The organism is Phaeobacter inhibens DSM 16374, from assembly GCF_000473105.1.
Lineage (GTDB): Bacteria > Pseudomonadota > Alphaproteobacteria > Rhodobacterales > Rhodobacteraceae > Phaeobacter > Phaeobacter inhibens.
Genome location: NZ_KI421498.1, coordinates 2,957,009 through 3,013,255 on the forward strand (window position 1 = coordinate 2,957,009; position 56,247 = coordinate 3,013,255).

Sequence of the window (56,247 nt, forward strand, 5' to 3'; positions counted from 1 at the left end):
CGCCTGCCCGGTGCCTGAAGGTTAAAAGGAGGGGTGAGAGCTCCGAATTGAAGCCCAGGTAAACGGCGGCCGTAACTATAACGGTCCTAAGGTAGCGAAATTCCTTGTCGGGTAAGTTCCGACCTGCACGAATGGCGTAACGACTTCCCCGCTGTCTCCAACATCGACTCAGCGAAATTGAATTGCCTGTCAAGATGCAGGCTTCCCGCGGTTAGACGGAAAGACCCCGTGCACCTTTACTACAGCTTCGCACTGGTATCAGGATTGTGACGTGCAGGATAGGTGGTAGGCATCGAAGCGTGAACGCTAGTTCACGTGGAGCCTCCCTTGAGATACCACCCTTCGCACTCTTGATATCTAACCGCGGTCCGTTATCCGGATCCGGGACCCTGCGTGGCGGGTAGTTTGACTGGGGCGGTCGCCTCCTAAAGCGTAACGGAGGCGCGCGAAGGTTGGCTCAGAGCGGTCGGAAATCGCTCGTTGAGTGCAATGGCAGAAGCCAGCCTGACTGCGAGACTGACAAGTCGAGCAGAGACGAAAGTCGGCCATAGTGATCCGGTGGTCCCAAGTGGGAGGGCCATCGCTCAACGGATAAAAGGTACGCCGGGGATAACAGGCTGATACTGCCCAAGAGTCCATATCGACGGCAGTGTTTGGCACCTCGATGTCGGCTCATCTCATCCTGGGGCTGGAGCAGGTCCCAAGGGTACGGCTGTTCGCCGTTTAAAGAGGTACGTGAGCTGGGTTTAGAACGTCGTGAGACAGTTCGGTCCCTATCTGCCGTGGGTGTAGGATACTTGAGAGGAGTTGCCCCTAGTACGAGAGGACCGGGGTGAACGATCCACTGGTGGACCAGTTGTTATGCCAATAGCAGTGCTGGGTAGCTATGATCGGACAGGATAACCGCTGAAGGCATCTAAGCGGGAAGCCCCCCTCAAAACAAGGTATCCCTGAGGGCCGAGGTAGACCACCTCGTCAATAGGCCGGAGATGTAAGTGCAGCAATGCATTCAGTTGACCGGTACTAATCGCCCGATAGGCTTGATCTGTTCCAGTAACAGTCAGTGACACAATGAACCAAAAGCAAAACAAACTTGGACTTCATCGCGATTGTATCTCTGCGATCTCTCATAAAGATCGTGAATATGGATTTTCCTCGGTTTGGTGGTCATAGCGCAAGTGAAACACCCGGTCCCATCCCGAACCCGGAAGTTAAGCACTGTTGCGCCGATGGTACTGCGTCTTAAGGCGTGGGAGAGTAGGTCACCGCCAAACCTAGTAAAATCCATAAAACTAAACGATAACAACAAAAAATACCTTCAGATATACCCCTCTGAAGGGACAAATGCTCAATCACAACATCAGTGATAAAGCACATAAAGGCTCAAATAGCGAAACGCGCCAGAGCCTAAATAAAAATGTCGCGGGATGGAGCAGCCCGGTAGCTCGTCAGGCTCATAACCTGAAGGTCGTAGGTTCAAATCCTACTCCCGCAACCAAATATATACCAAGCAATAACGCAACAGCGCCCCAAGGGGCGCTTCTCGCGTTTGTAGCCAGAGATGCCCCGAAACACTATGGTCTTGTCACGCTTTCGTGCCGCTCCAAGTGCTCGTTTAAGCCACCTTCCGTTCGAAAGCGACCGGGCTTATCCAGCCCAGTGCTGAGTGACGGCGTCGTGGATTGTAGAACCCGTTGATGTATTCGAAGATTGCCATCTCAGCCTTCCGCCGTGTCTCCCAAGGATGCCGCCAGATCAGCTCCGCCTTGATCGTCTTAAAGAAGGTTTCGACGGCAGCATTGTCGTAACAATTACCCTTGCCGCTCATGGACACCTTAAAGCCGTGCTGGCGCAGGATCTTCTGATAATCATGAGAACAATATTGCGATCCGCGATCGGTGTGGTGGATGCAGTCCTTGGGCGGTTGCCGGAACGCGATGGCCATGTTCAACGCTCGGATTGCCAAGTCGCGTTTCATGCGGTTGCTAACGGCCCAACCGATTACCCGCCTGGAATGTAGGTCCAGGATAACAGCCAAATACAACCAGCCTTCGCGCGTCCAGACATAGCTGATGTCACCCGCCCATTTCTGGTTTTGTTTATCAGCGTTGAAGTCACGATCCAGCAGGTTGGGTGCTATATTGAGCTTATGATCGCTGTCAGTGGTCACCTTGTGTTTGCGGGTCCGAACAACAGATATGCCGTTCTGACGCATCAATCTGCCCACACGGCGATGGCCAACATCCAAGCCGATCTCCTTCAGCTCTTCGGTCATACGCGGCCTGCCATAACTGCCTAAACTGAGACGCGACTGTTCTTTGATATGCGCCAGCGTGACCAGGTCAGATCGCTGTCTGCGGCTGGCTGGCCGACTGCGGAACGCACGCAAACCGCGCAGGCTGACATCCATAACCTGACACAGGCGCGCTGCCGGAAACGCATCCCGGTGTTCTTCGATGAACCTAAACCTCATGGCTTTTGGCTCGCGAAGAACTGCGTTGCTTTTTTTAGGATGTCCCGCTCCTCCTTGAGAATGCGGTTCTCACGCCTAAGCCGGTCATTCTCTTGAGCAAGGCTCAAATCTTCTTTCGACACCACGTCTGTATCTCTGTGCGCGGTGATCCATTTGTTCAGCGTCGACATACCGACGCCAAGATCATCCGCCACCTGCTTACGCGTTAGCCCGCTGGTTAACGCAATCCGCACCGCATCTTGGCGAAATTCGTCCGTCCGTTTTAGTCCCATAGTTCATCTCCTTTGGTGCAGTAAATGCTATCAAAGGAGCGGCATCAAACCGCGACAGGTCCAGGTTGACCTGCAAGGATATGAAGATCGCTTTCCGCGAGAGTTGTCAGGCGGCATGCAGCAAAGGGTGGGCCTGGCCCGTGCTCTGGCTTCTGACCCTGATGTTCTGCTGATGGATGAGCCGTTTTCGGCCTTGGACCCACTCATTCGTAGACAGTTGCAGGATCAGTTCATGGCGCTATCGGCTGAGTTGGGAAAAACCACAGTGTTTATTACCCATGATCTGGATGAAGCGATCCGTATCGGCACACGGATCGCCATTATGAAAGACGGGCGTATCGTACAGATCGGCACACCGGAAGAAATCGTAACTGAGCCTGCTGACGACTACGTTAGAGACTTTGTTGAAGGGATTTCAAAGCTCAAGTTGGTTTTTGCCCATTCAATCATGGTGCCGCTGGCAGAGTATCAAGCAAAAGACTGGGAAGATCTGGCAGTCAGCCGGCGTGCTGCACACTCGACGGATTTGGACACATTGATTGATATCTCGACCGCCACCGAGCAGCCAATTGTCATCACATCCGATGATGGAATGGATGTTGGCGTCATTGACAAGCCAACTCTTCTCAAAGGTATCCAAGGGGGCAAGGCATGACCGATACAGGATTGGAAAGTGGTCCCAATGCCAACAGCACAACGGTCGCCGATTTTGTCGAGCGGAACACCGATTACTACAGTGCGGCCTTTAAAAAAATTCAAGATACGACTGGCTTTGCATGGTCATGGAATACAATGGCGTCGGTGTTCGGGCCGCTTTGGGGGGCAGCGCGCGGGGTTTGGGGATTTTTCTGGATCTTTCTTGTCTTGGAGCTGTTTGCGCTGGTTCAGATAGGGCGCGGGCTCTGGGGGGAACTTGGTGCCGACCAACTCGCCAAACTGGAGCGTGCTTTAGGGAATATCGCAAAACGTGAGGCCCAGGCCGCTGAGTTGCTTGCTGCTGGAGATGCCGCGGGGGCTGATGCGAAACTGAAGATCGCAGAAAACCTGAAGAAAGTTGCCGCCCGGGCGCAGGAACAGGCTGATTTGGCCGCAGCGGAGGCAACCACTATTCTATTGATTGGCTTGGCGATCCTGGCCTTGGTGAAGCTGCTCGAAGGGCTTTACGCCAATGTCGCTTATGAGGCGCATTACCTGAAGTGGCGGGCGGATCAGGATAGTCAACAGGTTGGTATCAGAACGTCCAGTACGGTCTTCGGTGCGATAATGATGCTGGCAATCATGCCACTTACTCTATTGCGGTTCACGGTACGGGCACCGGATGAGATCTTGGCCAACCTCACCGGTGGACTTATCGGTGAGACTATTCCGGTAACTGAATTCCCCATCCAGCGCGAGTATTTCTCAGCATTATCTCGGAGAGGTGATGCTGCATTCGATTGGGCTGCGGCGAATTTTTCGAATACGTTTGATGGTATTACAGCGGCCATCCGTTGGTGTCTGGATGGGTTGGAAATCCTGCTGTTACAGACACCATGGCCCGTCGTTATGTTGGTGATTGTTGTCATGGCCTACCGTCTGGCAGGTCCACGTATCGCGATCTTTACAGCAGCGTCATTGGCCTATCTTGCGTTTATGGGCCTGTGGGAATTGTCGATGATCACGGTTGCGCTGATTGGAGCTGGGGCGATGTTGTGCATCCTCATAGGGGTGCCATTTGGTATTTGGTTCGGCAAATCAAAGCGCGCTTACGCCGTTGCCGAGCCGGTTTTAGATTTTATGCAGACAATGCCGGCATTCGTTTATCTGATCCCGATCATTGCGTTTTTTGGCACTGGCAAGCCGCCAGGTGTAATGGCTACGCTGATCTTCGCTATGCCTCCGGTGATCCGGTTGACGGCACTAGGCATGCGCGGCGTACCCGACGCGACGAAGGAAGCCGCAATCGCTTTCGGATGTTCCCGTCGTCAGTTGCTGTTCAACGTTGAGTTGCCGCTTGCACTTCCGTCCATCATGACCGGGATTAATCAGACCATTTTGATGTCTCTGTCGATGGTGGTGATCGCGTCGCTTATCGGTGCTGATGGTTTGGGGGCACTTATCCTTGAGTCGCTGCAGTACGCGGCGAAGGGACAGGGCCTTCTGGGCGGGTTAGCGATCTTGCTCTGTGCGATGGTGATCGATCGGATTGCGCAGGGCAGTTACCGTAGAAAAATCGGTAAAAGCTGACACCGGAACCATTTTTGAAATTGCATGACAGTCGTTGCGAAAGGAGACCTGATGTCGGATCCGCATCTGAATGCGATGATGGAAAACCTCTATTGGTGGGGTATTCCGACCTTATTCCGTTGCCCAAACCTGCCAGTGGATGGTCAGGATATTGCGCTGGTTGGCGTCCCTCACTCGGCAGGCAACGGAACTACGGAGCGTGATCAGCATCTCGGCCCGCGTGCCCTTCGCAACGTGTCATCGGTGCAGCGGCGCATGCACAGTGGCTTTCAGCTGGATCCCTGGAATGCTGCCAAGATTGTTGACTTGGGCGATGTACCATTTCCGAAGGCCAACGATAACGAAGACTGTATTGAGCAGATCACCAATTTCTATCAGCAGATCGACAAGGCAGGTGCGCGGCCTGTCTCTGTTGGCGGGGATCATTCGATCACCGGAGGGATCGTTCAGGCGCTTGGGTGCGGGTCGATCACAAAAGGTGAGCCGATTTGCTTTCTGCATCTTGATGCCCATACCGATGTCTTCACCAAAGTGGACCACTTTCTGGGAGCGAAGAAGTCTGCAGCGCATTGGGGTGCTTATCTGGCGGATCAGGGCAAGGTTGATCCAGCCCATTCCATGCAGATCGGTATAAGAGGCCACGCCCGGACGCTCGACTGGCTGCAGCCATCCTACGAATACGGCTACAATGTTGTGACGATGAAAGATTACAGAAGGCGAGGTCTGGCTGACGTCGTGGCGCAGGTTACCGAGGTACTGGCTGGTCGTCCCGTTTATATCACATTCGATTTGGACTGTCTGGATCCGACGATTGCACCGGGGGTATCCAATATCGAGGCTGGTGAAAAGGGTTTCGACATTGATGACGCCGTGGGTTTGCTGCATGCGGTGCGCGGCATGAATATTGTCGGCGGGGATGTCGTCTGCATGATGCCAACCAAAGATAGTCCCAATCAGATAACAGCGCTGACTGCGGGCGCCATCATGTTCGAAATCATCTCGATGATAGCTGAAAATCATTTATCCCAAAGAGAGGCTTAGATTTCATGGCGTCCTTGCCTACAGACTTCTTTCATCCAGTATCCGGGATGGAAATGCCCCGGTTTGCCGGTTTGCCAACCTTTATGCGGCTACCACATGTAACAGTGTCTGATCCGATCATTGATCAGGTGCAGCTGGGCTTGGTTGGCGTGCCTTGGGATGCCGGAACAACCAATCGTCCGGGTCCGCGCCATGGTCCGCGACAGCTGCGCGACCTTTCGACCATGATCCGGGCCGGGAACCCGGTGACAGGCATCAATCCTTTTTCGATGATCAATTGCGCAGACCTTGGCGATGTCGCGCCCAACCCGGTTGATCTCATCGACTGTATGGAGCGGATCAGCGCTTTCTATGCGGATCTGAAATCTCGCGACATCTTTGCGTTGACTGTCGGCGGGGATCACCTCGTTTCATTACCTGTCTTACGAGGACTGGCCAGCGGCGCGCCAGTGGGGCTCATTCAGTTTGATAGTCATACTGATCTCTTTGACAGCTATTTTGGTGGAAACAAATATACTCACGGCACTCCTTTTCGTCGTGCAATCGAAGAAGGATTGGTCGATCCGAAGCGGATGGTGCAGATCGGCATTCGGGGCACCGCTTACAACACCGAAGATGTCGAATGGGGGCAGGCACAGGGCGTGAGAATTATTCGAATTGAGGAGTTTTTTGATCGCGGTGTCTCGGACGTCATGCGTGAAGTACGAGAGATTGTCGGTGATCAGCCAACCTACTGTACATACGATATCGATTTTGTTGATCCGGCTTTCGCGCCTGGCACGGGAACACCTGAGGTTGGGGGGCCGAACAGTTTTCAGGCCCTGCAGGTGGTACGTGAACTTGCAGGCGTCCAGCTTGTGGGAGCCGATCTGGTTGAGGTGTCCCCTCCGTTTGACACAAACGGAAACACCGCGTGGCTTGGGGCGTCGATCCTATTCGAGATGCTCTGTGTCAGTGCCGGTGCGATTTCGCGACGATGAGCTGCTACGATAGAGTTGTTTCTAATGAAAATCCCGACTGGGGAAGAGCCGCTTGGCCTGATCTCTCGGATGCATCGCACGGGCAGGATATCTGGTCCGTTTAGGCGTGTCGTCGGCGCGGGGACCCTCGGATTGGATCGCACCGTCCAGCGGGTGGCCTAGCTCCGATAATCTGGCAGATTCATCCTCGATATGTTGAGCGATAACATGGACGATGGTGCCCTCTCGCTGAAGGTAACCCGTCACGCATAACAGGCGTCCACCCATGACAATGCGTCGAAAACGCTCGTAAATTTTTTTCCAGACCACGACATTGCAAACGCCTGTTTCGTCTTCAAGGGTCAGAAATATCACGCCAGAAGCAGTTCCGGGTCGTTGCCTGGTAATGACAAGACCGCCTACCGAGACACGTTGCAGGGGAGCCTTTATCAGTTGGTCGTTGCAGGTCAGACCTGGAAGGGTTGGGCGTAGCAGCTCCATCGGATGTGCCCGTAAACTCAGGCGCATGGACACATAATCTTCGACGACTTCTTCCCCTAGGTGCATTCTTGGTAGCATGACATTCGGTTCGTTAATGGCCTCGCCGTCCAACTGATCGTTGAACAGGGGTAACGGCGCTGGTGTCGTGATGGACTTCACTTGCCAAAGTGCGTCCCGCCGCGAGATGCCCATCGACGAAAAGGCGTCGGCTTCTGCCAAACGTTCCAGTGCTGCAGGTGCCAGGCCTGCACGTAGCCAGAGATGTTCGGGGTCGATATAGCCATTCCCGCGCGCTGCAATGATCCAGCCTGCGTCATCTTCCTTGAAACCTTTGATCTGGCGAAATCCGAGACGTAGAGCCAAGGTACCATCCGGGCGGCGCTCGAGTGAGTTGTCCCATTGGGACTGGTTTACACAGATTGGGCGCACCTCGATGCCATGATCGCGCACATCACGGACAATCTGTGCCGGTGCATAGAATCCCATGGGCTGAGAGTTGAGCAGAGCACAGGCAAAAATGGCCGGATGATGACATTTCAACCAAGCTGAGACATAGGCCAGCATGGCGAAGGCTGCCGCATGGCTTTCCGGAAAACCGTAATCGGCAAACCCCTCGATTTGACCAAAACATCGTTCTGCGATTTCTCTGCTGTATTTGTTTTTGAGCATGCCTGCGATGAATTTGTCGCGATATTTGCTGATCGTTCCCATACGTCGAAACGAGGCGAGAGATCTGCGCAGGTGGTCGGCCTCTTCCGCGGAAAACCCCGCGCCAACAACCGCAATTTGCAAGGCTTGCTCTTGAAACAGGGGCACCCCCTTGGTGCGTCTGGTAACCTGTTCCAGTTGAGGCCCGAAGGGATCTGGTTTTTCCAAACCGTTCCGCCTTCGGATATAGGGCCTGACCATATCACCCTGAATGGGGCCGGGGCGGACGATGGCGACCTCAATAACCAGATCGTAGAATTCGCGCGGACGCATCCGGGGCAAAAAGTTCATCTGTGCCCGGCTTTCAACCTGAAATACCCCCACCGCATCCGCCGCACAGAGCATGTCATATGTTGCTTCATCTTTCTGTGGGATGGTCGCGATGCTGTGAGTGATGTTCTCATGCTGCTGCATCAAGGCAAATGCCTTGCGAATACAGGTGAGCATGCCCAATGCGAGGATATCCACCTTGAGAATGCGCAGGGCATCAATATCGTCTTTGTCCCAACAGATGACGGTGCGATTTTCCATTGCGGCATTCTCAATCGGGGCCAGTTCATCCAGTCGTCCGCTGGTTATGACAAAACCACCCACGTGCTGGGAAAGATGGCGCGGGAAGCCGATGATTTCGCCGATCAGGCGAATTGTCTGCATCAGGCGGCGGTCTTCAAGATTGAGCCCCAATTCTCGGATACGCTCCAGATCGACACTGCCATTGCTCATGCCCCAAATCTGTCCCGACAGACCTGCCGTTACATCTTGGCTAAGCCCCATAACCTTCCCCACTTCGCGAATAGCAGCTCGCGTGCGAAAGTGAATAACTGTCGCGCAGAGGCCCGCACGATGGCGGCCATATTTCTGATAAATCCACTGGATGACCTCTTCGCGCCGCTCATGCTCAAAATCCACATCAATGTCTGGTGGTTCTCCCCGGTGTTTTGAGACAAAGCGCTCAAAAACCATGGCAATCATATCGGGGCTGACGTCTGTAATACCTAAGAGATAGCAAAGAATGGAATTGGCCGCAGATCCGCGCCCTTGACAAAGTATGCCTTTGGATCTTGCGAATTGTACGATGTCATGAACGGTCAAAAAATAGGCCGGAAATTCAAGATCTTTGACTGCTGACAGTTCCTTTTCCATCAGCTTTATTGCTCGATCCGGTGGGCCATCCGGGTAGCGCCTTTTTAATCCTTCTCGTGCGAGGCGCTCCAAACGGTCCTGTGGTGTTTCCCCTTCGGTTTCCTCATGAGGGTATTCATAGGACAGCTCGCTCAGATCAAAATTACATCTATTGGCAATCTCCGCAGTGCGGCGTAGCGCTCCAGGATGATCGCGAAAAATACGCAGCATATCTGCACCGCTTTTCAGGCGACGCTCCGCATTGGGCAAAGCCCGAGTCCCGATATCGTCAATGTTGATATTTTCACGCATGCAGGTCAGCACATCTGCGAGCTGCCTGCGGTTGGCCCGGTGCATCAAGACATCGCCGACTGCAACCATTGGAGCACATGTTGTCTGTGCCAATTTTGCACAAGCCACCAGATAAGCCTGATCGCTGCCGTCATAGCGAGGAGCCGCACCTAGGAATACATGGTTCGGAAATTGTCTTCCTATCTTCTGAATATCCGAAACAACGTTGCTCAACGTCTCTTTGGGTAAGGCAATCAAAATCATACCTTTGCAGGCGCCAATCATGTCCTCAGCATAAAGAACACATTGACCTTTTTCGGCGCGCCGTTTTCCTAAGGTCAGCAGACGTGCCAGTCTTTTGTAGGCGGAACGATCACAGGGTAGGGCGATCCAATCCACAGCACAGTTCTGTAATATCAGCCGGCACCCAACGATGAGCTTTGGGAAGACGGGTGTCGTGGGTTTGGGAAGAGCGGATGTATGCCCGATCTCTTGCCGGGACGACGAGTCGACTTGGTGCTGTGATCGGATCTTCAGTGCATCCTGAGGATCGCGCTTCAGTTCTTTTAACGCACTCCAGGCACGAACAACCCCCGCAAGTGAGTTGTGGTCTGTGATCGCAAGTGCCGAGAGGCCCAACTCTGCCGCCCGTACAATAAGTTCTTCGGGGTGAGAGGCTCCGGTTAAAAAGGTAAAATTCGTGGTGACACAAAGCTCCGCATAATCCGGCGCATTAATGCGTTGGGCCAGCATATCGCGCTGGAATGCTTCGACAGGACGGTGAATTCTATTCACTTCAATCATGCGAATTCTCCCTGAACGAACCAGCCAGGGTTCTGAGGTGTATAAAATAGCCAGAGACGTCTCCCCTGCGTCGTCTCCACTCGCCAATAATCGCGCATGCCGGATCGCCAGTTGTCGTCTTCCAGCCACCATTCCGGAGTGATGCGTTCAGGGCCGATCGTGTGGCCTGTGGTCAATGAAACCCGGCGCCAACGGAAATGGTTTGGGGGGTAGGGGCCACTGCCCGGAATCGGTTCAGGTGGAAACAGGCAGAGCGGGCGTGGGGTCTTACAAGTCCAACCACTGGCTGTCGCTGAATAGGCCGCAGGTGCAACGATGAAGCTACGCTCCGGAATATGGCTGTCAGCGGGTAGAAAGCGCTGAATGTTTTCAAGTCCGATCCGTGTTCCGATCCGCGTGATCAGATCCTCTAACCGGTCGTCGCCGTCAGTTGCGACATGAGACATTTGTTGTGTCGGCAACGCTTCCGTCTGGGTTGCTTCGAGGCGGAGTTGCTCAATGCCAAAGCCCGCATCAATTTCAGCTAACTCCTTTTCGAACAGGGGGAGAATCCTCTGGGGATCACGCAAGGCGCGGGCCAGACGTAATTCCACCTCTTGCTGATCCAGATCTACGCGCCGCAGTGTAATGACAAAGACGCGCGCACCCATTTCATGGGTTTTCAATTTGGCACAGAGCTGTGTCAGCAACCTTTCCGTACCAGCCATGACATCACTGATCAGGCCGATTGGCTCTGGTAATGTCATACGGACCCCGTAGTGAGGCGGAGCTGTCAATGGAGTGATTTCTTCAGCTTGGTGACCCAAAGCCTGATCAAGCCTCATCAACACATTGGCTCCAAAACGGCGGGCTAGTGGGGCACGAGGCGTTGTCGCGAGATCTCCAATCTTACGCAGGCCCAATCTGATGAGTGCGGTCGTTGTTTTTTCATCAAGACGAAGGGCTGCAACAGGCAGGTGCTGAAGAGCGGGTAACATGTCTCCGGTCGCAGCCTGTCCCTCGCCGTAATGCGCCAGGGCCCAAGCCGCCCCGCGCGTATCAGCCAGGCCAATTTGCGCCGATAGGCCGACCCGCATCAAACCGTTGCGTATAGCATTCAACATACCGGTCTCCCCTCCGAAAAGGTGGGAAGAACCACTGATATCAAGCACCAAACCATCCCGACCCTCTAGGCCCACCCACGGGCAATAGCGGGTGGCCCAGCGGCGCAGGATCAGCAAAAACTGTTGGTCCCGGTAAATGTCCGCTGCCGCTGTTTGAAGGTCCGGACAAAAGGCACGTGCGTCTGAGTGTGCCATGCCCTGATGCAAACCTTGTCGCGTGGCTTCTGCATTGAGGCAATAGAGGCGATTTGTATTGCTGTGTTTGATCGTAAGCGCAAAAGGACCGGACAGTGGGTACTGCCGAAGAAACCGGTCACTCGCGAACCGGTGAAACCATATCGATACGACGCGACGCGCGATTCCATCGAACATGCCAAGATCCATTTGTTCCTGATTTGTTCTTAATAAGTCTCCAGTGAAAATGAGTCGAGTCTTGTGCCTGAAATATCGGATCGCAGCGCCAGCGTGTTTCGGCAGCATTGCTTCCCATGCCTTCGGGAATAAGGCAAAGCCCAGTGGTGTTTCCGGCCTTCGCCGCAAGCTGGAGCCGCCGCCCGGCCGTCAGGCTGAGTGGTTTGCTGATGTCGATCACGACCAGAGCGACAGCACGTTCCTGCAGTGCGTCTTCTGCGCTGGCGAGTCCGTCGGTCTGATGCTTTACGTTTACGACCAACAGCTGAGAGGGGTCCGTAAACTCCCCCAAACCCAGCGGATTAATATGTTCCAGGCGATGGCGCTCACGTATCCACAATGACGGACCGTGAACCTGTGTCATCAAAACAGCAAGAAATCCAAAGCTGCCCGGACCGCACACCTCATGAACGCGACCGCGCTTAAGAGGGAAATAGGGGAGATCCAAAGAGGTCATAATCTATGTATATCGCGTTACGTGGCCATGCAAAAGTCAGGGCCCCCATAGGAGCTCACGCCCGAACCAATATGCAGGACAAAGACCAAAACCGTTTTACGGAGTCTCGGTCATTCAAGGAGGAATAGCTTTTTCTTCCAGAATGGGGTCAAACCCCTAATTAGAGACTGTCCAGCACCTTCTCCGCGCTTATGAGATACTCCTGTTGTTTGTCCGCGGACATTCGGTCCCAGGTTCGATAGGGTTGCATCAGGCGCGGATTCTTTGACAGCTTCTCACGGTTGCGGATCAGGAAATCCCAGTAAAGGGGGTTGAATGGGCAGGCCTTTGGGCCGGTTTTCTGTTTCACATCGTAGGCACAATTCCTGCAGTAGTTCGACATCTTGTTTATGTAGTTGCCACTGGCGGCATAGGGTTTGGAGCCTAGAAGGCCACCATCGGCAAATTGGCTCATACCGATGACATTTGGGGCTTCGACCCATTCATAGGCATCGGCATAGACGGCCAGATACCATTCATGAACTTGATGCGGGTTGATCCCTGCCAACATTGCGAAATTTCCGGTGACCATTAGACGCTGAATATGATGGGCATAGGCTTCGTCCCGGGTCTGAGTGATGGCGGCGGCCATGCAGGCCATGCCGGTCTCTCCGCTCCAATAAAAGTCCGGCAGATCCCGCCTTGCGCCGAGGGCATTTTCGCGGGTGTATCCAGGCATCTTTAGCCAGTAGATTCCGCGCATGTACTCGCGCCAGCCGATAATCTGTCGAATGAAGCCTTCAACCGCGTTGAGTGGTGCATGGCCCTCATAATAGGCGCGTTCGGCGCTGCGGCAGACCTCAAGCGGATTGAGCAGGCCGATATTGATGTATTGAGATAATAGGGAGTGATAGAGAAACGGCTCTCCGTCCAGCATCGCATCCTGATAATCACCAAACAGCGGTAGCGCCACGTCGATAAAATGATCAAGTGCCTTGAGAGCTGCTGCCCGGGTGACCGCGAACCAAAACGGAGTCAGTCGCCCGAAATTTCTGGGAAACCTCTGCTCCACCAATTCCAATACGTCTTGCGTGATACGATCCGGATCGCAGCGCATTGGCTTGGGCATGAACATGTCGTTCTGCGCCGGTTTGCGGTTCTCTGTGTCATAGTTCCACTTACCGCCCTCAGGGGAATCACCTTGCATCAACAGGCCGGTTTTGCGCCGCATGTCGCGATAGAAATATTCCATGCGCAGCTGCTTGCGCCCCTCCGCCCAACTGCGAAACATGTCGTGGCTGGCCAGAAATCGGCTATCATCCAACATGGTCAGCCTGGCCGGTCCAGACCATCTGTTCAGTGCCTCTTTGAGGCGATATTCTCCGGGTTCGGTCACAAGCACTTCGGTCACGGTGAACTGCTCCAAAGCCCGGTCCAATTCTCCTGTAAGGCTGCCGGAATTGTCTGGATCATCCAGATGGACGTACTTCAGATCCCAGCCCGCAGCGGTAAGCTCATCCGCAAAGTGCCGCATGGCAGACAAAACAAAAGCGAGCTTTTTCTTGTGATGAGGGACATAGCTTGCCTCCTCTGCGACCTCGGCCATCAACAGACGGTCTTTTTGAGGATCACCGACCTGGAGTGAAGGGAGATCATGTGACAGCTGATCACCCAAGATCAGAATGATCCGGCCTGGTTCACGGCTGTCTTGAGGTGTCGTTTGGTTGCTCATGTCCGGTACTCCGCTGATCTGCCAGCAGATAGCGTAGCCGGAGGTGCTGACAACGCCTGAGGGGCTGAGACACGGTGATGTAAGGCTCATACCCTGTGTTAGAGTCTAATATTCTGAAACTGCGAAACCTCGCGGTATTCCTCCGCCTCAAGAGGCTTGGCTATAGCGCACGCCCTCCGGTTTGTGAGCGTCAAACGCACTTGCAATAATCCGGGTCAGGGCGCGGCCTTCGGCTTCGATGACTAGGGCCTCATCCGTCAACGTGACCAGATCGCCATAGGTCGTCATAACAGCCTTCAGATCTGCGGTCAGCTGTTGGGTCTGTGACCCGAACCGGTGCTGCAGTTCTGTACGGTCCAGACGGAAATCGCACATCAGCATCTCAATGGCACGGGCGCGCATCTTGTCGATCAGAGTGAGCTGATGACCGCGTGTCCCGGCCAGATCACCCGCTTCGATTCTTTGAATGTATGCGGCCGTAGCCGCTGCGTTTTGCACATAGCCCCCGTCGAAGCGCGAGATTGAGGAGGCACCAACACCGATCAGCGTCGGGCAGTGGTCATCTGTGTAACCTTGAAAGTTTCGCCGCAGATGCCCGCTATTGCGGGCCAAGTTCAATCCATCCTGCGGGCGCGCAAAATGGTCGATGCCGATATTCGCAAATCCGGCAGATTGGAATTTTTGGGCGGCCAGCTCTGCCAGATAATACCGGGTCTCGTCACCAGGCAGGGTGGTATCATCAATCAGCTTCTGCCGTTTGGCCACCCACGGGACATGGGCGTATCCAAAAAGAGCGACCCGATCCGGCGCCAATGTCAGCACCTTGTCCACAGTCTCGGCAATACGCGCGGCATCCTGATGCGGCAGGCCGTAGACAAGATCGGTATTCAGTGAGTGAATGCCTGCCGCACGCAGATCTGCAACGCAGGCAGCAGTCACGTCAAAAGGTTGGATCCGGCCGATGGCGGTCTGCACCTCCGGATCAAAATCCTGAATGCCGATGCTTGCCCGGTTCATACCTTCTTTTGCAAGGGCGGCGATCTTTTCACGATCCACCATTGTGGGATCAATCTCGACCGAGAATTCCCAATCGGTAGTCGGGGGGACCGCAGATTTTATCGATTGGGCCAGCCGGTGGATGAGGGCCGGGGGCAGGATTGTTGGTGTGCCACCCCCCCAGTGCAGACGGCCCATTCGCAGCCCTTCGGGAAGAATTTCTGCGAGCAGGGAGAGCTCTTTTTCAACAGTGCCAATATAGCTTTCGACGGGGCTAAGGGTTTGTGTGCCTTGGGTTCGGCAGGCACAAAACCAGCACAACCGCTCACAAAATGGGATGTGGATATAGACCGAGACAGGCGCTGCAGGGTCCAGTGTCGTCAATTGGGCCTTTTGAAAGGCAGCACCCACCGCCGTGCTAAACACTGGTGCGGTGGGATAAGACGTGTAGCGGGGCACGCGGCTGTCAAAAAGTCCCAGCGCGCGAAGGCGGTCAATCTGTTTCATATCGCCAGATATGACCGATTCCGGGCAGTGTGACTTTGCGCGAAATCAAATGTCAGAAGGGTAAGGGCGAGACGCCGATCACCTGCTCATGCAGGTGTAGCGCGCCGATCCAGAGCAACAGACCTATTGCAGTGCGCAGACAGAGCCCGCGCAGATGTTGTCGCCGCCAGTTCGGATCACCTATTGGCCCGAGGGAAAACAGGGCGGTATGGGCAAAATACGCTGCCGCCCCCGGACCTAGGGCAGTTGTTGCTTTAGCATCGAAGAGTAGGACCGCAGCGCTTGCAAGAAACAACGACCCGCCAAAAACAATGGCATGAGCCAGATCGCCATTGGCCAAAAGATGTGACAGCGACCAAAGCAGCAGAGCCAACAGGAGCGGGTGGCGGCTAAGCGCGGCTCGGCCAAGGTCACCCTGTATCGGATCGGCGGTACGCTTTCCTCCCAGTGTGTAGGGGGTATCCACCCCCATGCCCCAGACTGCCAGTACAAAGGCCACGGGCATTGCCAGCATAGGCGCCCAGCGGGCCCAATCGAGAGGTGGCCAAAGTTCAACATAGGGCGCCTGCGCCGCCGCGACGATCACCCAGCCAAACAATACCAACGACAATAGCCCGTAGGCCGAGAAATAAATCTTGCGCCCGAGGGATGCGATCATCCGCCCGCGCAGATCGGCGAGCCGCGGCAAAAAGTGACTGACGGTGAAAACCGTCATAGCGAGGGCGAAGCCCGTCCAACCGGTTGCCATCTATGATCTCCTCGCCCGGCGAAAACGGTGTGACTGCGCGCGGATCATTCTGTCTGCTTCTGTGGCGGATCCAAAGTGTGAACTGCGTCAGGATGCGCCATCGCGAAGGCCGGGTTCCCAGCGCAGGTAGTCTCTATCGTCACGAGACGTGGGAGATCATCGAAATTCACCCCCCACCGGCGTGCGTTGTAGAGCTGCGGTATAAGGCAAAGATCTGCAAGCCCCGGATGATCGCCAGTGCAATAGGGCGCAACGGGATGTTCCTCCAGCAGTGTGTTAAAGGCAACAAGCCCCGGACGAATGAAATGTCGCATCCAGTCGGCGGGCATATCGACAGGTTGCGCGGCTGGGGAGGCAGCAGATCCCGTGCAAAGATCACTGGCATGGCGGGCAACTTTCAGATTGCAGACCGGATGCAGGTCGACGGCGATGGCGTGAGCCAAGGCTTGAGCCGTGGCGCGCTCTGCCGGGATGCGAGGCAGTAAATCCAGATGCCGGGTCTGGTCCAGATAGTCTAGAATAGCCAGTGACTGCGTCAGCCGTAGTCCGTCGATCTCCAGCACGGGCACCAGGCCTTGGGGGTTGCGGGCCAGATGATCGGGGCTGATCTGCTCTCCCTTCACCAAATCGACCGTTACGGCCCGATAGGAGATACCCGCCAGGTTCAGCGCAATGCGGACCCGGTAGCTGGCCGATGATCGCCAATAGTCGTATAATATGACGTCAGACATTCCGGTTCCCCTACATCGCGATAGTCATAGACAACAGTACAGCCCGTAGGCCTAAACGTTGTTCAGCTCCTTGGCATGGAGCCAGTCGGCGTGTTTTGGGGCCTTCTTGGTCTTTGACCAGTCCTCCAGCATATCCCATTTTACGGCGTTCAGGCGCTGAAGAAGAGCCTCCTCTTCGGGGTCCGGGCAGGCCAGTTCAACCCGGTGACCGTTCGGATCGAAGAAATAGATTGAGTGAAAGATGGAGTGGTCGGTCACACCCAGAACCTCAACCCCGTTGGCTTCCAGATGCTCTTTGAACTCAATCAGTGTGTTGCGGTCTTTCACCTTGAAGGCGATGTGCTGCACCCAGATGGGGGTGTTGCGGTCGCGATCCATTTCCGGTTTGGTCGGCAGCTCAAAGAAGGCCAGCACGTTGCCGTTACCCGCATCCATAAAAATATGCATGTAGGGGTCCGGCTCATGGGTAGAGGGGACATGGTCCTCGGCAATCGCCAGGACGAAATCCATGTTCAGCATCTTATTGTACCATTCAACCGTCTGCTTGGCGTCCTTGCAGCGATAGGCGACATGGTGGATTTGCTCGATTTTCATGTGTCAGTCTCCCCTTGCGGTAGCGCAGCAGCTGCCAGCGCTTGTGTCAGGATTGCGCGCGTTCCAATATGGTTCGCCAGCACCAGTACCAGACGCGCGTTCAACGCATCGCTTTGGCTCTTGGTCAGCCCCTCATGGGCCGCGAGCAGATCCGCATAGAAGTCATCGGCCCTTTCGATGTTGGGGGCCAAAATCAGATGTTCAGGATCGGTGCTAAGAGCGTTCATGCCGAGGTCTCCTTGCCAATCGCGCGGCGCAGGGCTGCACGAAATTGGTTTTCGTCAAATGCCGGGCGCCGCGCCGCTACGTGCTGATCGGGACGGATCAGATAGACGGCACTAGTTTCATCGCCGAGGTAACGCTCGCGCAGGGTTCTGGTCTTGTCATCTTTGGTCGACAAGTTGAGCCGCGTCACCGTGATGCCTGCCTCTTCAAAGCTATCGGGGGCCTCTGCGTCGATGGTCAGCAGGGTAAACCGGTCTGCCAGTTGGGGCAGCAGATATCCGTCCGGGGTAGGCGCATCGGGGCAGGGGCTACCCGGCCTGGTCCGCTGCGGCCCACGCAAGGCATCCGCCGAATTCAGCGCCGACCCCTCATAGGTGCAGGGGAGGGATAGGCGCCCAGAATTCACCAGCGGGCGGGCAAAGGCGTGATGTTCGGACAGATCCAGAACCGCGTCCCGCAGAACCCGGCTCATTTCCGACTTAGGTGTGATGAAATCGGTGGAACGGGATGAGTTCAGGATGTTTTCATCTGCGCCATGGACGCGTTCGCGGTCATAACTGTCCAGCAGGCTCTCCGGCGCCTTTCCCTCTAGCGCCAGTTTCAGTTTCCAGCACAGGTTATCTGTGTCCTGCAAACCGGAGTTGGCCCCCCGGGCGCCGAATGGTGACACCTGATGTGCGGCATCGCCTGCAAAGAGCACGCGACCGTGGCGGAATTTTTCCATCCGGCGGCACTGGAAGGTGTAGATTGAGACCCACTCCAGCTCGAATTTCACATCCTCGCCCAGCATTTCCTTCAGCCTTGGGATCACGTTCTCCGGGCGCTTCTCTCGTTCCTTGTCGATGTCCCAGCCAAGCTGCAGGTCGATCCGCCAGACACCGTCAGGCTGTTTGTGCAGGAGTGCCGATTGCCCCTTGTTGAAAGGCGGGTCAAACCAGAACCAACGCTCGGTCGGGAAGTCTGCGTCCATGATCACATCCGCGATCAGGAAGTTGTCCTCAAACACCCGACCCACGAAATCGAGCCCCAGCATCTGCCGGGTTGGGGAGCCCGCGCCATCGCAGGCAATCAGCCAATCAGCCTCAAGATTGTAAGACCCTTCTGGTGTGTCGATCTCCAGCGTGACGTGATCCTCATGGGTGCCGATTGCAGAGACCTTGTTACGCCCACGAATCTCAATTGGGGCCCCTGCTGCCTGAAGTGCGTTAGCCCGCTGAACCAGATATTCCTCAAAGTAATATTGCTGCAGGTTGATAAAGGCGGGCTGCGCATGGCCGCTCTCCGGCAGCAGGTTGAATTCATAGACCTTGCGGTCATCAAAAAACACTTTGCCCAGGTTCCACTGCACGCCTTTGTCCACGAGCGGGTCGCAGAAGCCGAGGCGGTCAGCGATTTCAAGACTGCGTTTGGAAAAACAGATGGCCCGGCTGCCGAAGCTGACCTTGTCATTCTCGTCAAGCACCACGACCCCAATCCCCTGTTGGGCGAGATCAATTGCAGCGGCCAGCCCCACAGGTCCGGCACCGATCACGATGACAGGGTGGCGTACCGGGGCGCCTGTGTCCTGATCTTCGCTGCGCTGATAGGGGTACATGGGAACTTCAAAGATCTTGTTCATCTGGTTTCCTCCCGAAAATACATGCCGTAGGGCAAAGCTCTCCCATGTACCGGCAGGGGCTGCCGGTATCGGATAAGAGCCTGTCATAAATTGCCCCGGCACGACACGATCTGGATCAAATCACCCCAGATGGGTCTCTGCCGGGTCTTGGATCTTAGCCCTGCAGTGCGTCCCACATTTCCAGATCGCGTTGGGCGGTCCAGATGCGTGGGGTATCGACGCCGCGGGCCTCATCATAGGCGCGCGCCACGTTGAAGGGCAGACAATGCTCATAGATCGCGTAGTCCGCAAACTTCGGATCACATTCGGCGCGCACCGCGTCCCAGGCCTCTTTCAGGGTTCCGTTGCGGGCCGCAACCTTGGCGGCAGGGCGGTAAGTGCTTTCGACGAAATCGCGGGTGTTCTCAATGGCAGCATTGACCATCTCTTTGCCCACCAGCGCATCGCCGCGACCTGGCGCGATGGCGTCGACGTCATAGGCCTTGATATTATCCAGCGTCCGGCCCCAGTCGCCGAAATGCCCGTCGCCGCAATAGCAGGCGGAGTGGTATTCAACGATGTCGCCGGTGAACATCACGTTCTGATCTGGCACATGGATCACCGCGTCACCTGCGGTATGGGCGCGGCCCAGATGTTTGATATCAACGCGGCGGTTGCCGAGGTAGACAGTCATGGAATCGCTGAAGGTTGTGGTCGGCCAGGTCAGACCGGGGATGCTCTCATGGCCTTCGAAGAGGCGTGGGAAGCGCTGGAACTCGCTGTCCCAGTCTTCCCGCCCACGTTCGACGACCATCGACCGCGCCTTATCCGACATGATGATGTTCTGCGCGCCAAAGGCAGATGCGCCCAGCACGCGGACAGCATGATAATGCGTCAGCACCACATGGGTGATCGGCTTGTCGGTCACGGACCGGACGCATTCGATCACCTTATTCGCCAGCCGCGGGGTGGCCTGGGCCTCAACGATCATCACAGAGTCATCGCCGATGATGACGCCGGAGTTCGGGTCGCCCTCGGCGGTGAAGGCATACAGGCCCTCGCCGATCTCATCAAAGGTGATCTTCTTTTCGGTCATGTCCCCTTGGGACGCAAAAGCTTTTGCCATGGTGGTCTTCCTTATCTTGCGTAGGGGTCTTCAAGGGCGGCCAGAACAGTGCCGGTGCAATCGCCAAAGCCGATGGTATAGCCATCGCCCTTTGCCGCGCCTTTCAGGGTCAGCGTATCGCCATCAGCGATGAAAGAACGCTCCTCGCCGGTGTCCAGCGTCAGCGGCTCCTTGCCGCCCCAGCTGAGTTCCAGAAGTGAGCCACGACTGTCCTTGGTTGACCCGGAAATGGTGCCCGAACCCAAAAGGTCGCCTGCGTTCATCGGGCAGCCGGAGGTGGCGTGATGTGCCAGCTGCTGCGCTGCGGAGTAGTACATTTCCTTGTAGTTGGTTCGCACAATCGTTGTGGCGTTCTTGCCTTCCGGAGCCATAGTGACTTCCAGGTCAATGTCATAGAGCATCGGGCCGCAGTCCTTCAGGTGGTCCAGCAGTTCCACCTCGCGCTCGGGCGTGTCGCAGCGGAACGGCTCTAGCGCCGCTTTGGTCACAATCCAGGGGCTGATCGTGTTGGCCGTCGCCTTGGCCTGGAACGGCCCTAGCGGTTGATATTCCCAGGCTTGAATATCGCGTGCAGACCAGTCGTTCAGCAGCACGTAACCAAAGATATGATCGTCTGCTTCCTGAACGGTGATCGGCCCCTCGGAAGGGGTGCCGACGATGGCGCCCATTTCCAGCTCGATATCGAAGCGCGCGCAGGGCGCCCACCGTGGCTTGTCGTCATTCGGGCCTTTCAGCTGGCCCCAGGGGCGGCGTACATCGGTGCCGGACACCACCACAGAGGAGGCGCGACCATTGTAGCCGATCGGGATATGGAGCCAGTTCGGAGGCAGGGCATTTTCCGGGCCGCGGAACATGGTGCCAACATTGAAGGCGTGGTTCTTGCCGGCGTAGAAGTCGGTGTATTCGCTCACCGCAAACGGCATGTGCAGTTCGGCAGCGGAGGCGGCAACCAGCAGCGGTTCCACTTTCTCCTGTTCGGCGGCTCCTTCGGACAGCAATGCGGTCAGACGGTCGCGCAGTGCAGCCCAGACGGCGGGGCCTTCCTCCATCAGGTCGTTCCAATAGGGCACGTCGAACAGCGGCACATCGCCCAGCTGGATCAGCCCGGTCTCCTCGGCGGCCTGCATGTCCAGGATCATGTCGCCGATCGCAACACCACAGCGCGGATCATCACTGTCGACAGAGAACACACCATACGGCAGGTTGTTCAGGGGGAAGGGGTGGGCCGTACTATTGGCAGAAGAGACCCAGGATTTCATCAAAGGCATGCGTGATCCTTTTGTTTGAGAGCCGCTGCTCTCGTCATTTTTCCCGAAATACTCCGGGGGTGAATGCGGCCTTTGGGCCGCAGAGGGGGCAGCGCCCCCCCTATTTATTTTTTGCCCGGGGTGCCGTCGAATTTCTTTTCGATGTCGGCCCAGCAATCGATGTAGTCATCCTGCAGCGGTGCCTCATTGGCGGCAAATGGGGTCAGATGCTGCGGGAAACGGGTCTCGAACATAAAGGACATTGTGTTGTCCAACTTCTCCGGACCCAAATCTGCGTTGGATGCGCCCTCAAAGGCGTTTCTATCCGGGCCGTGCGGCAGCATCATATTGTGCAGGCTGACGCCGCCGGGAACAAAGCCCTGAGGCTTGGCGTCATACTGGCCATAGATATTGCCCATCAGTTCCGACATGATGTTCTTGTGATACCACGGTGGGCGGAAGGTATCTTCCGCCACCATCCAACGTTCCCGGAACAGAACAAAATCGATATTTGCGGTGCCGGGCTGGCCAGACGGCGCCGTCAGCACGGTAAAGATTGACGGATCCGGATGGTCAAACAGGATGGCTCCAACCGGGCAATAGGTCCGCAGGTCATATTTCACCGGCGTGTAGTTGCCGTGCCAGGCCACGACATCCAGCGGTGAGTGACCGATTTTGGTCTCGTGAAACTGGCCACACCACTTGATTGTGACGGTAGAAGGCGTCTCACGATCCTCAAATGCCGCCACCGGGGCCTTGAAATCCCGGGGATTTGCCATGCAGTTGGCCCCGATCGGACCACGGCCGGGCAATTCAAACTTCTGCCCGTAATTTTCGCAGACAAAGCCACGACAGGGGCCGTCCAGTACTTCGACCCGGTAGACCAGCCCGCGTGGGATGATGGCAATTTCCTGAGGTTCAATATCGATGATGCCCAGCTCGGTTGCAAACCGCAGGCGCCCTTCCTGTGGGACCACCAGCAATTCGGAATCAGCGGAATAAAAGTAGCTGTCCACCATGGAGTCGGTAACCAGATAGATATGGCTCGCCATGCCGACCTGGGTGTTGACGTCTCCTGCCGTGGTCATGGTGCGCATACCCGTGAGCCAGGTCAGTCCCTCTGTGCCGTGCGGCACGGGATCCCAGCGGTACTGACCGAGGCTGATCACATCCGGGTCCACGTTCGGGGCGGACTTCCAATAGGGCAGATCAATCTTAGTGTAGCGGTGCGAGTGTTTCACCGACGGGCGAATGCGATAGCACCAGGTGCGTTCGTTCTGATGGCTTGGAGCGGTAAAGGCCGTACCACTCAGCTGTTCGCCATAAAGGCCGTAGTTGCATTTCTGGGGGCTGTTCATGCCCTGCGGTAGGGCACCGGGCAACGCTTCTGTTTCAAAGTCATTGCCAAATCCGGGCATATAACCCGTGTGAGGCCCTGCAGGAGATGGGGCCTGGATCATTTCATGGGCATCGACTTCGTGATTCATGATGCGCTCCTTTTTGGTGTGCTCTGTTTCGGTAATAGTTGATTTTGTAACTAACAAGGGATAGCTCTACCCCATGGATGAAAAAGATGACTTCGCGCTGCAGGATTTCTTGCCGTATCTGCTCAACCGGGCTGCGGAGGAATCCTCGCTTGAGTTTCAAAAGCACTACAAGAACCGCTATGGAATGCTGCGCAATGAATGGCGGGTGCTGTTTCATTTGGGCAATTACGGTCGCATGACAGCAACTGAGATCGGCCAGCGTGCCAAGATACATAAGACGAAGATCAGCCGGGCGGTTGCGAAACTTGCAGAACGTCGCTTTGTTCTGCGTCATCGCGATGAGAAAGATCGTCGTGCCGAGCACCTGGAGCTTACGTCGCAAGGTGAGGCCGCGTATCGTGACCTGAGCACGCAGGCTGCGATCTATGACCGTCAACTCGCGGGGCGGCTCAGCGACGGGGAAAGTGCGGCGCTGCGCCACATGTTGCGCAAACTTGCAGGAATTGAGCCATAGACATCGCCGGGCCGAGGCCTCAGATTGGACCGGCAACACAATATGAGGCCGTGCATAATGACGGATGCTGCTTCGCGCGCCACGCCGATAATCGACTGGCTCACTGCTGAAGGGCTACGAGGGGCCAGCCGTCAGGAGATGTTGCAGGGGTTCTGCCAGAGGCTCGCCGATATCGGGGTGCCTCTGCTGCGCTTCCATCTGGCACAGCGCGCCTATCATCCGAAATATGGTGGTATCGGGTTTAGCTGGACGCGGTCCGACGGGCTGTCGCATGAGTTCTATGAACACAGCGATACCCCGCGGGATGAATGGCTTTACAGCACCTTCTACTACATGTTGGAACGCGACGTTCCGGAGTTCCGAAGTAAGCTGACGGGCCATGTTCTGGAGAGATTTCCGGCGTTGGCACAGTTCAAGCAGCGCGGGGCGACGGATTATTTTGCATTGGCAAAGCGGTTCGGCGATTTTGCTGACGCGCCCTTTGACCCTCGGCGCCCGGGCGAGGGTATATTGTCCTCGTGGTCGACCGATCACCCGGAGGGGTTTACAAATGCAGATCTGGCCCTGATCCGCCAGATTTATTCGCATCTGGCATTGGCGTTGCGCGCGGCGTCCGCACAGCAGATGGCCAAAGATCTGTTGCAGGTCTATCTGGGGCGCGATGCCGGGCAGCGGGTTTTGTCGGGAGAAATTCAACGCGGATCCTCCCGCCAGATTGATGCGGTGATCTGTTACTTCGATCTGAAAGGGTTCACCCAGCTGGCAGAACAAATTCCGGGTGCCGAACTGATTGATATGCTCAACGATTACTTCGGTCTGGCTGTTGAGACGATCCAGTCTCATGGTGGGAATATTCTGAAATTCATGGGTGATGGTATATTGTCCATGTTCGATCTTGGCAGCATTGGCGAGGATGCGACTGCTGCCCTGGCAGCCGCCAGCGCGCTACAGGGGAAAATTCGCAATCGAAATACGCAGCGCTCTGCGCAAGGCGTGCCAACTGCGGATTTCACTCTTGCACTGCACGCCGGCGAAATCCTCTACGGAAATATTGGGTCTGAGAACCGGCTGGATTTCACAGTTATAGGGCCAACCGTCAATCTGACGGCCCGAATCTCAGGTATGCACACTTCCGTCGGGCGCAGCATCATCGTGTCTGAACAGGTGCAGAAAGCAGCTCAGCCGACCAGCCACGATCTGGTCTCGTTGGGGCGCTATATGCTGCGCGGTGTCGCGGAGCCGGTGGAGTTGTTCACGATCTACGAGGGTTAATTTCCGTGGCCTGCTGGGGTAGGAATTCTGTGAAAGGTAAAATTTGCCATAATTTTCGCATTTTTCTCCCTTAGTGCTGAGAGCAAGGAAAGGGTGTGGCCAGTGGGATTCGTCAAAAAATCGCAACGCGTCACCCCGGACAGCGACAGAGCAGCAAGGATAAGACGCAATGAAACTGACACTGCGCATGACCCATCTGATAGCCACAGCGGCTGTGTGGCTCGCAACCGGTCCGAGAGCCTTTGCGGCGGGTGAGTGGCCGGATGCTGGTGGCCCCGGGAACGGCAATGGCAATGGGTGGGGCAATGGCTGGGGCAACGGTTGGGGCAACGGCGGAGGTAACGGAAATGGCAATGGCAACGGTGGTGGCCAGACGGTTCCGGAGATCGATGTCAGTGCAGGTCTGCTCGCCGTCGCTGCGGTTGCGGCAGCGCTGTTGTTGACCTGGGAACTGCGCCGTCGCCGATCCGCACAGAACTGACGCTGTCACAGCGTATCACGTCAGGGAAAACCGGGCCTAGATCAGGGCCCAGTTTTCGGTGGCAAAGGCGACATAAGCGATCAGCGCATTCGCCACCATATGGGCCAGTATCGCTGCAGCGAGACCACCTCCGCGCAGATACAGCGCACCAAATATGGCGCCTGCCGCCATTCCCAAGGCAAAGCGATCATGCATCAGACCAAAGAGCGCACTCGTAACGAGGAGTGCGATGACGGCCCGCAGAATCTGACCTTGCCCCGCCATGCGTCGTAGCAGATATCCGCGAAAAAACAGTTCTTCGACAATCGGGACTAGAACCATGGTCCCGAGAAGACGTGTGCCAACCCAGAGCATATCACGCTCATCGGTGCCGCCCCGGCTGATATCCGGCGTAGACGTCACAATCCAGACGGCGGCGATTGCGGCGCCAGATGCGATATCAATCGGCCTTGGTCGATATGCCAACTGGCGCAGGGCTGGCCAGAATACAAGCAAAGCGGCGGCCATCATCGCCGCGCGTAGCGGGTAGCCTTGCGCAGGATCGGCCCAAATCGCGGACACCAGCACACCGCTTAACATCATCACGATAAATGGAATGATGGAGGCGAGTAGCATATCAGCGCGCATCGGCGGCAGCTCAGCCGCAGCTGCGGCCAGCGCCTCCGGATTGCTCTGCAACCAGCGAGAGCGATGCGCAATGGCCAGAACCAGCAGCGCCAACAGCGTGAACATCAGCCAGCCGGCATAACTATGGAAGCCGTTAACTGCGTGCTCAGGTGCAATCCATGCGCCGATCAGGATCAGGATGGCGATACGTGCGACGTTGAATGCCCAGCTGAGCAGAAGCGCAGCTGGGAACAATACCAGCCAGTACCGTGTCTGACGGATATCCCGTCCCATCAGCAGCGCATATAGCCCCATGAATGTGGTCACGAGCGCAAAGCCCTCTACGCCGGAGCATGGCTCACCGATCTCCACCAAAAACCCGTCAACACGGATTAGGTGCAGCGCCGCATCAGACCACACTGTTGCGCCGGAGACTTCCAGTACCCACGTCACCAGGATGAATGTCACCGAGGTCAGCGCCTCGATATTCCAAATCGGCTCCATCATGCGGGTTATATCAGGCATGACCAGCGCGACCATCAGCGCCAAGGTCAAAGAGAACCCACAGCCGCGCAACCAGACCAGCCATGCTCGCAGTGGCATAAGTGACAGCACCCCGCCCAGCCCGGCTATGGCGCCACCCAGGCAGATCAGAATCAGGGTTGGTGATATCCATGCGTTGATCCCAGCGGGACCAAAGAGCGCCAGCGGGACAAGTGCGATTATAAGCCCCGCAAAGTTGAGGGCCAGCGCCGAGGGGCGTCTTGGGGCCTGTCCTATGGCTGCGGTCAACGCGTGATATGCGTTGCGCATCAGGATCAGATACAGCCCAAGCACAGTTAGAAGGGCCAGCAAGCGCCCAGCGATAGAGCGTACAGTTGTGCAGGCAAGATCTGCGCCAGTGAACTTGCAATGCACGTTCGCCAGCAGCTGATAGGCCACCATGATAATAAACAGTTCAACAACTGCCAGCCCAAGAATCAGGACCAGCCGCCGCCCGCCGCGCTGCGCGACCCGCCCGGTCTCGCCGGCGGTGAGGGCTTGGTCAGATATCGACATCCACGCCTGGCAGGTTCAGCGATTTCATCATGTCGCGCAGTTCCTGACGTGCGGCGATATTTGAGATATTCAGCTGCTTGACGCCAATGTCCTTCAGGTCGAGCAACGTCAGTCCACGCGGGAACAGCTCCCGAAAGACCACCCGCTCAGAAAAGCCGGGTGCGACGCGAAACCCGATCCGTTTGGACAGCATGGAAATGGCGCGTTCCATCTTCTCCTTGTTGACCATGCGCTGGGTGCCGACACGATTGCGTATCACGATCCAGTCAATCGGCTTCAACCCGGCCTGGGCTCGCAGTTGCCGCGCATTCCAGACCATTTCGGAATAGACGGAAGGGCCAGTGATTTTCTCACCCTTTTGGTCGGTATGAGCCAGGAGGTCAAAATCGACAAAACTGTCGTTCAGCGGCGTGATCAGCGTGTCTGCCAGAGAATGGGCGACTTGGCTCAGACGGGTATGCGATCCCGGGCAGTCAATCAGGATGAAATCATTGCTGGGTTCCAGTTCGGAAACCGCCGCAGACAGCCGGTGGTCATAGACATTTTCGCCCGGCTGTAGGCTATCAGCGTCGATTTCAGGCAGTTCGTGCAGCGCTACCAATGGCAGCTCCAACGCAGCTTTCTCCATGAACGCCTTGCGGTTCTCCAGATAGCGCCCCAGTGACCGTTGCCGCAGGTCAAGGTCCAAGGCGGCAATTTTGTACCCAAGCCGGGCCAGCGTGGTTGCCACATGCATGGAGACGGTGGACTTGCCCGCACCACCTTTTTCGTTGCCGACGACAATAATATGCGCCACGTTCACTTCCCCCAATCACTGCGCGAAATACTGCGCATCTTGGGCTGACTATACTGCCCGCACGAATCGATGGGAAGCGCGATATCCGCAGGTTAGGGCCTGATTTAGGCTCTGTAGTTTCTGCCGGGCGAACCTGGGCAATGAACTTGTTCGTTGGGGCTGCAACAAAAAACGCCGCCCGAAGGAGCGGCGTTTTCCGAAAAATAAGACCAGATCGGCTTAGAAGCCCAGACCTTCGTATTTCTTTTTGAACTTGGAGACACGGCCACCGGCGTCCATCAGACGGGTGGAGCCACCGGTCCATGCGGGATGCACGGTGGGGTCGATGTCCAGAGCCAGGGTGTCACCCTCTTTGCCCCAGGTGGAGCGCATCTTGAGGATGGTGCCATCGGTCATTTTGACGTCGATGAAGTGGTATTCGGGATGGGTGTCGGCTTTCATGATACCACTCCTTACGCTTTGGCTTTGTAGTTTGTATCTTCTGCAATCCGTGCGGATTTACCGCGACGGGCGCGCAGATAGTACAGTTTCGCGCGACGCACACGGCCGCGGCGAACGACAGTGATGCTGTCGATGTTGGTCGAATGCAGCGGGAACACACGCTCCACACCTTCGCCAAACGAAATTTTGCGAACGGTGAACGAACCGGCGATGCCGGAGCCGTTTTTACGGCTGATGCAGACGCCTTCGTAGTTCTGCACGCGCGAACGGCTGCCTTCGGTCACTTTGTAGCCGACGCGGATGGTGTCACCGGCTTTGAAATCGGGGATCTCTTTCCCCAGGGCGGCAACTTGTTCCGCCTCCAACTGTGCGATCAGGTCCATCGCAGATCTCCTATAATTGCTCGTGGTTTTGTCCACGAAGTTTTGCGCGGTTGCGAGAGCTCTTGGTCTTCATCGGGTCCCGCAGATAGCAGCCCGCCAGAGATCACTCCGTTCTTTCCTAAGCGTGTATCGTGCATCCCCCCAGATTGCCGAAGAAGGCGGGTCAGGGATTTCATGATGCAACAGAACAGCGGTCCATAGACGCAAAAGCGAATCCAGACAGACGCCTTCTATGCTTGTTTGATCGGTGGATCAAGGGGACAGTCTGTGTTTGAGAACCGCAGATGCTGCCTTCGGATCGTTCAATCTTTTTTCTTACGGTCCTGGTGGGCCTGCCAGAGATCAGGGCGGCGCGCTTGCGTGATGTCTTCACTCATTTTCTGGCGCCATTCAGCAATTTTACCGTGATGGCCGGACATCAGCACATCAGGAATGGTTTGCCCTTTCCATTCCGCCGGGCGGGTATATTGCGGATGTTCAAGCAGGCCGGAGGAAAAACTCTCCTCTTCGGTAGAGGCCTGATTGCCAAGGACACCAGGGATCAGGCGCACGGTGGCGTCGATCATCGCCTGCGCTGCAATCTCGCCACCGGTCATGACAAAATCCCCCAAGGAGACTTCCTGAATTCCATAGTGCTGCAACACGCGCTCATCGACGCCTTCAAATCGCCCGCAGAGCAGTGTGACACCATCGCAGCGTGACAGATCCTGCATCAGAGCCTGATCCATCCGGCGACCGCGCGGTGACAGGTAGATCAACGGCCAATTGCCGACAGTGCCCGCCATCGTATGCTCAATCGCATCTCCCAGCACATCCGCCCGCAGCACCATGCCAGCGCCTCCACCTGCTGGGGTGTCATCGACGTTGCGGTGTTTTCCAATGCCAAACTGGCGTAGATCAACCGTCTCCAGCTGCCACAACCCCTCTTGCAGGGCCTTGCCGGTCAAGCTTTCACCCAAAATGCCGGGGAAGGCATTCGGGAACAGGGTCATGATTTTCGCCTTCCAAACGCCGACCAGATCCGGCGTCGGCGTCATCAGCTCGCGTGGCTTGAAAGAGGGGCGAATGGCCTTGCGGCCGTGAGATTTGTTTTGTGCACTCATATGGTGCTGTTTAATCCAGTTAGAACGACACGCAATAAAAAGCTTTGGTGTTTGAATGAATTCGGAAATGCCCCCAATTGTAACTGCCCGTGAGTATCAGGCCGCAATTGATGCGGTGCAGGCGCGCGCCAGAGCGTTCTGGCCGCGCATTGCATCGGACCTTGGTCTGGCTGCTGAAGGTACCCGGTTTCGTCAGCTTCTGGTGAACAGCCGGTATCAGCATGTTCGCAGCGTTCAGGAGGTGAAAACGGCAACCGGGCAACGCTATGTTTTGAGAGCTGCGTTTGATGAAACCAACGCTGCGGGGCAATTCAAGTCTCTAGACAGGCATCAACAAGCGTCGGCAAGGCTGAGCGCAGTCCCAGGTGTGTCATCACCTTCGATATTGTGGCGTGATCGGGACAGCGTTGTTGTGTTGATGGAGTTTGCCGAGGGTGACACAGCGTACCGCGCACTATCGCTGAGTGAGTACGGGTTTGGTGACCGGGCAGAGGTGCTTCGGCGGATAGGGCATGCTGTTGCTGCGCTTCACCGTGTATCGGACGTTGGAGAACAAAGGTTTTGGCCCAAATCATTCCTGAAACAGGTTTCAACTCGGGCAGAAGCTGTTCGGGCGGGGCAATTTCACGTCCTGAAACCCAAAAGATTCCTAGGGCTGTGTGCGTTGCTGCATCGCGCTGGACGTTCTGCCCGCGGGCAGGCTTTTCGCGGCGCGGTAGAACACGGCGATTTGCATCTGCGTAATGTTATGATGTCCGACACCGATGTGTCCTTCATCGACTATTCAAACCACAAGGGGATTTTTCCCCACCGGGACATTGCAAATATTTGGCTATCCAACTGCCCGGATCACCTGGCACCTAACGGACGTCAGCCCGGTTTCGGCGGTGTTGCCAGTGCGGATTGGGTGGCATTCGAAGACGGATACGGTATGCGGCTGACAGCTGATCCGCTTTTCCGGTTTTTCTTCATCTGGCGTCTGTTCAAACTGTGGTCCGCTCTGGCGGCGAGGCCATCGGATCAACACCGGCGCACTACCGACGTCGTGGCCGGTGCTCAAAATGTTTTGGACGCTTTATTGGAAGCTGACGCGTGAATGCTGAAGCCCTCAGAACAACCCTTCCGGCGGATCTGCGATGATGCGGCCCGCTGCAAGATCTACAGTTGGCACTGCGGCTAGCGTAAAGGGCAGCAATACTGTCTTACTGTCTGCGGGGATGGTGATTTCCAGAAGATCACTGGCGCCGTGGTTCTGTACTGATTTTACGGTGCCCAGCAGTGTTCCGCCGGTGTCGTAAACCTCCAGCCCCATCAGATCGGTGTGATAGTATTCATCATCCGGCAGGCTCGGCAGACGGTCGCGCGGCGCGAACAGCCGGATCCCCTTCAGAGCATCAGCCTGTTCCTTGGTCTCGATCCCGCCGATACGGGCGGTAAACCCGTTCTTGATGGCGCGGACCAAGGTGATCGTATAGGTCTGGCTGCCGTCTTCTGTGCTGAGTGGGGAATAGTCTTCAATATCCTCGGGCATCGCACAAAAACTCTTCAGCCGCACCTCGCCCCGCACCCCGTACGAGCCGGAAATGGCGCCAACGCAAATCTGCTCAGTCATTCAATCCATCCTTTGCAGAACCGCTCAGCAGTCCAGGTGCCGCCTGCGAGTCCACAGCGTTCTGTTTGGTAGTTGCGTTCATAGAGAACACCCGCGGTAAAGGCGATCAGAACAAAAACCGCAAGCCGGATCAATCGCCACATCAGTGGATTACCGGGTTTCGATCGGCAATGCGTTGCGTCGGGTTTCCCAGCCCAGCTGCTCCAGTTCCGGCGTTTTGGACATCCGCTCGGGGTGGCCAACGCAGAAATATCCAATCAACTGCCAGTCGGCTGGGACATCCAAATCCCGGTTCAGCTGTTGCGGATCAAGGATCGACACCCAGCCCAGCCCCAGACCTTCGGCACGCAGGGCGAGCCAGAACAGGGTCACAGCGGTAACGACGGAGTAGCGGCGCATCTCCGGCATGGTGCCAGCACCGAGCTTGTGACCTTTTGTTGTGGAATCGTCGCAGTAGATCGCCAGCTGAACAGGTGCTTCGCGCATGCCTGACAATTTCAGCTTGGCATAGCGTTCGGCCTTGGCTTCTGAAAAGCCGGCCAGCGCCGTGGCATTTGCGGTCTCGAAATTCTCAAGTGCTGCAGCACGGGCTGAGTCACTTTCTACGCGGATCACCCGCCAAGGTTCGCTGAGCCCGACCGAGGGCGCCAGCTGAATGGTGTCGAGACAGCGCGTAAGCACTGCCTCGTCCACCGGATCGGAGCGAAACCGGCGCACATCGCGCCGGACCCGCATCAACAGATCAAGTTGCATGCGGAAGTCTTCAGAAAACGAATTGTCCCGCATGTTCATCAACTTACTCCGCGTCTGCAGTCGCTTCAGCAGCTTTGGCTGCTTTTTCTTCGGCGCGCTCCTGAGCTTTCTTGCCAGGGGTGCCTTTCTTGGGGTTGTTCCGCTCCACCTTAGCGCGAACGCCAGCAGCTTCCAACATCCGAGCAATACGATCTGTAGGCTGAGCGCCCTGATCCAGCCAGTGCTGCACGCGTTCCATGTCCATTTTTACGCGCTCTTCACTGTCTTTCGGCAGCAGCGGGTTGTAGGTGCCCAGCTTTTCGATGAAGCGACCATCGCGCGGCATACGGCTGTCGGCAGCCACAATGCGATAGAAGGGACGCTTTTTCGAGCCGCCGCGGGCCAGACGAATTTTCATTGCCATGGGTTCAGTCTCCTTTAATGGCGTTTACAGGGATATCCCTGTTATTCCTGGTGTTTCTTATGGTGTCGGATGACTTCCTGAATGATGAAATTCAGAAAAGCCTTGGCGAAATCGGGGTCCAGGTCGGCCTGTTCCGCCAGGTCTTCGAGCCGTGCGATCTGCGCGGTTTCACGCGTTGGATCGGACGGGGGAAGGTCGTGTTCAGCCTTGAGCCGGCCCACCGCCTGGGTGTGCTTGAAACGCTCGCCCAAAGTATAAACGAGAATAGCATCAAGGCGATCAATGCTCTCGCGGTGGCCTTTCAGCAGCGCCGCTGCACGGGCGACGGGATCTTGGGTCTCTGTCGTCATTTCTGACTCCGCAAGGAGATGAATGAAAAGCGCATCGCGCGGCTTTGGGTGATGGGATCAGTCAAGCGCCCAGCCCTCCGGTTTAAACAGGGGATCTGCGTAATGGCTGATTTCCATCTCGATCCCATGGATCAGCTGGCTGTCCTTCAGCGCATTCGGGGCCGGGTGGCGATAGACAGCGTCGCTGCCGTCAATAGTGTCGGCATCGTGATCCTTCTGTGCGCCCAGCCGCTCTGCCAAACGGATCGAATCCAGATTCTTCGGATCAATATAGCTGACCGCGCCATCCCAGCCGAGGGTATTGTAATAGTAGTTGCGGGCCGCGTGAGTGGCTTCCAGCGCATAGCCCTTACCAGCGGCATCAGGCCAGATGATCCAGGCGATTTCGCGTTCCGGCCAGCCTGCAGGCATCCAGCCCCCGGCCATCCCATATGTTTCCTCGGTGATCTTGTCGTGGATCATCCACATGCCAAACCCGCGCACCTGCCAATGGCCAATTTCAGCGGCGTAGAGCATCCAGGCTTCGTATGGATTCAGCGGGCCGCCCATGAAGCGCGCACGGTAAGAGCTGAACGTCGCTTTGAAGTCGGGGTAATCCACGGCTTCGGGGCCCCGCAGGACCAAGCGCTTGGTTTCGATCACAGGGATGGACGAGGGCATCAGGCACACCCTACGCTGCTGAGATAACGACAAGAGGTCATTGGAGACGCCCCGTTATCACTGGCTCGCCCAAGAGGCGCTGGCGAGGCTGATGCCGCCAGGTTCGCATGTTGTTGGCCGGGGCCAGACGGAAAGATACCAATTGCTCCGGGCGGGCGCCAATGCGCTGCGCCAGAGCTATGGATGCGGTGTTATCCTCCGGAATGAAGGAGGCGATATTGCTCCAGTTCTTTTCTCGGAAGAGCCAGTCAAGAACGGCCTCTGCGGCCTCGCTTGCGTAGCCTTTGCCACGGGCATCCTCTGTCAGGTGCCAGGAGAGCTCCGGTTCTGGCCAGCCTTTCGGGAACCATGGGCCGATCATGCCGACTGGGCGCCCGGTGCTGCGCTCGACCAGGGCGAACAGCCCATAGCCGCGCAGGTGCCAATGACCGATTATGGTGGCAATCGACCACCAGAGCGCATCTGGATCGTCCGCTGCATCAATAAAGCGCGGCGCGCCAATGCGCAAAAAGGCATCATGCGCGTCGAAACCGGCCTCCGCAGGGGACACCAGTGTAAGCCTCTGCGTCATGAGGCTAGGGAAACGATAACCCGTGTCTGACATTACCACATCCGTATCAACCCCTGCCGCACAGGCCGCAGCGATCTGTTTATGCATCAAAGACAGCCCGACCATGCCAGATGCCGGAAAATAATGGGTTAAAGCACCGTCCAAGCGTGGCATAGTCGCCACAGCGGCACCGGTACGGCGGCCTGGGTGACAGACAAGGGAGAGATCCATCATGCGTAGGCCTCCATCCCGCCGTCCGCATCAGGTGCGTTATGGCGGTAGACGAGCGTATCTGCAGACGTTTCGCCTTCGGGCAAAGGTGCCTCAGGATCCAGGGTGGCCCCTAGCCGCTCAGCCACTGAGACCGATTTATCGTTTCCGGGCGTGATGTAGCTGACAAGGGTGGTCGCGCCCATTTGGGACCACGCCCATTCCAACGCTGCAGATGCTGCTTCGGTGACGTAACCGTTGCCCTCGAAGCCGTTGCAAAGTGTCCAGCCGATCTCCGCTTCGGGGAAATGGGCTGGTTTGATGATGCCGACTTGGCCAACAAATGCGCCATCCTCGCTGCGTTCGATTGCCCAGCTACCGAAACCCAGAAGGGACCAGCTGCCCACTTCAGCGGCAATTGTTTGCCAGCTGTCCTTGAGCGAAAACGGCCCGCCCATATAGCGTGCGCGTTCACTGCCCAGCACATCGTGAAGCGGCGCGAAGTCCGACATCACGTGGCGGCGCAGCGTGAGACGCGCAGTGGATATGGTGGGCGCAATAGTCACCTTACTTCTTCTTTCCAAAGCCGCTCAGGCCACCGGGGAGGCCGCCCATGCCGCCCAGACCCGGCAGGCCACCGGCTAGGCCCTTGCCGCCGCCCATGGCTTTGGCCGCTGCTTCCAGTGCCTTTGGATCCATCTGGCTCGGATCCATTCCAGCCATATCGGGCATGCTGCCGCCCTTGCCGAACATGCCAGACATGGCCTGTTTCAACATCTTGCCTTTGCCCATCTTGCCCATCTTTTTCATGACGTCGGCCATTTGACGGTGCATTTTCATCAGCTTGTTGAGGTCGGAGACCTGCATGCCGGAACCTGCTGCGATCCGTTTCTTGCGAGACGCCTGGAGCAGGGCAGGATTGGCGCGTTCTTTCTTGGTCATGGATTGGATCATGGCGATCTGCTGGCGCAGCACCTTGTCATCAAACCCGGATTCTTCGACTTGTTTTGCCATTTTGGCCATGCCGGGCATCATCTGCATCATGCCTTGCATGCCGCCCATCTGGATCATCTGCTCAAGCTGCATCTTCAGGTCATTCATATTGAAATGACCCTTCATCATGCGCTTCATCATGCGTTCGGCCTGTTCGGCCTCGATGGTTTCCTGGGCTTTTTCAACCAGAGCAACGATATCGCCCATGCCGAGAATCCGGCCTGCGATTCGGTCAGGCTCGAAGGTCTCGATGGCGTCCATCTTCTCGCCCAGACCGACAAAGCGGATGGGTTTACCGGTGACTGCGCGCATCGACAGCGCCGCACCACCGCGGCCATCGCCGTCCATCCGGGTCAGAACAACGCCGGAGATGCCGATCTTGGCATCAAATTCCTCGGCCACCTCGACGGCGACCTGACCGGTCAACCCGTCAACAACCAGCAGGGTTTCACGGGGGGAGACGACATCGCGGACGTCCTCCACCTCCTGCATGAGCACTTCGTCAATCTGCAGGCGGCCGGCAGTATCGAGCATGTACACATCGTAGCCACCTAACGCGGCTTGCTGCTTGGCACGTTTGGCAATGTCGACGGGTTTCTGTCCCGGCACGATTGGCAGCGTGTCGACGCCGATCTGGGTGCCCAGTACTGCAAGCTGGTCCATCGCAGCAGGGCGATACACATCGAGCGACGCCATCAGGACGCGCTTACCTTCTTTATCTTTCAGACGCTTGGCGAGCTTACCAGTGGTTGTGGTCTTACCTGAGCCTTGCAGACCAACCATCAGGATCGGTGCCGGTGGGTTGTCAACTTTCAGCTGGCCTGGATCCTCCGCGCCGCGCAGCACGTCCACCAGGGCGTCATGGACGATTTTGACAACCTGTTGGCCCGGCGTGACCGATTTTGTCACCGCTTGGCCCGTAGCCTGTTCCTGCACACGCTTCACGAAATCGCGGGCAACCGGTAGCGAAACATCTGCCTCCAGCAGGGCGACGCGAACTTCGCGCAGGGCGGTTTTGACGTCCTCTTCAGAGAGTGCGCCCTGTTTGGTCAGCCGGTCAAAGACACCGGATAGGCGTTCGGATAAATTTTCAAACATGCCTTCGGCCTCCTATGCCGGTTTCAACGTGGGCGCCCCACATGTAGGGAGCATATGATCCATGCGCAATCACCCCCACGGGCGTAACACGCTGGTGGAGGGCGATCCCCGGCAATGGCAGGGACCGGAAGACTATAGCGGCTTCCGGATTTGGGCCATCCGTTACGCGTTCGCCTGCAATGAGTCAACCCGAAGCGCTTTGTCAGGAATGGATGGTGCGCTGCCATGCGCTGAGTGCAACGGTTGACGCAAGGCACTCCGGTGAGGGAGTATCAGGAGGCGGGGCGGGTCGATACTCGTGAAGGGCAACCGCATTGCAGGCGTATGAACCGCGCCTATCGATGGCCCTTCGGTCGATCTCAGACACGAACAAAAAACGTGGGTCAGCCCAAGCCCCATTTCAGAGGCAGCTATCCTCAAGGCATCTGGTGCGGCGTTCCTGTCGTATTCCTTCATCGGGCGGCTTTGCAGCCACAGAAGGATCAGGACAGATGCGTGTTTTTACAGTTATTGGCCCCTCTCATTCCGGAAAGACCGAGCTGGCAAAAGCCTTAGCAACACTTCAGGAGCCAGAGCAGAAGCCACAGCAGGCTACAGGTGTTGCTGAGTTGAGAGCGTTTCAATTCATGGATGAATCCTGGGGCGTGATTGATATTGCTGGTGGGGTTGAGAATTTGGTGACTGCGGGGCCAGCGTTGGCTGCCAGTGATGCGGCGGTTGTTTGCGTATCGGCGGACCCAGCCGCCGGGGTTTTGGCTGCGCCTTATCTCAGGATGGTCGAAGAGGCGGGCATTCCCGCCTTTCTTTTTATCAACCGTATGGATCAGGCCGCGGGGAGGGTGGCCGATATCGTCGCCGCGCTGCAAACCTATTGTCGGCACAACATCGTCCTGCGTCAGATACCGATGCGTGCAGGGGGGGAGGTGATCGGGGCGGTGGATCTGATCTCAGAACGGGCGTGGAAATATCAAGAGGGGCAGCCCTCAGCCCTGGTGGCTTTCCCGGATAGCATCCATGCGCGTGAACGTCAGGCACGGGGAGAAATGCTGGAAGCGCTGGCCGACTATGATGACGATCTGCTGGAGCAATTGATCGAAGACCGTAAGCCGTTGACTGAAGCGGTCTACGACGTGGCCACCCGTGTCTTGCAGCATAACGATCTGATTCCGGCGCTCTTAGGGTCTGCGCTTCATCGCAACGGGATCCTTCGTCTGATGAAATCTCTGCGCCATGAGGCCCCCGCGGTTGAGGTCGCGGCGCAGCGGTTGGCAGCGGATGAGCAGCCACTGGCAGTGGGCTGTATTGGAGATCTTGTGAAACATCTCGGCAAGACGGTCGTCGTCCGCGCGTTAAGCCAACCAGTGGGAGCCGGGGCGCAGGTTGGTGGCGGTAACCTTGGGGCGATGACACAGTTGAGGGGGCAGAGCGCGGTTGAGAAAATCGGCGCAGGTGCGCCCGCAACCGGGCGCGCTGCCGGCAATGGACGCAATTCATCCCAAGCCTGTTCGGGTGACCTGGCGCCGGGCGATATTGCGCAGGTGGTGAAATCGGATCATCTAAGCCTCGGGTACGCCTATCTGGAAAACCGTGCCGCGCAATTGCCGCAGTGGGCCCAGCCGCGCCCGTCGAGTTACCAGCGGATTGTCACGCCCGTGCATGATCGTGATGATGTCCGGCTGACTACGGCGTTGGAGCGGATTGCTGAGATTGATACAGGGATGCAGATCGAACAGGATGAGATCAGCGGGCACGCGCTGCTGCACCTACAGGGGCCGCTGCATCTGCGCCGCATCCTGACGCTGCTGAATGAGTCATTCGGTATCGACGTAGGAGATGAACCCGTGCCGCCTGCCCTACGGGAGACGATCACGCGCCCGGTCACAATCCATCACCGCCACCGCAAACAATCTGGCGGAGCAGGTCAGTTTGCCGACGTGGTGCTGAGCATCGCGCCGGCCACGCGCGGGTCCGGTTTCCACTTTACCGATGAGGTCAAAGGCGGTGCGGTACCCAGGGGCTATATTCCGTCAGTAGAGGCGGGCGCGCGTGAGGCGTTGAAGACGGGTGCTAATGGTCATCCCGTTGTCGATGTGCAGGTCACTCTGATGGATGGCAAGCACCACTCCGTTGACAGTTCGGACTACGCGTTTCGTACGGCGGGCAAATCTGCGGTTCGTGAGGCTCTGGCAGAGGCGGGGTCGGTGGTGCTGCAACCTATCATGCGGGTGGAGATCCACGTTCCTTCAGTCTTTACCGGTGGGCTAGTCCCTGTGGTCAGCGGGATGCAGGGTCAGATCCTTGGTTTTGCAGCCCACCCCGAGGCCGCAGGCTGGGATGTGTTTGAAACCCTGCTGCCGGTGGCGGTTCAGGATCAGCTTTGTAGCAGTCTTGCCAGCGCAACCCGCGGTACGGCCTGGTTCTCGAGCGGGTTCGATCACTACGAAGAGGCACGCCGCACATCGTCTGCGGCAGGTGGAGGGCGCTGACGAAATACCAATAAGAAAGCAGACGGAAGTTGATGTTCCCTCTTGTATGCCCTCGCGTTTCTCATTGATCTGCAGACAATATCAGATGTTCAGATCAATGAGGCCGCAATGGACGCATCATCCCAGTTTCAGGACAGCTTGCCTGTTTCTTCCGACAAACTTTTGGCGCAGCTGGATGCGTGGGGCATCAGCTATCGGCTGCACAGCCACGCGCCATTGCGCACCGTTGCGGATGCCAAGACGATCGAGGCGGACTTCATGCAGGCGGGGGAGCGCGCGCTGCGGCTCAAGAACCTCTACTTGCGGGACAAGAAAAAACGCAATCATCTGGTCAGCCTGGAGCAGGACCGCGATGTCGATTTGAAAGCGCTGGCAGCTGAACTGGGACTGGGTAATCTGTCATTTGGATCAGCGGAGCGCCTACTAGAAACCCTTGGTGTGCGCCCTGGCGCTGTCACGCCATTGGCAATGGTCAACGGGGTCAACCAGGATGTTCACTTCTATATGGACAAGGCTGCGCAGCAGGCAGAGGTGATTTACATGCATCCTTTGGTGAATGATCGCACCGTCGCTCTGACGCGACAGGCATTTCTGGACGTGATGAACCGATTGAGCGTGACGATCATCTGGGTCTGAAGTGGCAGGCCATCCCGTGATCACTGCGCAATTTTGAACCTTTCTCTGGCTAGGGTCCGTGGAATGTGCATGGTTGCAGTAAGTGAGACGCAGATAAGAGGTGATCATGGACAACTGGGACGAGGTACGTACCGCCTATCAGGTGGCCCGGATGGGAACCGTGAGCGGCGCCGCCGAGGTGCTGGGTGTCCATCACGCGACGGTTATCCGTCACGTCGATGCAATCGAGTCACGCCTCGGCGTCAAGCTGTTCCAGCGCCATGCCCGCGGTTACACCCCGACAGAGGCCGGTCAGGATCTGCTACGGGTTGCGCAGGCCACGGATGATCAGTTCGGCCAGCTGGTTGGCCGTCTGAAGGGGCATGGAGATGCGGTATCCGGCGAATTGGTCGTGACCTCGTTATCCTCGATGTCGACACTGCTGGTGCCTGCGCTCACTGAATTTCAGCGTCGGCACCCCGAGTTGGTGATCCGTTTCCTGACCGGTAGCCGCCTGTTTCGACTGGAATACGGGGAGGCACATGTCGCGATCCGTGCCGGATCTCCGCCGGAACAGCCAGACAATGTGGTTCAGCCCTTTATGCGGCAACAGCACGGGCTTTACGCCAGTGCCTCATATCTTGAACGGTTCGGTCCTCTGAAGGGGCTGGACGATATGGCCAACCACCGGTTCATCTGTAATGACGACATAGATAGCCGGGCGCCCTATTCCCGCTGGCTGCGTGCCCATGCGCCCGAGAGTGCGTTGTCGTTTCGCTGTGTGAACGCGGTCTCTATGCAGGAGGCTCTGCTGGCCGGAGCGGGGATTGGTTTCCTGACCCGCTGGGAGGCGGCGCGGCATCCCGGGCTTACCCAGATAATGGAGCCGCTTCCGGAGTGGGCAGGGGAGTTGTGGCTTGTCACCCATGTTGATCTGCACCGCACGACCAAGGTGCAGAGCTTTCTCAGTTTCCTCAAAGCAGAAGCCAAGGCCTGGACCGCATGACACCGAGCTATCGCGGTCATCTTGCAATGCTGGTGTTCTCAGCCCTGGTGGCCGGATCGTTTTCACTTGGCGCGATGGTGGCCAATGACATTACTCCCATGGCCCTCAATGCCATTCGGTTTGTGATTGCTGCGGTGGTGATCGGCATTGCGGCACAGTTCACCCATGGCCTGCGCCGTAAAGATTTTGAGGCGCCTTGGCGCTTCCTCCTGCTGGGTGGCCTGTTTGCCATCTATTTTGTGCTGATGTTTTACGGGTTGCAAACTGCCGCCCCAGTGAGTGCGGCTGCAGTATTCACACTGACACCGGTTTTGAGTGGGGTTTTCGGCTGGATCCTACTGCGCCAGGTCACAACCTGGCGGATGGCTCTGGCGTTGGCGATTGGTGCTATGGGGGCGATCTGGGTGATCTTTCGGGGTGACCCGACGGCCATCTGGGCCTTTGAGATTGGCCGTGGAGAGATGATATATTTTTGGGGATGTGTGGCCCACGCCGCCTATACGCCGATGGTGCGCTTGCTGAACCGGGGGGAACCTGCGGTGGTGTTTACCTTCGGGATGCTGGTAGCGGGTGCGATGATCCTGTTGGTGGTCGGCTGGGGCGACATTCGCGCCACGCATTGGACCGAATTGTCACCGCTTGTCTGGGTGGTCCTGTTCTATGTCGCGCTGATCGCCAGTGCGGCGACCTTTGTTCTGCTGCAATATGCAACGCTTCATCTGCCCTCGGCCAAGGTCATGGCCTATACCTACCTCACGCCAAGCTGGGTCATCTTGTGGGAAATTGCGCTGGGCCGCCCGGCACCTAGTGGCATCGTAGCGCTGGGCGTGGTTTGCACCATTTGGGCGCTTTGGCTGTTGTTGCGGGAGGGGCGCAGCATCGTGCCGGAGACCCAGTCTGGCTAATTCGCCTCACTCGGAGGAGGGATCTGTTGTCGGGCTGTCGAGCTCGATTTCAAGGAAACGCTCAAATGCGTCCAGATTGACCGGCTCGAACTGACCAAAACCCTGCATCCAGACAGAGGCCGACCGCATGGCGTCTGGCTGCAATTTGCACCATTTCACGCGGCCACGTTTTTCCTGCGCAATGAGTCCTGCTCGTGTCAGGATCATCAGGTGTTTGGAGATCGCTGCAAGTGACATTTCAAAGGGTTCAGCGACATCCGTGACGGCCATGTCATCCTCCAGCAGCATCGTCAGAATGCTACGCCGGGTTGGGTCCGCAAGGGCGGCAAATACGGTATCAAGAGGATCGCTCATGCCGACACACCTAAACCGCAAGATGCGGGTCGACAATCCCAAGCCACTAGCCGCATACCACCGGCAACGACGGCAGAGCGCGAAAGAGGCATAGTCATGGCACTGAAATACTGGGCAGCGATCTTTGTACTGGGGATCGGCTGGGGCATGTCCTTCATGTTCAATGCCGTATTGCTGCGCGAGTTGGGGCCTCTGTCGGTGTCCATGGGGCGGGTTGGCTTCGGTGCGCTGGGGTGCTGGATCTACGTAGTAGCAGCCCGGAAGCAGGTGCCGGACCGACCACGGCGTTGGCTGGCGCTTTTTGGCTTTGGTGTATTGAGCTATGCGGCGCCCTTTGCCTTCTACGCGCTGGGACAACAGCATATTGCCAGTGGCGTGGCCGGAATCCTAAATGCGTTTACTCCTGCGCTTGCCGTTATGGTGGCGCATTTCTGGCCAGGTGGAGAGCGGGCGACCTTGCAGAAATCGTTCGGTGTGGTTTTTGGCTTTTTGGGGATCCTAGTCTTGTCGTGGCCGTTGCTACAGGGCGGGCGCCAGTCTGAGGTCTGGGCCGTGCTCGTTACGCTTTGCGCGCCACTGTGCTATGCATTTTCGGTCAATATCGCCCGCCAGTTCCGGGACATCGACCCAGTAGTGCTTGTCGCCGTTGCCTTGACCGGGGCCACTGCGGCCATCACGCCGCTGGCGATTTGGGCTGAAGGTTTGCCGGTGATCACCCGATTGGAGACCTGGGGCGCGTTGTTCATCATCGGCTTCATCCTGACGTCAGCAGCTTTCATCCTGTTCTATTGGGTTCTGCCTCGGGTTGGGCCGACCAATATCACCTTGCCAACGCTGATCGCCCCGGTTTCCGCTTTGGCGATGGGGGCCTGGGTCTTGCAGGAGCCGCTCAAACTGGAGCATCTGACAGGCATGGGCCTGATCCTGATCGGGCTGGTGCTGATTGATGGTCGTCTGCTGCGTAAAATACGACGTCGGTCGGCCCTTTGATAAAATCAACCTTTTGGTTGAATATGAGTTTTGACCACAAAATGGCCTCCTGCGTCGAAGGTGCTCAGGAGGTCATGCGATGGTATTCTATTTAAATATAATAATTACAATGTCTTATTCTCAATGTCGCAGTGCTTTCAGGGTTGTTGACTCTGAGGCTTGGACTCCTTAGCACCACATCAGAATTCACGTGAGGATGGCGACCGTGTCACAAGAGCCAGACAAGCAGCGCTTGGCGCAGCTAGAGGCCAAGTTGGCAGAGGCGCGTAAGGCCCAGGAGCCCAAGCCGCGCGTGGATGAACATTATTCGACAGCCAATCAGGCTTGGCGGATGGTGATTGAGTTGGTGGCCGGTCTGATGATCGGCTTTGGTATCGGATACGGGTTGGACCTTCTGCTTGGGACCATACCGATCTTTCTGGTGCTGTTCACGATGCTGGGTCTGGCGGCCGGGGTGAAGACAATGCTCCGCAGCGCGCAAGAGATCCAGGAAAAGAAACTGGCCGAAATGGCCGAACAAGATGCGCAAGACCGGGACTGATCCCCCGGTGACAGGAGAAACGGGACAATGGGCAAACTAATCTTTGGTGCAGCTTTTCTGCTGGTACTTGCGTCTGGGCTGTTCTTTGCCCCTGCTATTCCGGGCCTTCAGATTCACCCGACTGACCAGTTTCTGGTCAAACCGCTGGGTGGCGCAGCTGAGCTGAACTTCTACACCCCGACCAACGTGACCCTGTGGATGGGGTTGGCGATTGTGGCGATCTTCGCACTGATGGTATTGGGGTCTGCAAAACGTGCGATCGTCCCGTCGCGCATCCAGTCAGTTGCTGAGCTTGCCTACGGTTTCATCTACAAGATGGTCGAAGACGTCACCGGTAAAGACGGTCTGAAGTTCTTCCCCTACATCATGACCCTGTTCATGTTCATCTTGACGGCGAACATGCTGGGCCTGATCCCAGGCAGCTTCACCACCACCTCGCATTTCGCTGTGACGGCCGTGCTGGCAATGCTGGTGTTCGTGACCGTGACCGTGACTGGTTTCGTGCTGCACGGTACCAAGTTCCTGGGTCTGTTCTGGGTTGGCTCTGCGCCGCTGGCGCTTCGCCCGGTGCTCGCGATCATCGAACTGATTTCCTATTTTGTGCGTCCTGTCAGCCACTGCATTCGTCTTGCAGGTAACGTGATGGCGGGCCACGCGGTTCTGAAGGTTTTCGCAGGTTTTGCAGGCGCATTGGGCCTGTTCAGCTTCCTGCCGATTTTTGCCATCACCGCGGTCTATGCACTCGAAGTTCTCGTGGCCTTCATTCAGGCATACGTGTTCACCATTCTGACCTGCGTGTACCTGAAGGACGCGCTGCACCCGTCGCACTAAGACGCGGTCAGGTCCGAACAACAAGATCCTCAACTTCCAATCGTAAGGAGATACACAATGGAAGGCGAACTCGCACACATCGGCGCTGGCCTGGCTGGCATGGGTACTGGTATTGCTGCACTGGGTGTTGGCAACGTTGCTGCTAACTTCCTGGCAGGCGCTCTGCGCAACCCCTCCGCGGCTGCTTCCCAGACCGCAACCCTCTTCATCGGCATCGCATTTGCAGAAGCTCTGGGCATCTTCTCGTTCCTGGTCGCTCTGCTGCTGATGTTCGCCGTCTAAGACCCTTCGGAACCATTTTCCTTACGGCCGGGCGGTGTGGATGACCGCGCCGCCCGGTGTAACGGCAAGTTCCCTAGGAGGACGACATGGCAACTCAGACGCAGGACGCAGGTCACGGTGCCGCAGAGGCCGCCCACGGTTCGGGCGGCATGCCGCAGCTGGACTTTTCGACCTATGCGAACCAGATCTTCTGGCTCGTGGTCACGCTCGTCGTGATCTATTTCATCCTGTCGCGCATCGCGCTGCCCCGCATTGCGGCAGTGTTGGCCGAGCGTCAGGGAACCATTACCAACGACCTCGCCGCGGCTGAAGACCTGAAGGCCAAAGCCGTTGAGGCCGAAACCGCTTATAATCAGGCTCTGGCAGATGCCCGTGCAGAGGCTCAGCGCATTGCTGCTGAAACCCGTGCGGAAATTCAGGCAGATCTGGATGAGGCCATTGCCAAGGCAGACGCACAGATTGCGGCCAAGGCAGCGGAATCAGAAGCCGTCATCGCCGAGATCAAGGCCGGTGCCATCGCCAGTGTCGAAGCCGTCGCTGTTGATACCGCCGCTGAGATCGTCGCCACCTTCGGCGGTAAGGCAGACGAAAAAGCCGTCGCAGCTGCGGTTGCCGACCGGATGAAAGGATAAGAACATGCGCTCTGTACTGGCTCTTGCTCTGACCTTTGGTGCCGCAAGCCCCGCATTTGCGGCGTCCGGCCCATTCCTGTCGATGAGCAACACTGACTTTGTCGTGACGCTCGCATTCCTGCTGTTCGTCGGCATCCTGCTTTATGCGAAAGTACCGGGTCTGCTGGGTGGCCAGCTGGATGCCCGTGCGGAAGGCATCAAAAAGGACCTCGAAGAGGCCCGTGCCCTGCGTGAAGAAGCTCAGACCATTCTGGCATCTTACGAACGCAAGCAGCAGGAAGTTCAGGCGCAGGCCGATCGGATCGTTGCTTCGGCGCGTGAAGATGCTGCAAAAGCAGCTGACCAAGCCAAGGCCGATCTGGAAATCTCGATTGCGCGTCGCATGACCGTTGCCGAGGAACAGATCACAGCGGCGCAGGACACCGCTGTGAAAGAAGTACGCGATCAGGCGATCACCGTTGCAATTGCAGCGGCGGACGCGGTGATCTCGAAACAGATGACAGCGACCGAAGCCAACAAGCTGATTGACGCTGCTATCGCTGACGTGGACGCCAAGCTGCACTAAGTCGCTCTTGCATCGACGCGTTTAAAAAACCCGGCCCAAGTGGCCGGGTTTTTTGTGTCAAACGCGTTGTATGCGATGTCTACGCGGGTTCTTAGTTACCTAAATAGTGGAATGGGCGCGGGCAGAGCGATAGAAGGGGCGCAAGTCCCGGCCTGTTGGTGGGCTTTCGGTTACCAGAGGAGTCACAGATGCGCGCCCATCCCACGGCCATTGTCAGCCCCAAGGCCAAGATCCACCCGAGCGTAGAAATCGGCCCTTTCTCGATCATTCATGGCAATGTTGAGATTGGCGAGGGAACAAGCGTCGGCAGCAATTGTGAGCTGGGCGTCGCAACCCGTCTGGGGGATGGCTCTGCGCTGCGCATCGGGGAGAGGGCGACAATCCGATCCCATAGCGTTTTCTACGAAAGCTCAAGCTTCGGCGATGGTCTGGTGACCGGGCATCGGGTCACAGTGCGTGAACTCACGCAGGCTGGGCGCGGTTTCCAGATCGGCACATTGAGCGATATCCAGGGTCATTGCACTGTTGGCGACTTCGTGCGGTTGCACAGCAATGTACACATTGGGCAAAAGAGTGTCGTGGAAGACTACGTTTGGATTTTTCCCTATGTGGTGCTGACCAATGACCCGCATCCGCCAAGCGAGGTATTGCTGGGCGCGCGGATCAAATCATTTGCTGTGATTGCCACAATGACCACCGTTCTGCCGGGGGTCACTGTCGGGGAAGGGGCACTGGTCGGGGCATGCAGCGCCGTCACCAAAGACGTCGCAGATCATCGAATTGCGGTTGGTAATCCGGCTATTGACCGGGGAGATGCCAATCGAGTCCGCCTGAAAGATGGCACCGACCGGGCGGCCTACCCCTGGAAGTCTCATTTTCACCGAGGATATCCCGAGGCTGTTGTCGCCGAGTGGATGGCGTCATTGCCCAAATCGTGATGAGATCACAGTCCATCTAAGCTAGCGGATGGGTGCTCAGGTCTTGCCGGTTTCATGCTGCAGACGTTGCTTGGCCACTTCAGCATTGCGCAGGGCGCGCTGATGGTCGGTGAGGGCCTGCTTCACATAGTCCAGATGGGTTTCAACAGCGGCACGCGCTGCCGAAGGGTCGCGGGCCTGCAGCGCGGCGTTGATCGCGCTGTGCTGAGCCAGCAGGGCGTCGCGTGTGGTGTGCTGCTGAAACATGACGCGACGATTATAAAAAACACCTTCGCGCAACAGCTCAAACATTGAGCGCATCATATGCAGCATGACCACATTGTGGCTCGCATCCATGATTGCAGAATGGAACTGGGCATCCAGCGCTGCGGCCTCTTCTGACGTGGCAGGATCACCGGCCTGCTCCATCTTCTCGAAAATCGTCTGAATCACTTCGAGATCATAGTCGGATCCGTATTTGGCAGCGCGCTCGGCGGCTAGCCCTTCCATATCTCTGCGAAAGCTGAGGTAGTCGAAAACCGCCTCATCATGGCTTGCAAACAACTGCACCAAGGCCGGTGAAAACGCGGAGCCAAGCACATCGGCGACAAACACTCCTGCGCCAGCCCGCGAGACCAGCAGGCCGCGGTCCTGCAATTCGGCCAGCGCATCCCGCAAGGAGGGTCGTGAAACGCCCAGACGCTCCGCCAACTCCCGCTCGGCAGGGAGCCGTTCACCGGGGGTGAGGATTCCGCGCAGGATGAACTGCTCGATCTGGCGCACCACAGACGCAGAGAGTTTTTCGGGCTGTACTTTTTGAAAGGGCATGCTGTCAGTCTTTTGGATGCGCGATTGGTCAAAACATATGACCACGGGGCCAAGGCCATCGCAAGAGGATGTGCGCCCAATCAGCAGACAGCGCGCCTATTCCATGCTAGGTCGAAGGAACGAGCGAAGACCCAGTCTCATTCGGCGCAGGGATACAGATGCGTGATTTTATCAGGCGAGCGGTTCCATTCCGCTCTATTTTTATGTTCCTTCTTGCTGTTCCGCTTGCAGCCTGCGATACGGCAAGCCCGCATTTCCGTGGTCAAGCGGTGCAGCGGATCACGGTGGAGGGCAGCGTATTTGAGGTGCGCCTGCGCGGGTCGCTCGCGGAGGCGGTGCGTGTCAATTCGCAATATGCGCCGCGCCTTGGCCCAATCAGGAAACGCGCGCAGCGCGCTATGGAATTGGCAAGCGGTTGTCCGGTGCGCGATGTCTTGGGCGATCAGGCTGTCCTCGTCGGGCGGTTGAACTGCGGGAGCGGCGAAGCCGCGAAATAACGAGTTATCCACAATATATGGTGGCGATATGACGCTGACTCGGCGGATTTGGGGGGGCAGCCACATTGACAGTGGTGTAACAAACCCATGACACTTACATCCCAATGAATCACAGGATATCGGCTTGCGCTTCTCGAAACTCAGACTGAACGGCTTCAAGAGCTTTGTGGACCCAACGGATCTGCTGATCGCGGATGGCCTGACAGGGGTTGTTGGCCCAAATGGCTGTGGCAAGTCCAACCTTCTTGAGGCGCTGCGCTGGGTGATGGGCGAAAATCGCCCAAAGGCGATGCGTGGCGGCGGCATGGAGGACGTGATCTTCGCTGGCACCAGCTCCAGGCCAGCCCGTAATTTTGCCGAGGTCAGCCTGCAGATCGACAATAGTGAGCGGCTGGCCCCATCTGGTTTCAATGAGAGCGACAATCTTGAAATCCTGCGCCGTATCACCCGCGATGTCGGCAGCGCCTACAAAACCAACGGTAAGGACGTGCGCGCGCGCGATGTACAGATGCTGTTTGCCGATGCCTCAACTGGTGCGCATTCTCCAGCTTTGGTTCGGCAGGGGCAAATTGCCGAGTTGATTAATGCCAAGCCGAAAGCACGGCGGCGTATTCTGGAAGAGGCGGCAGGTATCTCTGGCCTGTACCAGCGGCGGCACGAGGCCGAGCTGAAGCTGAAGAACACCGAACAGAACCTGTTGCGCGTCGATGATGTGATTGAACAGCTCGCGGCACAACTCTCGCAGCTGGCCCGTCAGGCACGCCATGCACAGCGGTATCGCGATATCGGTGAACAGCTGCGCCGGGCCGAGGGCATGTTGCTCTACCGTCGATGGCGGGAGGCGGATGACGCGCGGCTGGAAGCTGAAGATATCCTTCGGACCCGCGAGACACAGGCGGCCAAAGCAGAGGCGTTGGCCCGTGTTGCCGATGGCAAGCGGCTGGAGGCTGAGAGTGCGCTGCCGCCCCTGCGCGAGGAAGAGGCAATTGCCGCCGCCGTCCTGCAACGACTGTTTGTCCAGCGCGACGCGTTGAGTGATCAGGAGGCGCAGGCGCGCCAGACCATCGAAACGCTGACCAACCGCGTGGCACAGTTGGGCCGCGACATTGAGCGCGAAAGCGGGCTGAACCGAGATGCCGGCGAAACGATTGAACGGCTGGACTGGGAACAGCGTGAGTTGGCGCGGGCTGCTATCGGTCACGATGATCGCATGGCTGAGGCCGCAGAGCGTTCGCGAGAAGCGGGATCGGTGCTTCAGGCCCGCGAGGAACATCTGACGAGCCTGACAGAAGATGTCGCGCGGCTTGCGGCACGTCATCAATCAGCGCAGCGTCAGGTCGAAGATTGCCGCCGTGCTTTGCTCCGTGCCGAGGAGGAAGGGGGGGCTTCCCGCGACGCGATGGTTGAGGCTGGCGATACGCTGGCCCAGGCAGAGGCAGCGTTTGAGGCGGCGATTGAGGCTGAAGAGGAAGCGCGCGCCGCGGCTGAACTCGCCGATGAGGCGCTCGCCGCGGCAGATGAAGCGCGCAACGATACCCAATCGCGTGAGGCCGAGGCCCGTGCGCGCCGCTCCGAAGCGGAGGGCGAATTGGGTGCACTGCGGGCGGAGGTGACAGCGCTTGCGAAGCTCGTGGAACGCGATACCGCCGAGGGTGGCCATGTTCTGGACGAGATGCGCGTCGCAGCGGGATATGAGAAGGCGCTTGGTGCTGCTCTTGCCGATGACCTGCGCGCCCCTCTGGCGGAGGTTGATGGCCCTAGCGGTTGGGTCACCTTGCCGCCATATGACGGCGATGCGCCGCTGCCAGCGGGTGCGGTACCGCTCTCCCTGCATGTCAGTAGCCCCGATGCGCTGCATCGTCGGATTTCTCAGGTTGGTCTCGTCGATGCTGATGCCGCGCGTGACCTGCATTCGCGGTTGATGCCTGGGCAGCGTCTGGTCACCCTTGAAGGGGATTTGTGGCGCTGGGATGGGTTCCGGGCCTGGGCTGAGGATGCGCCAAGCGCGGCTGCGTTGCGGCTGGAGCAAATGAACCGCCTTGAAGTGCTGAAACAGGACATGGAGCACGTGGGCGCGCGTGCAGATGGAGCTAAGGCTGCGCATGAAGTTCTTATGCGCAAGCTGGCAGAGGTTACCACCGCAGATCAGACCGCGCGTCAGGCGCGCCGGGTTGCTGATCAACGCGTTGCGGATGCGGCGCGCGCGCTGAGCCGGGCTGAAAGTCATCGCAATCTGTCCGAAGGCAAGCTGGAAACCCTCAGCATCGCGGTTGCCCGGCACGATGAGGATGCTGCCGCTGCGCAGGCACATCTGACGGAAGCGGAAGCCGCTGTCGAAGGATTGGAGGATCTCGCTGAGGCGCGTGCCAAGGTCGAGGATATAAAACAGGCGGTGGAAGCTGCACGGATCACGATGCTGACCCATCGGTCGACCCAGGATGAGCTGCGGCGTGAAGGAGAGGCCCGCACTGCGCGTGGGCAGCAGGTCACCAAGGATCTCTCGGGGTGGCGTCACCGGCTGGAGAGTGCGGACAGGCGGATCGCTGAGCTGACAGAGCGCCGTGCCGCGACCGAGGAAGAGCTGCAAGAGGCACATCAGGTCCCTGCCGAAATTGCGGAGACCCACGAGGAACTAAACCTTGCCATTGAAGAAGCTGAAGCGCGTAAGGCAGTTGCCTCCGATGCGCTGATTGGTGCTGAAACTGTTCTGCGCGACGCCGTTCAAAACGAACGTGAATGCGCGCGACTGGCCTCTGAAGCGCGTGAAGCACGGGCCCGGTCTGAGGCGCGTTGCGACGCAGCCCGCGAAGCCGTAGGTCATGCCGAAGCGCGTATTCGCGAAGAACAACAGACAGTGCCTGACGCTCTGTTGGCCAGCCTTGATGCGACGCCTGAAGACATGCCGAACGCGGAGGAACTGGAAGCAGAGGTCAACCGTCACAAGCGCCAGCGCGACGCGCTGGGAGCGGTCAACCTGCGCGCAGAAGAAGACGCGCGCACGGTTCAGGATGAGCATGATCAATTGGTGCGCGAGAAGGCTGATCTGGAAGAAGCCGTCAAGACGCTGCGGTCGGGCATCGCCAGCCTCAACCGCGAGGGTCGCGAACGGTTGCTGACCGCGTTTGAGGAGGTGAATGCGAGCTTTACCATGCTGTTCACTCATCTCTTCGGCGGCGGGGAGGCCAATCTTGTCATGGTCGAAAGTGATGATCCGTTGGATGCCGGGCTTGAGATCATGTGTCAGCCGCCGGGCAAGAAACTCTCGACGTTGTCACTGCTGTCTGGGGGCGAACAGACATTGACCGCAATGGCCCTGATCTTTGCGGTGTTTCTGTCGAACCCGGCCCCGATCTGTGTGCTGGATGAGGTGGATGCGCCGCTGGATGATGCCAATGTCACCCGTTTCTGCGATTTGCTGGACGAGATGTGCCGCCAGACCGACACGCGCTTTCTGATTATCACGCACCACGCGGTGACGATGGCGCGGATGGATCGGCTGTTCGGGGTTACCATGCAGGAAAAAGGCGTCAGTCAACTGGTGTCTGTGGATCTCAAGAAAGCTGAGGCGTTGGTCGCCTGACCCCTTGTTCCAACGCGGTGCAGGTTTTATCCTCGGCGGGCCAATGACAGGATTTACAATGAAATTTCTTTCTCTACTGACTGCCGCTGCCCTGTTCGTCCTGCCGGGCCTTGGGCATGCTGAAAACATTCTGGCCAAGGATGCGACCACGCTTGCGCGTTTCTTTGAAACTGAAGGTGTTGAATTCGAGGTCACGACCGACGATGTCGGAGACCCGAAGCTGAAAGTCGACTACTACGGCAATGATTTTTCGATCTACTTCTATGGTTGCGAAAACAATAAGAACTGTGATGCGATCCAGTTCTTCTCCGGCTACCAGACAGATGGTGGCGTCCGTGTGGTCAAGATCAATGAATGGAACACCGAAAACCGGTTTGGTCGGGCCTATATTTCCGACGAAGGGGCCGCTCGGGTGGAACTGGATGTGTATCTGGGGGACACCGGCATGAACCCCGATGATTTTGCCGAGCTGCTCGGCTACTGGTCACGGATCGTTCAGGAATTCGAAGAATTCATCAACTGGTGATCACATCTGCCCTGTCACTGAAATGTGAGACGGGGCCGGGGAAAATACCGCTAAGCTGGCAGCATGAAACATCTCATGCTGCTGGCTTTTTTTGTGCTTATCGGATCGTTTCCGGTGCCAAGCGACGTACTGGCGCAAGATGGCGCTATGTGGGTGGATGATCAGCCCTATGATGAAGAGGCGCTTGCGGCGTTGCCGGGGCAGTCCTTTGTTTTTTATGATGATGGTGAGGCACTATTCGGGGACGACGGAGCCTATTCCTACACCTATTCAGCTGCAAACGGCGGTGGCACTGCATGGGGAAACTACCGTGTTGCCCAAGATGGTCGGGTATGTGTGACTTTCGTCAACGGCATGTCCCGTTGCGATCAATATGTGACCAACCGGGATCGTACTGTGGTCATTACCTCAGGCGGGCAAAGGTTTCCGGTACGATTATCGCATCTCCCCTGAGACGCGGCGCGGCGCCCCGGGGGCGATCTGCCAAAACAGGTCAGAGACGGGACAACAGCGCCGGTGTTGGCCAAGCGTCGGCGGGGAGGCCAAGGCGCTTTTGTTCTTTTTGCACCGCCACGCGCGTCTTGGCACCCAGGATGCCATCGACATCACCCACGTCATGACCGCGCGCCTTTAGTTTGCGCTGCAATTGCTCCATTTGCTTCGCTGCAAGGCCGGTGTCGGGGGTACCTGCATTATAAGCCGCAGAGCCCGACAGCCGGGTCGCAAAATAAGCGGCAGTCAGCACATAGGTGAAGCTCTGGTTCCATTCGAAATAGACATCGAAATTGGGGTAGGCGAGGAAGGCAGGCCCCTTATGCCCCTGCGGCAGGATCAGCGCGGCCTTGGTGCCGCGATCCGCCAGTCGGCCATCGCGGGGGCTTATGCCCAGTGCTTGCCAGTCAGCGACCGTCTTCTTGTGGTGGACACCACTGAGGCTCAGGTCCAGATTGGCCGGGATTGTCACTTCCTGCAACCAGGGTTCATTTGGGCGCCACCCCAAATGAGAGAGCATCTTGGCGCCGGACATCAATGCATCGGGGGCGGATGTCTTGAGGCTGACATGGCCGTCCCCGTCGGCATCAACACCGTTTTCGAGAATGTCGCCCGGTAGCATTTGAACCATGCCGATTTCACCGGCCCAGGCACCGGTGGTGCGGCGTGGATCGAAGTTGTCCTGACGGAACAGTTCCAGTGCGGCAAAGACCTGGGGGCGGAACAATTCGGGTCGACGACAATCATGCGCCAGGGTCACCAGTGCATTCAACGTGTTGAAATTTCCCTGCACGGCGCCGTAATCGGTTTCAAAGGCCCAGAACGCCAGCAAAACGCTGCGATCAATGCCATAGGTCGTCTCTATCCTGCGGAATGTGGCGTCGTACTTGCGCGACATCGCCTGGCCACGGTCCAGCCGACTCTTGGATATCAGCCGCCGCGAAAACTCGATAAAGGGTTTCTGGAACACGCCCTGCGCGCGGTCAGCCTTTAACACTGCCGGATCTTGGCGCACATTCTCAAAGAAACGATTGACCGTGGCGCTGTCATAGCCCCCCGTCAGCGCCTCCTCCTTCATGAGCTGAACGAAATTGCGAAACCCGCCACCACATTGCGCATGGGCCTGAAGCGGGAGCAGAAATGAGACAAGGGCGAGAATGCTGGGGCGCAACACAGGTGGCGTGTCCTTTTGAGAGGTGTTGCCCCTTGTTAGCTATAACAGCACGGCAATGGCAACCGTTAGCGCAAGTCCGAAGGCCCAAGAGGCCCATAGAAGGTGTATGCTGCGCATGATGCTGTGGGCGCTGGCGCTCTTGGAGCCGCTGGCGTTGACCCAAGCGAACTCCTGCAGTTTCCCATCATAAGACCGCGGGCCGGCGAGTGCGATCCGCAACGCACGCGCCATAGCGGCCTCGGGCCAGCCGGCGTTCGGGGAGCGGTGGCGGCGGGCATCCTGTGTAATGTCAGACCAGCTGCGCAATACCAGGCCAACGATGGCAATCATCAGTGCGGACAGGCGTGCCGGGATCAGGTTCAGCACATCGTCCAACCGGGCCGACGCCCAGCCGAAATTCTTGTGGCGCGGTGTCTTATAGCCAATCATGCTGTCCGCTGTGTTGGTGATCTTGTAGATCATCAAACCCGGTAAGCCGCCAATTAGAAACCAGAACGCAGGGGCGACCACGCCGTCCGAAAAATTCTCTGCCCCGCTTTCGATAGCAGAACGCGCAATCTGCGGCGTGGTCATGCCGGTGGTATCACGGCTGACAATCATTGAAACTGCTTCACGGCCTTCTGTCAGATCAAGGCGCAGACCATCGGCAACGGCCTCGACATGGTCGCAAAGCGACCGCTGTGCCAGCAAGATGGCGGCGACCAGGATTTGAACCAAAGGGCCGAACAGTGTCAGCAGCCAGCCAAGCCAGCCCGCTGACACAACCAGAAGCGCAATGGCCAGCACGCCACGCGCCTTCCGCTGTTTCCCGGTATTCAGCGTCTGATCGACGAGAGACACGGCGCGGCCCATCAATACCGCAGGATGTGGCAGCCGTGACCAGAGCCAACGCGGTTCGCCGAAAATGGCATCGAGCAGCAGCGCCGGTATCAACAAGGCGGCAGTGGTCACAGAGCGGCCTCAAGTCGTGCCCAGCCTTCACCCGTTGGCAGACCAAGCCGCAGATAGGTTTCGGAGTATGGGAAAATACGGGTCCAGATTTGAGCACGGGCGAGCCGGACCTGCCAGGCAGCGGCGTCGTCAACTTCATAAAGGCGGAACAGATCGGTGCCGCCGACCAGTTTCGCTCCCTTTCTGGTCACCATCTCGTCCAGACGTTTTGCGTCCTGCTGCAAGCGCGCCCGCGTGGTATCTGCCCAATCAGGATCTCGCAGGGCCTGGGCGCCGATGCGCAAGGCGGGCCCCGAGACGGCCCACGGTCCTTGCCAGGCTGCGAGGTTGCCGATCAAGCAGGGATCTCCAATAGCAAACCCTAGCCGCAATCCAGCGAGGCCCCAGAACTTGCCAAAACTCTTGAGGATAACGACGCCGGGACGAGCGGCCAAATGCATTAGGCTGTCTGCGGGACAGACATCACAGAAGCTCTCATCAATGACGACCAGCGGGGCCTGCACATCTTCGGCACTCCAGCGGCGGCCATCAGGATTGTTCGGATGAACCAGCACGCAGGCTTCGGCCGGGCCCGCAGTGACAGTCTGCCACCCGCGCGCGGCGAAGGCTGCGGCGTGCTCATTGTAGGTTGGTGGTGTTATCTGAACCCACCGGGGATCGGCCAAGGCCGGAATGGCGGCAATCAGAGCTGAAGCACCCGGGGCTGCCAAAACCGCAGCCTCTTGCGGAACGTTCCAGAAGTGACGCGCGGCTGTCACCAAATCGGTCATTGCCGCCTGATCGGGGAGGGCGCCCCAATCCGCTGCGGTCAAATCAGGCATAGGATAGGGAACAGGATTGATCCCGGTCGAGATATCGACCCAGTCGCTGGCTACACCACCATATTCAGAAATCGCGGCGCTGAGGTTGCCGCCGTGGTCCCGTTTGGGGACCTCTGTCAGATCCAGCATGCCTGTCATTTTGGGCCTTAACAAATGAACCAGAACCGAGGGCCAGAAAATATGCCGACCCAATACCGCCGTATGGAACAGCAATTGCGAGAAAGCAACCATAGCGTCTCGGGATCAACAACTCACTAATATCGGGGAGTCTCGTGCTGTTGAATCATCTTATGGGTGTATTTTGAAGTGGAGGATTTGGGTATCTTACTAGGTCCGCAGTATTTCTAAGGCGAAATTGTATTGGATCCGGTTGATATTTCGGCCCTGTCGATTCCCGCGCTGGGAACGGCAAGCCAGCACCGTCAAACCAGCTCTCGTAGGGCTTTAGAGGACAATCACGTCGGGCCGGTCGAATTGTTGCGGTGCATATGGCGTACCACGAATGCCCGACCGAGGGCGGATTGTCCGCTCCCAGTTGATGAGCGGCCCAATTTCTAACCGCGACCGTGCGGTGCCATCCAGTCGATGCGCGGGTTGGTTGGGATGATCCGATGAGGATTGATGGTATCATGA

Annotated in this window: 55 protein-coding genes, 1 tRNA gene, 2 rRNA genes and 1 pseudogene (2 of these 59 only partly in view); 26 read left to right on the plus strand and 33 right to left on the minus strand. The window is 57.4% G+C overall.

Going from position 1 to position 56,247, the window contains the following annotated elements; genetic code table 11:
- The 3 genes from INHI_RS0117905 to INHI_RS0117915 all read left to right on the plus strand — a co-directional run.
- Window positions 1-1,048 (plus strand): 23S ribosomal RNA (locus INHI_RS0117905); it begins 1,780 nt to the left of the window's first position.
- Between the two features lie 111 nt (window positions 1,049-1,159).
- Window positions 1,160-1,274: ribosomal RNA gene (rrf, locus tag INHI_RS0117910) — 5S ribosomal RNA — on the plus strand.
- A 147-nt stretch (window positions 1,275-1,421) separates the two neighbouring features.
- Window positions 1,422-1,498, plus strand: a tRNA-Met gene (locus tag INHI_RS0117915).
- A 117-nt stretch (window positions 1,499-1,615) separates the two neighbouring features.
- Here INHI_RS0117915 and INHI_RS0117920 read toward each other — a convergent pair.
- Window positions 1,616-2,745, minus strand: a protein-coding gene (locus INHI_RS0117920; RefSeq protein ID WP_155805531.1) for an IS3 family transposase whose coding sequence is annotated in 2 segments (ribosomal slippage) — window positions 1,616-2,511 and window positions 2,511-2,745 — 1,131 coding nt in all. Because the reading frame shifts where the segments join, the coding sequence is not laid out codon by codon here.
- Between the two features lie 64 nt (window positions 2,746-2,809).
- Here INHI_RS0117920 and INHI_RS20610 point away from each other — a divergent pair.
- The 4 genes and pseudogenes from INHI_RS20610 to speB all read left to right on the plus strand — a co-directional run.
- Window positions 2,810-3,400 (plus strand): annotated as a pseudogene (locus INHI_RS20610) (ATP-binding cassette domain-containing protein); the annotation flags it as partial.
- Entirely contained in the window at window positions 3,397-4,971 is a 1,575-nt protein-coding gene (locus INHI_RS0117935) for an ABC transporter permease (protein WP_027248493.1), read from the plus strand. The pseudogene INHI_RS20610 and the gene INHI_RS0117935, both read left to right, overlap by 4 nt.
- Window positions 4,972-5,022: 51 nt before the next feature.
- Window positions 5,023-6,012, plus strand: coding sequence for an arginase family protein (locus tag INHI_RS0117940; RefSeq protein WP_014876129.1), 990 nt, complete (start codon window positions 5,023-5,025; stop codon window positions 6,010-6,012).
- A 5-nt stretch (window positions 6,013-6,017) separates the two neighbouring features.
- The gene (speB, locus tag INHI_RS0117945) at window positions 6,018-6,992 is read left to right on the plus strand and encodes an agmatinase (protein ID WP_027248494.1); all 975 of its coding nucleotides are present in this window, start codon (window positions 6,018-6,020) and stop codon (window positions 6,990-6,992) included.
- Between the two features lie 21 nt (window positions 6,993-7,013).
- On the opposite strand, the gene INHI_RS0117950 is transcribed toward speB, so the two are convergent.
- The 13 genes from INHI_RS0117950 to hmgA form a co-directional block, all read right to left on the minus strand.
- Window positions 7,014-10,397, minus strand: a complete 3,384-nt coding sequence (locus tag INHI_RS0117950) for an error-prone DNA polymerase (RefSeq protein WP_027248495.1) — start codon at window positions 10,395-10,397, stop codon at window positions 7,014-7,016.
- Complete coding sequence (locus INHI_RS0117955) at window positions 10,394-11,872, minus strand: Y-family DNA polymerase (protein WP_027248496.1); 1,479 nt, start codon at window positions 11,870-11,872, stop codon at window positions 10,394-10,396. Before INHI_RS0117955 ends, INHI_RS0117950 begins: the two co-directional genes overlap by 4 nt.
- On the minus strand, window positions 11,814-12,368 hold the full coding sequence (locus INHI_RS20975) for an ImuA family protein (protein ID WP_014878835.1): 555 nt from the start codon (window positions 12,366-12,368) through the stop codon (window positions 11,814-11,816). Before INHI_RS20975 ends, INHI_RS0117955 begins: the two co-directional genes overlap by 59 nt.
- Before the next feature lie 160 nt (window positions 12,369-12,528).
- The gene (locus tag INHI_RS0117965; RefSeq protein WP_027248498.1) at window positions 12,529-14,079 is read right to left on the minus strand and encodes a cryptochrome/photolyase family protein; all 1,551 of its coding nucleotides are present in this window, start codon (window positions 14,077-14,079) and stop codon (window positions 12,529-12,531) included.
- A 147-nt stretch (window positions 14,080-14,226) separates the two neighbouring features.
- Entirely contained in the window at window positions 14,227-15,582 is a 1,356-nt protein-coding gene (gene hemN, locus INHI_RS0117970; RefSeq protein ID WP_027248499.1) for an oxygen-independent coproporphyrinogen III oxidase, read from the minus strand.
- A gap of 52 nt (window positions 15,583-15,634) precedes the next feature.
- Window positions 15,635-16,330: an NnrU family protein gene (locus INHI_RS0117975; RefSeq protein WP_014878838.1), complete on the minus strand. Its 696-nt coding sequence runs from the start codon at window positions 16,328-16,330 to the stop codon at window positions 15,635-15,637.
- 44 nt (window positions 16,331-16,374) lie between these two features.
- A complete protein-coding gene (gene maiA / locus INHI_RS0117980) occupies window positions 16,375-17,061 on the minus strand; it encodes a maleylacetoacetate isomerase (RefSeq protein ID WP_027248500.1) in 687 nt (228 codons plus the stop codon).
- 51 nt (window positions 17,062-17,112) lie between these two features.
- The gene (locus INHI_RS0117985; RefSeq protein WP_014878840.1) at window positions 17,113-17,655 is read right to left on the minus strand and encodes a VOC family protein; all 543 of its coding nucleotides are present in this window, start codon (window positions 17,653-17,655) and stop codon (window positions 17,113-17,115) included.
- The gene (locus tag INHI_RS0117990; RefSeq protein ID WP_014876120.1) at window positions 17,652-17,882 is read right to left on the minus strand and encodes a DUF2783 domain-containing protein; all 231 of its coding nucleotides are present in this window, start codon (window positions 17,880-17,882) and stop codon (window positions 17,652-17,654) included. Before INHI_RS0117990 ends, INHI_RS0117985 begins: the two co-directional genes overlap by 4 nt.
- Window positions 17,879-19,498 (minus strand): FAD-dependent oxidoreductase, encoded by a 1,620-nt coding sequence (locus tag INHI_RS0117995; RefSeq protein ID WP_027248501.1) that lies wholly within the window; start codon window positions 19,496-19,498, stop codon window positions 17,879-17,881. Before INHI_RS0117995 ends, INHI_RS0117990 begins: the two co-directional genes overlap by 4 nt.
- Before the next feature lie 154 nt (window positions 19,499-19,652).
- A complete protein-coding gene (locus INHI_RS0118000; RefSeq protein WP_027248502.1) occupies window positions 19,653-20,603 on the minus strand; it encodes an MBL fold metallo-hydrolase in 951 nt (316 codons plus the stop codon).
- 11 nt (window positions 20,604-20,614) lie between these two features.
- Window positions 20,615-21,871: a fumarylacetoacetase gene (gene fahA / locus INHI_RS0118005; RefSeq protein WP_027248503.1), complete on the minus strand. Its 1,257-nt coding sequence runs from the start codon at window positions 21,869-21,871 to the stop codon at window positions 20,615-20,617.
- A gap of 104 nt (window positions 21,872-21,975) precedes the next feature.
- Window positions 21,976-23,337, minus strand: coding sequence for a homogentisate 1,2-dioxygenase (gene hmgA / locus INHI_RS0118010; RefSeq protein ID WP_027248504.1), 1,362 nt, complete (start codon window positions 23,335-23,337; stop codon window positions 21,976-21,978).
- Window positions 23,338-23,410: 73 nt separating this feature from the next.
- On the opposite strand from hmgA, the gene INHI_RS0118015 reads away from it, so the two are divergent.
- The 3 genes from INHI_RS0118015 (at window position 23,411) to INHI_RS0118025 (ending at window position 25,604) form a co-directional block, all read left to right on the plus strand.
- Entirely contained in the window at window positions 23,411-23,851 is a 441-nt protein-coding gene (locus INHI_RS0118015) for a MarR family winged helix-turn-helix transcriptional regulator (RefSeq protein ID WP_014878845.1), read from the plus strand.
- A gap of 57 nt (window positions 23,852-23,908) precedes the next feature.
- Window positions 23,909-25,123, plus strand: coding sequence for an adenylate/guanylate cyclase domain-containing protein (locus INHI_RS0118020; protein WP_027248505.1), 1,215 nt, complete (start codon window positions 23,909-23,911; stop codon window positions 25,121-25,123).
- 169 nt (window positions 25,124-25,292) lie between these two features.
- A complete protein-coding gene (locus INHI_RS0118025; protein ID WP_014878847.1) occupies window positions 25,293-25,604 on the plus strand; it encodes a VPEID-CTERM sorting domain-containing protein in 312 nt (103 codons plus the stop codon).
- A gap of 36 nt (window positions 25,605-25,640) precedes the next feature.
- Here INHI_RS0118025 and xrtE read toward each other — a convergent pair whose 3' ends face one another.
- The 5 genes from xrtE to trmD form a co-directional block, all read right to left on the minus strand.
- Window positions 25,641-27,269, minus strand: coding sequence for an exosortase E/protease, VPEID-CTERM system (xrtE, locus tag INHI_RS0118030; protein ID WP_027248506.1), 1,629 nt, complete (start codon window positions 27,267-27,269; stop codon window positions 25,641-25,643).
- Entirely contained in the window at window positions 27,256-28,065 is an 810-nt protein-coding gene (locus INHI_RS0118035) for a division plane positioning ATPase MipZ (RefSeq protein ID WP_014878849.1), read from the minus strand. The genes xrtE and INHI_RS0118035 overlap by 14 nt, the downstream gene beginning before the upstream one ends.
- Window positions 28,066-28,284: 219 nt before the next feature.
- A complete protein-coding gene (gene rpmE / locus INHI_RS0118040; RefSeq protein WP_014876110.1) occupies window positions 28,285-28,506 on the minus strand; it encodes a 50S ribosomal protein L31 in 222 nt (73 codons plus the stop codon).
- An 11-nt stretch (window positions 28,507-28,517) separates the two neighbouring features.
- Complete coding sequence (gene rplS / locus INHI_RS0118045; RefSeq protein WP_014876109.1) at window positions 28,518-28,889, minus strand: 50S ribosomal protein L19; 372 nt, start codon at window positions 28,887-28,889, stop codon at window positions 28,518-28,520.
- A 302-nt stretch (window positions 28,890-29,191) separates the two neighbouring features.
- Window positions 29,192-29,992, minus strand: a complete 801-nt coding sequence (trmD, locus tag INHI_RS0118050; RefSeq protein ID WP_027248507.1) for a tRNA (guanosine(37)-N1)-methyltransferase TrmD — start codon at window positions 29,990-29,992, stop codon at window positions 29,192-29,194.
- A 55-nt stretch (window positions 29,993-30,047) separates the two neighbouring features.
- On the opposite strand from trmD, the gene INHI_RS0118055 reads away from it, so the two are divergent.
- Window positions 30,048-31,088 (plus strand): phosphotransferase family protein, encoded by a 1,041-nt coding sequence (locus INHI_RS0118055; RefSeq protein WP_254656899.1) that lies wholly within the window; start codon window positions 30,048-30,050, stop codon window positions 31,086-31,088.
- Window positions 31,089-31,100: 12 nt separating this feature from the next.
- On the opposite strand, the gene rimM is transcribed toward INHI_RS0118055, so the two are convergent.
- The 8 genes from rimM to ffh form a co-directional block, all read right to left on the minus strand.
- Window positions 31,101-31,604: a ribosome maturation factor RimM gene (gene rimM, locus INHI_RS0118060; protein ID WP_014876106.1), complete on the minus strand. Its 504-nt coding sequence runs from the start codon at window positions 31,602-31,604 to the stop codon at window positions 31,101-31,103.
- A 150-nt stretch (window positions 31,605-31,754) separates the two neighbouring features.
- Window positions 31,755-32,396, minus strand: a complete 642-nt coding sequence (gene bluB, locus INHI_RS0118070) for a 5,6-dimethylbenzimidazole synthase (RefSeq protein ID WP_014876105.1) — start codon at window positions 32,394-32,396, stop codon at window positions 31,755-31,757.
- Between the two features lie 4 nt (window positions 32,397-32,400).
- Complete coding sequence (gene rpsP / locus INHI_RS0118075) at window positions 32,401-32,760, minus strand: 30S ribosomal protein S16 (RefSeq protein WP_014876104.1); 360 nt, start codon at window positions 32,758-32,760, stop codon at window positions 32,401-32,403.
- 41 nt (window positions 32,761-32,801) lie between these two features.
- Window positions 32,802-33,110, minus strand: coding sequence for a chorismate mutase (locus INHI_RS0118080; RefSeq protein WP_014876103.1), 309 nt, complete (start codon window positions 33,108-33,110; stop codon window positions 32,802-32,804).
- 57 nt (window positions 33,111-33,167) lie between these two features.
- Window positions 33,168-33,770, minus strand: coding sequence for a GNAT family N-acetyltransferase (locus tag INHI_RS0118085; RefSeq protein WP_027248509.1), 603 nt, complete (start codon window positions 33,768-33,770; stop codon window positions 33,168-33,170).
- Window positions 33,771-33,807: 37 nt separating this feature from the next.
- Window positions 33,808-34,554, minus strand: a complete 747-nt coding sequence (locus INHI_RS0118090) for a GNAT family N-acetyltransferase (RefSeq protein WP_014878854.1) — start codon at window positions 34,552-34,554, stop codon at window positions 33,808-33,810.
- A complete protein-coding gene (locus INHI_RS0118095; RefSeq protein WP_027248510.1) occupies window positions 34,551-35,096 on the minus strand; it encodes a GNAT family N-acetyltransferase in 546 nt (181 codons plus the stop codon). The genes INHI_RS0118090 and INHI_RS0118095 overlap by 4 nt, the downstream gene beginning before the upstream one ends.
- A 1-nt stretch (window position 35,097) precedes the next feature.
- Window positions 35,098-36,621, minus strand: coding sequence for a signal recognition particle protein (ffh, locus tag INHI_RS0118100; protein ID WP_027248511.1), 1,524 nt, complete (start codon window positions 36,619-36,621; stop codon window positions 35,098-35,100).
- A 491-nt stretch (window positions 36,622-37,112) separates the two neighbouring features.
- Between ffh and INHI_RS0118105 the strand changes: the two genes are divergently transcribed.
- From INHI_RS0118105 to INHI_RS0118120, 4 genes are all read left to right on the plus strand, one after another.
- Entirely contained in the window at window positions 37,113-39,107 is a 1,995-nt protein-coding gene (locus INHI_RS0118105) for an elongation factor G (protein ID WP_027248512.1), read from the plus strand.
- A 108-nt stretch (window positions 39,108-39,215) separates the two neighbouring features.
- Complete coding sequence (locus tag INHI_RS0118110; RefSeq protein ID WP_027248513.1) at window positions 39,216-39,743, plus strand: prolyl-tRNA synthetase associated domain-containing protein; 528 nt, start codon at window positions 39,216-39,218, stop codon at window positions 39,741-39,743.
- A gap of 106 nt (window positions 39,744-39,849) precedes the next feature.
- Window positions 39,850-40,728: a LysR family transcriptional regulator gene (locus tag INHI_RS0118115; RefSeq protein WP_027248514.1), complete on the plus strand. Its 879-nt coding sequence runs from the start codon at window positions 39,850-39,852 to the stop codon at window positions 40,726-40,728.
- Window positions 40,725-41,633: a DMT family transporter gene (locus INHI_RS0118120; RefSeq protein WP_027248515.1), complete on the plus strand. Its 909-nt coding sequence runs from the start codon at window positions 40,725-40,727 to the stop codon at window positions 41,631-41,633. The genes INHI_RS0118115 and INHI_RS0118120 overlap by 4 nt, the downstream gene beginning before the upstream one ends.
- 6 nt (window positions 41,634-41,639) lie before the next feature.
- Here INHI_RS0118120 and INHI_RS0118125 read toward each other — a convergent pair whose 3' ends face one another.
- Entirely contained in the window at window positions 41,640-41,987 is a 348-nt protein-coding gene (locus INHI_RS0118125; protein WP_014876094.1) for an ArsR/SmtB family transcription factor, read from the minus strand.
- A 96-nt stretch (window positions 41,988-42,083) separates the two neighbouring features.
- On the opposite strand from INHI_RS0118125, the gene INHI_RS0118130 reads away from it, so the two are divergent.
- The 7 genes from INHI_RS0118130 to INHI_RS0118160 all read left to right on the plus strand — a co-directional run bounded on the left by INHI_RS0118130 (window position 42,084) and on the right by INHI_RS0118160 (window position 46,766).
- The gene (locus INHI_RS0118130; RefSeq protein ID WP_027248516.1) at window positions 42,084-42,977 is read left to right on the plus strand and encodes a DMT family transporter; all 894 of its coding nucleotides are present in this window, start codon (window positions 42,084-42,086) and stop codon (window positions 42,975-42,977) included.
- Between the two features lie 196 nt (window positions 42,978-43,173).
- Window positions 43,174-43,518: an AtpZ/AtpI family protein gene (locus INHI_RS0118135; RefSeq protein ID WP_014876092.1), complete on the plus strand. Its 345-nt coding sequence runs from the start codon at window positions 43,174-43,176 to the stop codon at window positions 43,516-43,518.
- A 27-nt stretch (window positions 43,519-43,545) separates the two neighbouring features.
- On the plus strand, window positions 43,546-44,349 hold the full coding sequence (locus tag INHI_RS0118140) for a F0F1 ATP synthase subunit A (protein ID WP_014876091.1): 804 nt from the start codon (window positions 43,546-43,548) through the stop codon (window positions 44,347-44,349).
- A gap of 57 nt (window positions 44,350-44,406) precedes the next feature.
- Window positions 44,407-44,631: a F0F1 ATP synthase subunit C gene (locus INHI_RS0118145; RefSeq protein ID WP_008562443.1), complete on the plus strand. Its 225-nt coding sequence runs from the start codon at window positions 44,407-44,409 to the stop codon at window positions 44,629-44,631.
- A gap of 86 nt (window positions 44,632-44,717) precedes the next feature.
- A complete protein-coding gene (locus INHI_RS0118150; RefSeq protein WP_014876090.1) occupies window positions 44,718-45,263 on the plus strand; it encodes a F0F1 ATP synthase subunit B' in 546 nt (181 codons plus the stop codon).
- Window positions 45,264-45,267: 4 nt separating this feature from the next.
- Window positions 45,268-45,828: a F0F1 ATP synthase subunit B gene (locus tag INHI_RS0118155; RefSeq protein WP_027248517.1), complete on the plus strand. Its 561-nt coding sequence runs from the start codon at window positions 45,268-45,270 to the stop codon at window positions 45,826-45,828.
- 188 nt (window positions 45,829-46,016) lie between these two features.
- On the plus strand, window positions 46,017-46,766 hold the full coding sequence (locus INHI_RS0118160; RefSeq protein ID WP_014878865.1) for an acyltransferase: 750 nt from the start codon (window positions 46,017-46,019) through the stop codon (window positions 46,764-46,766).
- A 36-nt stretch (window positions 46,767-46,802) separates the two neighbouring features.
- Here INHI_RS0118160 and INHI_RS0118165 read toward each other — a convergent pair whose 3' ends face one another.
- Window positions 46,803-47,573 (minus strand): FadR/GntR family transcriptional regulator, encoded by a 771-nt coding sequence (locus INHI_RS0118165; protein ID WP_014876087.1) that lies wholly within the window; start codon window positions 47,571-47,573, stop codon window positions 46,803-46,805.
- A 158-nt stretch (window positions 47,574-47,731) separates the two neighbouring features.
- On the opposite strand from INHI_RS0118165, the gene INHI_RS0118170 reads away from it, so the two are divergent.
- The 4 genes from INHI_RS0118170 to INHI_RS0118185 all read left to right on the plus strand — a co-directional run bounded on the left by INHI_RS0118170 (window position 47,732) and on the right by INHI_RS0118185 (window position 52,629).
- Window positions 47,732-48,070, plus strand: a complete 339-nt coding sequence (locus INHI_RS0118170) for a hypothetical protein (protein WP_027248518.1) — start codon at window positions 47,732-47,734, stop codon at window positions 48,068-48,070.
- A gap of 124 nt (window positions 48,071-48,194) precedes the next feature.
- Window positions 48,195-51,650 (plus strand): chromosome segregation SMC family protein, encoded by a 3,456-nt coding sequence (locus INHI_RS0118175; RefSeq protein WP_027248519.1) that lies wholly within the window; start codon window positions 48,195-48,197, stop codon window positions 51,648-51,650.
- A 58-nt stretch (window positions 51,651-51,708) separates the two neighbouring features.
- A complete protein-coding gene (locus INHI_RS0118180; protein WP_014876085.1) occupies window positions 51,709-52,176 on the plus strand; it encodes a YbjN domain-containing protein in 468 nt (155 codons plus the stop codon).
- A 63-nt stretch (window positions 52,177-52,239) separates the two neighbouring features.
- Entirely contained in the window at window positions 52,240-52,629 is a 390-nt protein-coding gene (locus tag INHI_RS0118185; protein WP_027248520.1) for a hypothetical protein, read from the plus strand.
- Window positions 52,630-52,669: 40 nt separating this feature from the next.
- Here the strand turns inward: INHI_RS0118185 and INHI_RS0118190 are convergent, their stop codons facing one another.
- The 4 genes from INHI_RS0118190 to INHI_RS0118205 form a co-directional block, all read right to left on the minus strand.
- Entirely contained in the window at window positions 52,670-53,842 is a 1,173-nt protein-coding gene (locus INHI_RS0118190) for a lytic murein transglycosylase (RefSeq protein ID WP_027248521.1), read from the minus strand.
- 39 nt (window positions 53,843-53,881) lie between these two features.
- On the minus strand, window positions 53,882-54,793 hold the full coding sequence (cbiB, locus tag INHI_RS0118195; protein WP_027248522.1) for an adenosylcobinamide-phosphate synthase CbiB: 912 nt from the start codon (window positions 54,791-54,793) through the stop codon (window positions 53,882-53,884).
- A complete protein-coding gene (locus tag INHI_RS0118200; RefSeq protein WP_027248523.1) occupies window positions 54,790-55,743 on the minus strand; it encodes a threonine-phosphate decarboxylase in 954 nt (317 codons plus the stop codon). The genes cbiB and INHI_RS0118200 overlap by 4 nt, the downstream gene beginning before the upstream one ends.
- A gap of 425 nt (window positions 55,744-56,168) precedes the next feature.
- Window positions 56,169-56,247, minus strand: partial view of a glutathione S-transferase family protein gene (locus tag INHI_RS0118205; protein ID WP_027248524.1) — the end only. Its footprint extends 896 nt past the window's final position; the window shows 79 of its 975 coding nt (coding positions 897-975); the start codon falls outside the window, past its right edge; it ends in the stop codon at window positions 56,169-56,171.

Bases quoted from the DNA above. Each gene is read 5' to 3' on its own strand.
- INHI_RS0117955 (WP_027248496.1), bottom strand. From the start codon at position 11,872: ATGTTCGATGGAATCGCGCGTCGCGTCGTATCGATATGGTTTCACCGG.
- hmgA (WP_027248504.1), bottom strand. From the start codon at position 23,337: ATGAATCACGAAGTCGATGCCCATGAAATGATCCAGGCCCCATCTCCT.
- INHI_RS0118150 (WP_014876090.1), top strand. From the start codon at position 44,718: ATGGCAACTCAGACGCAGGACGCAGGTCACGGTGCCGCAGAGGCCGCC.
- INHI_RS0117935 (WP_027248493.1), top strand. From the start codon at position 3,397: ATGACCGATACAGGATTGGAAAGTGGTCCCAATGCCAACAGCACAACG.
- INHI_RS0118025 (WP_014878847.1), top strand. From the start codon at position 25,293: ATGAAACTGACACTGCGCATGACCCATCTGATAGCCACAGCGGCTGTG.
- hemN (WP_027248499.1), bottom strand. From the start codon at position 15,582: ATGAAACAGATTGACCGCCTTCGCGCGCTGGGACTTTTTGACAGCCGC.
- INHI_RS0118055 (WP_254656899.1), top strand. From the start codon at position 30,048: ATGAATTCGGAAATGCCCCCAATTGTAACTGCCCGTGAGTATCAGGCC.
- INHI_RS0118105 (WP_027248512.1), top strand. From the start codon at position 37,113: ATGCGTGTTTTTACAGTTATTGGCCCCTCTCATTCCGGAAAGACCGAG.
- rimM (WP_014876106.1), bottom strand. From the start codon at position 31,604: ATGACTGAGCAGATTTGCGTTGGCGCCATTTCCGGCTCGTACGGGGTG.
- INHI_RS20975 (WP_014878835.1), bottom strand. From the start codon at position 12,368: ATGACCTCTTTGGATCTCCCCTATTTCCCTCTTAAGCGCGGTCGCGTT.
- INHI_RS0117985 (WP_014878840.1), bottom strand. From the start codon at position 17,655: ATGAAAATCGAGCAAATCCACCATGTCGCCTATCGCTGCAAGGACGCC.
- INHI_RS0118120 (WP_027248515.1), top strand. From the start codon at position 40,725: ATGACACCGAGCTATCGCGGTCATCTTGCAATGCTGGTGTTCTCAGCC.
- INHI_RS0117975 (WP_014878838.1), bottom strand. From the start codon at position 16,330: ATGGCAACCGGTTGGACGGGCTTCGCCCTCGCTATGACGGTTTTCACC.
- INHI_RS0117965 (WP_027248498.1), bottom strand. From the start codon at position 14,079: ATGAGCAACCAAACGACACCTCAAGACAGCCGTGAACCAGGCCGGATC.
- INHI_RS0118085 (WP_027248509.1), bottom strand. From the start codon at position 33,770: ATGCCCTCGTCCATCCCTGTGATCGAAACCAAGCGCTTGGTCCTGCGG.
- INHI_RS0118000 (WP_027248502.1), bottom strand. From the start codon at position 20,603: ATGGCAAAAGCTTTTGCGTCCCAAGGGGACATGACCGAAAAGAAGATC.
- INHI_RS0118130 (WP_027248516.1), top strand. From the start codon at position 42,084: ATGGCACTGAAATACTGGGCAGCGATCTTTGTACTGGGGATCGGCTGG.
- INHI_RS0118165 (WP_014876087.1), bottom strand. From the start codon at position 47,573: ATGCCCTTTCAAAAAGTACAGCCCGAAAAACTCTCTGCGTCTGTGGTG.
- rpsP (WP_014876104.1), bottom strand. From the start codon at position 32,760: ATGGCAATGAAAATTCGTCTGGCCCGCGGCGGCTCGAAAAAGCGTCCC.
- INHI_RS0118135 (WP_014876092.1), top strand. From the start codon at position 43,174: ATGGCGACCGTGTCACAAGAGCCAGACAAGCAGCGCTTGGCGCAGCTA.
- INHI_RS0117995 (WP_027248501.1), bottom strand. From the start codon at position 19,498: ATGAACAAGATCTTTGAAGTTCCCATGTACCCCTATCAGCGCAGCGAA.
- INHI_RS0118125 (WP_014876094.1), bottom strand. From the start codon at position 41,987: ATGAGCGATCCTCTTGATACCGTATTTGCCGCCCTTGCGGACCCAACC.
- INHI_RS0118145 (WP_008562443.1), top strand. From the start codon at position 44,407: ATGGAAGGCGAACTCGCACACATCGGCGCTGGCCTGGCTGGCATGGGT.
- INHI_RS0118020 (WP_027248505.1), top strand. From the start codon at position 23,909: ATGACGGATGCTGCTTCGCGCGCCACGCCGATAATCGACTGGCTCACT.
- INHI_RS0118200 (WP_027248523.1), bottom strand. From the start codon at position 55,743: ATGCTGGATCTGACAGAGGTCCCCAAACGGGACCACGGCGGCAACCTC.
- INHI_RS0118155 (WP_027248517.1), top strand. From the start codon at position 45,268: ATGCGCTCTGTACTGGCTCTTGCTCTGACCTTTGGTGCCGCAAGCCCC.
- INHI_RS0117990 (WP_014876120.1), bottom strand. From the start codon at position 17,882: ATGAACGCTCTTAGCACCGATCCTGAACATCTGATTTTGGCCCCCAAC.
- rpmE (WP_014876110.1), bottom strand. From the start codon at position 28,506: ATGAAAGCCGACACCCATCCCGAATACCACTTCATCGACGTCAAAATG.
- ffh (WP_027248511.1), bottom strand. From the start codon at position 36,621: ATGTTTGAAAATTTATCCGAACGCCTATCCGGTGTCTTTGACCGGCTG.
- fahA (WP_027248503.1), bottom strand. From the start codon at position 21,871: ATGCCTTTGATGAAATCCTGGGTCTCTTCTGCCAATAGTACGGCCCAC.
- INHI_RS0117950 (WP_027248495.1), bottom strand. From the start codon at position 10,397: ATGATTGAAGTGAATAGAATTCACCGTCCTGTCGAAGCATTCCAGCGC.
- bluB (WP_014876105.1), bottom strand. From the start codon at position 32,396: ATGAACATGCGGGACAATTCGTTTTCTGAAGACTTCCGCATGCAACTT.
- INHI_RS0118090 (WP_014878854.1), bottom strand. From the start codon at position 34,554: ATGATGGATCTCTCCCTTGTCTGTCACCCAGGCCGCCGTACCGGTGCC.
- INHI_RS0118110 (WP_027248513.1), top strand. From the start codon at position 39,216: ATGGACGCATCATCCCAGTTTCAGGACAGCTTGCCTGTTTCTTCCGAC.
- rplS (WP_014876109.1), bottom strand. From the start codon at position 28,889: ATGGACCTGATCGCACAGTTGGAGGCGGAACAAGTTGCCGCCCTGGGG.
- INHI_RS0118115 (WP_027248514.1), top strand. From the start codon at position 39,850: ATGGACAACTGGGACGAGGTACGTACCGCCTATCAGGTGGCCCGGATG.
- INHI_RS0118180 (WP_014876085.1), top strand. From the start codon at position 51,709: ATGAAATTTCTTTCTCTACTGACTGCCGCTGCCCTGTTCGTCCTGCCG.
- INHI_RS0118170 (WP_027248518.1), top strand. From the start codon at position 47,732: ATGCGTGATTTTATCAGGCGAGCGGTTCCATTCCGCTCTATTTTTATG.
- INHI_RS0118080 (WP_014876103.1), bottom strand. From the start codon at position 33,110: ATGACGACAGAGACCCAAGATCCCGTCGCCCGTGCAGCGGCGCTGCTG.
- INHI_RS0118160 (WP_014878865.1), top strand. From the start codon at position 46,017: ATGCGCGCCCATCCCACGGCCATTGTCAGCCCCAAGGCCAAGATCCAC.
- INHI_RS0117940 (WP_014876129.1), top strand. From the start codon at position 5,023: ATGTCGGATCCGCATCTGAATGCGATGATGGAAAACCTCTATTGGTGG.
- INHI_RS0118185 (WP_027248520.1), top strand. From the start codon at position 52,240: ATGAAACATCTCATGCTGCTGGCTTTTTTTGTGCTTATCGGATCGTTT.
- INHI_RS0118140 (WP_014876091.1), top strand. From the start codon at position 43,546: ATGGGCAAACTAATCTTTGGTGCAGCTTTTCTGCTGGTACTTGCGTCT.
- xrtE (WP_027248506.1), bottom strand. From the start codon at position 27,269: ATGTCGATATCTGACCAAGCCCTCACCGCCGGCGAGACCGGGCGGGTC.
- INHI_RS0118015 (WP_014878845.1), top strand. From the start codon at position 23,411: ATGGATGAAAAAGATGACTTCGCGCTGCAGGATTTCTTGCCGTATCTG.
- speB (WP_027248494.1), top strand. From the start codon at position 6,018: ATGGCGTCCTTGCCTACAGACTTCTTTCATCCAGTATCCGGGATGGAA.
- maiA (WP_027248500.1), bottom strand. From the start codon at position 17,061: ATGTCTGACGTCATATTATACGACTATTGGCGATCATCGGCCAGCTAC.
- trmD (WP_027248507.1), bottom strand. From the start codon at position 29,992: ATGAGTGCACAAAACAAATCTCACGGCCGCAAGGCCATTCGCCCCTCT.